Source organism: Candidatus Wallbacteria bacterium (genome assembly GCA_028687545.1).
Lineage (GTDB): Bacteria > Muiribacteriota > JAQTZZ01 > JAQTZZ01 > JAQTZZ01 > JAQTZZ01.
In genome coordinates, this window is the sequence record JAQTZZ010000024.1 from 1 (window position 1) to 57,671 (window position 57,671).

At 47.5% G+C, this 57,671-nt stretch carries 50 protein-coding genes and 1 other RNA gene (1 of these 51 running past the window's edge); 22 read left to right on the forward strand and 29 right to left on the reverse strand.

The window, feature by feature from the left end; all coding sequences use genetic code 11:
• From PHW04_10925 to PHW04_10940, 4 genes are all read right to left on the reverse strand, one after another.
• Positions 1 to 1,699, reverse strand: a 1,699-nt coding sequence (locus PHW04_10925; GenBank protein ID MDD2716390.1) for a tetratricopeptide repeat protein, incomplete at its 3' end; no start/stop codon positions are given.
• Entirely contained in the window at positions 1,700 to 3,820 is a 2,121-nt protein-coding gene (locus PHW04_10930) for a DNA translocase FtsK (protein MDD2716391.1), read from the reverse strand.
• On the reverse strand, positions 3,820 to 4,275 hold the full coding sequence (gene dut / locus PHW04_10935; protein ID MDD2716392.1) for a dUTP diphosphatase: 456 nt from the start codon (positions 4,273 to 4,275) through the stop codon (positions 3,820 to 3,822). Before dut ends, PHW04_10930 begins: the two co-directional genes overlap by 1 nt.
• A 347-nt stretch (positions 4,276 to 4,622) precedes the next feature.
• Positions 4,623 to 6,272, reverse strand: coding sequence for a tetratricopeptide repeat protein (locus PHW04_10940; GenBank protein MDD2716393.1), 1,650 nt, complete (start codon positions 6,270 to 6,272; stop codon positions 4,623 to 4,625).
• 189 nt (positions 6,273 to 6,461) lie between these two features.
• On the opposite strand from PHW04_10940, the gene PHW04_10945 reads away from it, so the two are divergent.
• The 4 genes from PHW04_10945 (at position 6,462) to PHW04_10960 (ending at position 10,930) form a co-directional block, all read left to right on the forward strand.
• Positions 6,462 to 7,370: a hypothetical protein gene (locus PHW04_10945; GenBank protein MDD2716394.1), complete on the forward strand. Its 909-nt coding sequence runs from the start codon at positions 6,462 to 6,464 to the stop codon at positions 7,368 to 7,370.
• A 24-nt stretch (positions 7,371 to 7,394) separates the two neighbouring features.
• Positions 7,395 to 9,035, forward strand: coding sequence for an ABC transporter substrate-binding protein (locus tag PHW04_10950; protein ID MDD2716395.1), 1,641 nt, complete (start codon positions 7,395 to 7,397; stop codon positions 9,033 to 9,035).
• A complete protein-coding gene (locus PHW04_10955; GenBank protein ID MDD2716396.1) occupies positions 9,035 to 9,949 on the forward strand; it encodes an SUMF1/EgtB/PvdO family nonheme iron enzyme in 915 nt (304 codons plus the stop codon). The genes PHW04_10950 and PHW04_10955 overlap by 1 nt, the downstream gene beginning before the upstream one ends.
• A gap of 102 nt (positions 9,950 to 10,051) precedes the next feature.
• Entirely contained in the window at positions 10,052 to 10,930 is an 879-nt protein-coding gene (locus tag PHW04_10960; protein ID MDD2716397.1) for a hypothetical protein, read from the forward strand.
• Positions 10,931 to 11,027: 97 nt separating this feature from the next.
• Here the strand turns inward: PHW04_10960 and PHW04_10965 are convergent, their stop codons facing one another.
• Together PHW04_10965 and PHW04_10970 are read right to left on the reverse strand one after the other, a co-directional pair.
• Complete coding sequence (locus PHW04_10965; GenBank protein ID MDD2716398.1) at positions 11,028 to 11,870, reverse strand: thioredoxin family protein; 843 nt, start codon at positions 11,868 to 11,870, stop codon at positions 11,028 to 11,030.
• A gap of 173 nt (positions 11,871 to 12,043) precedes the next feature.
• Complete coding sequence (locus PHW04_10970) at positions 12,044 to 12,874, reverse strand: thioredoxin family protein (GenBank protein MDD2716399.1); 831 nt, start codon at positions 12,872 to 12,874, stop codon at positions 12,044 to 12,046.
• A gap of 117 nt (positions 12,875 to 12,991) precedes the next feature.
• Here PHW04_10970 and PHW04_10975 point away from each other — a divergent pair, with 117 nt between their 5' ends.
• From PHW04_10975 to PHW04_10995, 5 genes are all read left to right on the forward strand, one after another.
• Positions 12,992 to 14,842 carry a M23 family metallopeptidase gene (locus PHW04_10975; protein ID MDD2716400.1) on the forward strand — a complete coding sequence of 617 codons (1,851 nt, stop codon included), beginning with the start codon at positions 12,992 to 12,994 and terminating at the stop codon, positions 14,840 to 14,842.
• A complete protein-coding gene (locus PHW04_10980) occupies positions 14,839 to 17,178 on the forward strand; it encodes a radical SAM protein (protein MDD2716401.1) in 2,340 nt (779 codons plus the stop codon). Before PHW04_10975 ends, PHW04_10980 begins: the two co-directional genes overlap by 4 nt.
• Positions 17,179 to 17,282: 104 nt before the next feature.
• The gene (locus PHW04_10985; GenBank protein MDD2716402.1) at positions 17,283 to 18,638 is read left to right on the forward strand and encodes a glycosyltransferase family 39 protein; all 1,356 of its coding nucleotides are present in this window, start codon (positions 17,283 to 17,285) and stop codon (positions 18,636 to 18,638) included.
• Positions 18,639 to 18,662: 24 nt separating this feature from the next.
• On the forward strand, positions 18,663 to 19,733 hold the full coding sequence (locus PHW04_10990; protein ID MDD2716403.1) for a Nif3-like dinuclear metal center hexameric protein: 1,071 nt from the start codon (positions 18,663 to 18,665) through the stop codon (positions 19,731 to 19,733).
• 1 nt (position 19,734) lies between these two features.
• Positions 19,735 to 20,448, forward strand: coding sequence for a C4-type zinc ribbon domain-containing protein (locus PHW04_10995; GenBank protein ID MDD2716404.1), 714 nt, complete (start codon positions 19,735 to 19,737; stop codon positions 20,446 to 20,448).
• A 133-nt stretch (positions 20,449 to 20,581) separates the two neighbouring features.
• Here PHW04_10995 and PHW04_11000 read toward each other — a convergent pair whose 3' ends face one another.
• A complete protein-coding gene (locus tag PHW04_11000; GenBank protein MDD2716405.1) occupies positions 20,582 to 21,142 on the reverse strand; it encodes a hypothetical protein in 561 nt (186 codons plus the stop codon).
• A 118-nt stretch (positions 21,143 to 21,260) separates the two neighbouring features.
• On the opposite strand from PHW04_11000, the gene rnpB reads away from it, so the two are divergent.
• An RNA gene (gene rnpB, locus PHW04_11005) (RNase P RNA component class A) lies at positions 21,261 to 21,641 on the forward strand.
• Between the two features lie 163 nt (positions 21,642 to 21,804).
• On the opposite strand, the gene PHW04_11010 is transcribed toward rnpB, so the two are convergent.
• The 3 genes from PHW04_11010 to PHW04_11020 all read right to left on the reverse strand — a co-directional run bounded on the left by PHW04_11010 (position 21,805) and on the right by PHW04_11020 (position 24,086).
• On the reverse strand, positions 21,805 to 21,930 hold the full coding sequence (locus tag PHW04_11010; protein MDD2716406.1) for a hypothetical protein: 126 nt from the start codon (positions 21,928 to 21,930) through the stop codon (positions 21,805 to 21,807).
• 99 nt (positions 21,931 to 22,029) lie between these two features.
• A complete protein-coding gene (locus PHW04_11015; GenBank protein MDD2716407.1) occupies positions 22,030 to 23,664 on the reverse strand; it encodes an asparagine synthase-related protein in 1,635 nt (544 codons plus the stop codon).
• On the reverse strand, positions 23,661 to 24,086 hold the full coding sequence (locus tag PHW04_11020) for a hypothetical protein (protein ID MDD2716408.1): 426 nt from the start codon (positions 24,084 to 24,086) through the stop codon (positions 23,661 to 23,663). The genes PHW04_11015 and PHW04_11020 overlap by 4 nt, the downstream gene beginning before the upstream one ends.
• Positions 24,087 to 24,382: 296 nt before the next feature.
• Here PHW04_11020 and PHW04_11025 point away from each other — a divergent pair, with 296 nt between their 5' ends.
• Both PHW04_11025 and PHW04_11030 read left to right on the forward strand, forming a co-directional pair.
• Positions 24,383 to 25,162, forward strand: coding sequence for a tRNA threonylcarbamoyladenosine dehydratase (locus PHW04_11025; protein ID MDD2716409.1), 780 nt, complete (start codon positions 24,383 to 24,385; stop codon positions 25,160 to 25,162).
• Positions 25,149 to 26,003 carry an alpha/beta hydrolase gene (locus PHW04_11030; protein ID MDD2716410.1) on the forward strand — a complete coding sequence of 285 codons (855 nt, stop codon included), beginning with the start codon at positions 25,149 to 25,151 and terminating at the stop codon, positions 26,001 to 26,003. Before PHW04_11025 ends, PHW04_11030 begins: the two co-directional genes overlap by 14 nt.
• A gap of 4 nt (positions 26,004 to 26,007) precedes the next feature.
• Here PHW04_11030 and PHW04_11035 read toward each other — a convergent pair whose 3' ends face one another.
• Together PHW04_11035 and PHW04_11040 are read right to left on the reverse strand one after the other, a co-directional pair.
• Entirely contained in the window at positions 26,008 to 26,778 is a 771-nt protein-coding gene (locus PHW04_11035) for a class II glutamine amidotransferase (GenBank protein MDD2716411.1), read from the reverse strand.
• A gap of 30 nt (positions 26,779 to 26,808) precedes the next feature.
• The gene (locus tag PHW04_11040) at positions 26,809 to 29,154 is read right to left on the reverse strand and encodes an ATP-dependent DNA helicase (protein MDD2716412.1); all 2,346 of its coding nucleotides are present in this window, start codon (positions 29,152 to 29,154) and stop codon (positions 26,809 to 26,811) included.
• An 85-nt stretch (positions 29,155 to 29,239) separates the two neighbouring features.
• Here PHW04_11040 and PHW04_11045 point away from each other — a divergent pair, with 85 nt between their 5' ends.
• From PHW04_11045 to PHW04_11060, 4 genes are read left to right on the forward strand one after another with little or no spacing between them, the layout of a single operon-like run.
• Positions 29,240 to 30,592: a sigma-54 dependent transcriptional regulator gene (locus PHW04_11045; protein ID MDD2716413.1), complete on the forward strand. Its 1,353-nt coding sequence runs from the start codon at positions 29,240 to 29,242 to the stop codon at positions 30,590 to 30,592.
• A complete protein-coding gene (locus PHW04_11050; protein ID MDD2716414.1) occupies positions 30,576 to 31,856 on the forward strand; it encodes a tetratricopeptide repeat protein in 1,281 nt (426 codons plus the stop codon). Before PHW04_11045 ends, PHW04_11050 begins: the two co-directional genes overlap by 17 nt.
• Positions 31,853 to 33,100 (forward strand): hypothetical protein, encoded by a 1,248-nt coding sequence (locus PHW04_11055; GenBank protein MDD2716415.1) that lies wholly within the window; start codon positions 31,853 to 31,855, stop codon positions 33,098 to 33,100. The genes PHW04_11050 and PHW04_11055 overlap by 4 nt, the downstream gene beginning before the upstream one ends.
• On the forward strand, positions 33,097 to 34,866 hold the full coding sequence (locus PHW04_11060; GenBank protein MDD2716416.1) for an SPASM domain-containing protein: 1,770 nt from the start codon (positions 33,097 to 33,099) through the stop codon (positions 34,864 to 34,866). Before PHW04_11055 ends, PHW04_11060 begins: the two co-directional genes overlap by 4 nt.
• Here the strand turns inward: PHW04_11060 and PHW04_11065 are convergent.
• Positions 34,853 to 35,443 carry a uracil-DNA glycosylase gene (locus PHW04_11065; protein MDD2716417.1) on the reverse strand — a complete coding sequence of 197 codons (591 nt, stop codon included), beginning with the start codon at positions 35,441 to 35,443 and terminating at the stop codon, positions 34,853 to 34,855. The two genes, PHW04_11060 and PHW04_11065, sit on opposite strands and share 14 nt — an antisense overlap.
• A 105-nt stretch (positions 35,444 to 35,548) precedes the next feature.
• Between PHW04_11065 and PHW04_11070 the strand changes: the two genes are divergently transcribed.
• Positions 35,549 to 36,460 (forward strand): hypothetical protein, encoded by a 912-nt coding sequence (locus PHW04_11070; GenBank protein MDD2716418.1) that lies wholly within the window; start codon positions 35,549 to 35,551, stop codon positions 36,458 to 36,460.
• A 72-nt stretch (positions 36,461 to 36,532) separates the two neighbouring features.
• On the opposite strand, the gene PHW04_11075 is transcribed toward PHW04_11070, so the two are convergent.
• From PHW04_11075 to PHW04_11085, 3 genes are read right to left on the reverse strand one after another with little or no spacing between them, the layout of a single operon-like run.
• A complete protein-coding gene (locus PHW04_11075) occupies positions 36,533 to 37,042 on the reverse strand; it encodes a hypothetical protein (GenBank protein MDD2716419.1) in 510 nt (169 codons plus the stop codon).
• Positions 37,043 to 38,563 (reverse strand): acetyl-CoA carboxylase biotin carboxylase subunit, encoded by a 1,521-nt coding sequence (locus tag PHW04_11080; GenBank protein ID MDD2716420.1) that lies wholly within the window; start codon positions 38,561 to 38,563, stop codon positions 37,043 to 37,045.
• A complete protein-coding gene (locus PHW04_11085; GenBank protein MDD2716421.1) occupies positions 38,560 to 40,080 on the reverse strand; it encodes an acyl-CoA carboxylase subunit beta in 1,521 nt (506 codons plus the stop codon). Before PHW04_11085 ends, PHW04_11080 begins: the two co-directional genes overlap by 4 nt.
• Positions 40,081 to 40,346: 266 nt before the next feature.
• Between PHW04_11085 and PHW04_11090 the strand changes: the two genes are divergently transcribed.
• Positions 40,347 to 40,970, forward strand: a complete 624-nt coding sequence (locus PHW04_11090) for a hypothetical protein (GenBank protein MDD2716422.1) — start codon at positions 40,347 to 40,349, stop codon at positions 40,968 to 40,970.
• A 2-nt stretch (positions 40,971 to 40,972) separates the two neighbouring features.
• Here the strand turns inward: PHW04_11090 and PHW04_11095 are convergent, their stop codons facing one another.
• The 5 genes from PHW04_11095 to PHW04_11115 form a co-directional block, all read right to left on the reverse strand.
• Entirely contained in the window at positions 40,973 to 42,139 is a 1,167-nt protein-coding gene (locus PHW04_11095) for a hypothetical protein (protein ID MDD2716423.1), read from the reverse strand.
• Between the two features lie 2 nt (positions 42,140 to 42,141).
• Entirely contained in the window at positions 42,142 to 43,140 is a 999-nt protein-coding gene (locus PHW04_11100; protein ID MDD2716424.1) for a hypothetical protein, read from the reverse strand.
• Complete coding sequence (locus tag PHW04_11105; protein MDD2716425.1) at positions 43,137 to 44,042, reverse strand: ankyrin repeat domain-containing protein; 906 nt, start codon at positions 44,040 to 44,042, stop codon at positions 43,137 to 43,139. Before PHW04_11105 ends, PHW04_11100 begins: the two co-directional genes overlap by 4 nt.
• Positions 44,043 to 44,163: 121 nt before the next feature.
• On the reverse strand, positions 44,164 to 44,847 hold the full coding sequence (locus tag PHW04_11110) for a response regulator transcription factor (GenBank protein MDD2716426.1): 684 nt from the start codon (positions 44,845 to 44,847) through the stop codon (positions 44,164 to 44,166).
• Between the two features lies 1 nt (position 44,848).
• Positions 44,849 to 46,513, reverse strand: coding sequence for a HAMP domain-containing sensor histidine kinase (locus PHW04_11115; GenBank protein ID MDD2716427.1), 1,665 nt, complete (start codon positions 46,511 to 46,513; stop codon positions 44,849 to 44,851).
• 109 nt (positions 46,514 to 46,622) lie between these two features.
• Between PHW04_11115 and PHW04_11120 the strand changes: the two genes are divergently transcribed.
• The 3 genes from PHW04_11120 (at position 46,623) to PHW04_11130 (ending at position 50,792) form a co-directional block, all read left to right on the forward strand.
• Positions 46,623 to 48,269, forward strand: coding sequence for a peptide-binding protein (locus tag PHW04_11120; protein MDD2716428.1), 1,647 nt, complete (start codon positions 46,623 to 46,625; stop codon positions 48,267 to 48,269).
• Positions 48,266 to 49,918 carry a peptide-binding protein gene (locus tag PHW04_11125; protein MDD2716429.1) on the forward strand — a complete coding sequence of 551 codons (1,653 nt, stop codon included), beginning with the start codon at positions 48,266 to 48,268 and terminating at the stop codon, positions 49,916 to 49,918. Before PHW04_11120 ends, PHW04_11125 begins: the two co-directional genes overlap by 4 nt.
• Positions 49,919 to 50,027: 109 nt before the next feature.
• The gene (locus tag PHW04_11130; protein ID MDD2716430.1) at positions 50,028 to 50,792 is read left to right on the forward strand and encodes a hypothetical protein; all 765 of its coding nucleotides are present in this window, start codon (positions 50,028 to 50,030) and stop codon (positions 50,790 to 50,792) included.
• A gap of 145 nt (positions 50,793 to 50,937) precedes the next feature.
• On the opposite strand, the gene PHW04_11135 is transcribed toward PHW04_11130, so the two are convergent.
• The 7 genes from PHW04_11135 to PHW04_11165 all read right to left on the reverse strand — a co-directional run bounded on the left by PHW04_11135 (position 50,938) and on the right by PHW04_11165 (position 56,463).
• Complete coding sequence (locus PHW04_11135; GenBank protein MDD2716431.1) at positions 50,938 to 52,185, reverse strand: hypothetical protein; 1,248 nt, start codon at positions 52,183 to 52,185, stop codon at positions 50,938 to 50,940.
• A gap of 68 nt (positions 52,186 to 52,253) precedes the next feature.
• On the reverse strand, positions 52,254 to 53,345 hold the full coding sequence (locus PHW04_11140) for an LptF/LptG family permease (protein MDD2716432.1): 1,092 nt from the start codon (positions 53,343 to 53,345) through the stop codon (positions 52,254 to 52,256).
• Positions 53,342 to 54,133: a Cof-type HAD-IIB family hydrolase gene (locus PHW04_11145; protein MDD2716433.1), complete on the reverse strand. Its 792-nt coding sequence runs from the start codon at positions 54,131 to 54,133 to the stop codon at positions 53,342 to 53,344. The genes PHW04_11140 and PHW04_11145 overlap by 4 nt, the downstream gene beginning before the upstream one ends.
• 6 nt (positions 54,134 to 54,139) lie before the next feature.
• Positions 54,140 to 54,724 carry an orotate phosphoribosyltransferase gene (pyrE, locus tag PHW04_11150; protein MDD2716434.1) on the reverse strand — a complete coding sequence of 195 codons (585 nt, stop codon included), beginning with the start codon at positions 54,722 to 54,724 and terminating at the stop codon, positions 54,140 to 54,142.
• Complete coding sequence (gene pyrF / locus PHW04_11155) at positions 54,714 to 55,421, reverse strand: orotidine-5'-phosphate decarboxylase (GenBank protein ID MDD2716435.1); 708 nt, start codon at positions 55,419 to 55,421, stop codon at positions 54,714 to 54,716. The genes pyrE and pyrF overlap by 11 nt, the downstream gene beginning before the upstream one ends.
• Positions 55,421 to 55,552: a hypothetical protein gene (locus tag PHW04_11160; protein MDD2716436.1), complete on the reverse strand. Its 132-nt coding sequence runs from the start codon at positions 55,550 to 55,552 to the stop codon at positions 55,421 to 55,423. Before PHW04_11160 ends, pyrF begins: the two co-directional genes overlap by 1 nt.
• Before the next feature lie 116 nt (positions 55,553 to 55,668).
• Positions 55,669 to 56,463: a hypothetical protein gene (locus PHW04_11165; protein MDD2716437.1), complete on the reverse strand. Its 795-nt coding sequence runs from the start codon at positions 56,461 to 56,463 to the stop codon at positions 55,669 to 55,671.
• A gap of 91 nt (positions 56,464 to 56,554) precedes the next feature.
• Between PHW04_11165 and PHW04_11170 the strand changes: the two genes are divergently transcribed.
• Complete coding sequence (locus tag PHW04_11170; GenBank protein ID MDD2716438.1) at positions 56,555 to 57,388, forward strand: DUF805 domain-containing protein; 834 nt, start codon at positions 56,555 to 56,557, stop codon at positions 57,386 to 57,388.
• A gap of 8 nt (positions 57,389 to 57,396) precedes the next feature.
• On the opposite strand, the gene PHW04_11175 is transcribed toward PHW04_11170, so the two are convergent.
• Positions 57,397 to 57,671, reverse strand: partial view of a GDSL-type esterase/lipase family protein gene (locus tag PHW04_11175; GenBank protein ID MDD2716439.1) — the 3' portion only. Its footprint extends 1,498 nt past the window's final position; 275 of the gene's 1,773 nt are visible here — the last part of the coding sequence; its start codon lies beyond the right edge, outside the window; it ends in the stop codon at positions 57,397 to 57,399.

The following is a 57,671-nucleotide window of genomic DNA, read 5'->3' on the forward strand; positions in this document are numbered from 1 at the left end:
GCAGATAGACATCATAAAGTTTTGGGAAAACTGGGTATCTGGGATTCTGCTCAAGCAGCTTCTCATAGTGTTTTCTTGCATTGTCCGCATCCTCATTTTTCAGATAAAGGTCGGCCAGATTCTCATACACCGCCGAATTCTGCGGATCAATCTGCAGGAACTTTTTCAAGTTGTCAATGGCATCCAGCAGATCCCCCTGGGTTTTTGCGGAACGGGCAAGCCCCAGATAGCCTGACGGGGATTCAGGATAAACCGTGATCGCCCTGTGGAAGCTGGCGGCCGCTGCAGACAGGCCTTTTTCCCTGTCAGCATCCAGATACATGCTCTGGTAGCCGTGGAAAAGCAGTGAAAACAGCGAGGCTGGATTGGTCTTGGCTCTCTTTGACAGATCGGCCAGGATCCTTACTCGCTTCTCGGACATCTGCTCTCTGGACAGCAGCTCGAAAAACCTGGGATAGGCAGCTTCATAATCAGGAAAATGCTCTAGTGAATTCAGAAGATTTTTAACAGCTTCATCGAAATCACCGAGTTTAAGGCAGAGAATTGATGTATCTTCAAGTACTTCAGGGCAGAATTTATAATCCAGCGCTGATTTTAGACTGTGGAGCGCTTTGCCGTACATGAAATTGAAATCATAGATTTTAGAAAGCTTTAAAAGCATCCTGTGATTCAGGTAATTCAGTTCCAGTGCTTTTTCGTAAGCTTCGAGGGCTTTGTGATACAGGCATTTATCCCAGTAAAGGTCACCCAGGAAAGCGGAATATTCGCCATGTCCTTCGGACAGTTTAATCGCAATGATCATCTGCTTGATGGCTTCCGAACCTGATTCTTCGGTCTTGATCAGGGAATAAACGCGGGCCAGTTCGTAATAACCGGGGTAATACGTAGGGACCAGCTTTACCGCTTTCTTGGCAATGTTCAAGGCTTCCTGAAGCGTATTTTTACCAATTTCATACTCTTTCATCAGGACCTTGATCAGGGAAAAATGAGGATACTGCTTGTCCGGGCTGATCTGGATCGCCTTTTTCAGATATTTCTCGGCTTCCTGCATGGAGGAAACCATGATCTCCTTGTCGGCTTCAGGAGTAAAATAGTAAAAACTGAGCCCCAGGGAATAGTTGGACATGAAATTGTCAGGTTCTTTGGACAGGGAATTCTTGAATTTTTCGATAATCTGCTTATATACTTCGTGCCTCTGGCTGTATTCCCTGTATAGTTGTCCGTATTCGCACAGCATCCTGTCCGCGATTTCCGGGTTGTCAGGCACTGTGGTCAGTATACGTTTGTAATATTCGATTGAGAGGTCGTGGCGTTTCATTCTGCTGTAACAATCGGCGATCCCAGTCAGAGCCTGGAGATTACGTTCATCCATGGTCTGCGCTTTCCGGTATTCGGAAAGAGCAGTCTCGAAAATATTTTTAGAGAAATATTTCTCGGCCTGGGACAGGAAGATCTGGGCTTTCTCTCGTTTTTCATTCAGAAGGTAATTTTCCGATTCCTGACGGAGATTGGACAACTCCCGCTCGAGGTTTGCTGATTCGATGTTCTTGAGGTATTCGGTGGAAGCCTTGCCGATCAGGGAAAACACGCAATCCGTGCGGCTCAGATCATAGAAGCTGCATTTTTCATGGAGGCAGCCCTTGGGGATGTTTCCCTCTTTGTCATTCATAGCCATGAACGGGCATTGAAAAAGTTCCATTTATGCTTCCTCCCTTTTTTTAACAAAGTTGTCCAGATCAGATTTGTCTATCAGAATATCGCGAGGTTTGCTTCCATTCTGGGCGCTGACTATGCCCATTTCCTCCATGATGTCCATCAAACGGCCAGCCCTGGCGTGCCCCACACTGAGCTTCCGCTGCAGCATCGAAACTGAGGCGAGCTTATTCTCCACTACCAGGCAGATGGCTTCATCCAGAAATTCGTCTTTTCCGTTGTATTCCGGGTTGAACGCTCCTTCACCTTTTTTCTCTTCCAGGCTGCGTTCCTGTGTGACATCAGAGACATAATCCGGATAGCCGGTTTTCCTCAGATAATCGGTGATTTTTTTCACTTCATTTTCGCTGATGAATGCTCCCTGAACACGGATCGGCTTGCTGCTGCCGATCGGCATGAACAGCATGTCGCCCTTGCCCAGCAGTTTTTCCGCACCCTTGGAATCGATGATGGTGCGCGAGTCAATCTGGCTGGTGACTGAAAATGCTATTCTGGACGGCAGGTTGGCCTTGATCAGGCCTGTGACTACATCTACTGACGGTCGCTGGGTGGCCACGACCAGATGCATCCCGACAGCCCTGGCTTTTTGTGCAATCCGGCAGACTGACTGCTCGACTGCGTCTTTGGCGATCATCATCAGGTCTGCGAGTTCATCAATCACGATCACTATATAGGGCAGTTTTTCCAGCTCGATTTCCTCGTCATGGGCTTTTTTCTCTTCAAGGTAATTATTGTAAGACTCGATGTTTCTGAACTGCAGCGAGGATAAAAGTCTGTATCTGCGTTCCATTTCGTCCACAGCCCATTTAAGGGCAAAAGCTGCGTCCCTGGCGTCTGTGATCACAGGTGTCATCAGATGGGGTATGTCATGGTAAATATTCAATTCCACCATTTTAGGGTCTATCAAGATTAATTTCACATCCCTGGGGCTTGCCTTGTAGATCACGCTGCAGATGATTGTATTGATGCATACGCTCTTCCCTGAGCCGGTGGCTCCGGCGATCAGGGCGTGAGGCAGCTGCTTGAGGTCCCAGACCACGATGTTGTCGCCCAGACCTTTGCCGAATCCTAAAGTCAGGGGGGAGTCCTGCTTCTGGAACTCATTGCTCTCAATAATTTCACGAAGACCGACACTCTCGCGGATCTCGTTCGGCACTTCGATTCCGATCGCTGATTTTCCAGGAATCGGGGCTTCGATGCGGATGTATGAAGAAGCCAGGGTCAGGCTGATGTCGTTGGCCAGACTCACGATCCTGGCCACTTTTACTCCGGGGGCAGGTTGAAGTTCGTAGCGTGTAACCGCGGGACCCTGAGTGGTATTCAGAATGCTTGCCACAATGTTGAACTGTTTGAGACTGTCAATCAGCAGGCAGCCCTTCTTGCGGATATTCTCTGAATTTTCGAGATTGATCTTTTTTTTCTGAGTAAGCAGTTCAAGCGGCGGGGGCATGTAAACAGGCTGTGATTCATTGCCGGCAGCAGGCAGAATTTCATCCAATGGAGTGATTTCTGAATTTTCTGTTTCAGGTTCTTCAAATATTTCCTCGCCTGTCTCCTCTTCCAGGTGCGCATCGGCAACTATAGGCAGCAAGGCTTCAAAGGTTTTTTCCGCATCGTATTTTCTGTCTGTAAACTTAAAAAATTGTTTCCAGAAATTCAGTACTTTCAGCTGTATTTCTGAAAAAAGGACTTCGAAAACCAGGAGCAGAGAACTGATCATCAGAGTGGCGATCACGATCAGTTTGCCGTAATGGCCAAAAAGCCTGGTAAATCCCTGATCCAGGTAATATCCGATCAGCCCGCCGGATTTCCAGTGTTCCGTGAGTGAAAGCAGAGATATCAGGAGCAGTGCGAATCCAAGTACTTTAAGATAAGGTTCATGGATTTTTTCCTTGCGGTAAATGCAGAATCCCATGTTCCATAAAAGGAAAGAGCAGAAGACAATGCCTGAACTTCCTGTCAGAGTATAAATCCGGTTGATCAGCTGATAGAAAAAACCGTCACCTTCAAGGAAAAAAGTGGTCAGGATCAGGACCGCGGAACCGATCAGCAGAAGTCCCAGGATTTCAAACTTGAGAAAATCAAAAAGCTCTTCGTTTTTCTTCATCAGGATTTGTGCGGCTGTTCGCCGGTATGTCCGAATCCACCGCTGCCTCTTTCAGTCATGTCAAGGGTATCGACCTGTTCCCATTCAATTCTTTCCACCCTGTTTATCACCATCTGAGCGATGCGGGCTCCGCGCTTGATTTCAAAAGTCCGGCTGCCGAAATTGATCAGAATCACTCCAATTACACCTCTGTAATCAGAATCAATTGTCCCGGGGGTGTTCAGAATGGTCACCTGGTTTTTTAAAGCCAGCCCGGAACGTGGTCTGATCTGAGCTTCGTACCCTATAGGGAGTGAGATTCTTAACCCTGTTGATATCAGCATGGTTTGACCAGGTTCAAGGTACTCGATATCCGGTACACAGGCGTAAAGATCCATCCCGGCAGAACCAGTTGTCATATATTGAGGAAGAGGAAGGTCCCGGGCTTCCTCAGTCTTTTCCACTAATACTTTCAGCATTGTGGAATTATATCATAGAGCAGTATAAATTTCATATTTTTTCCTGACATTATCTTGATGTCCTCCTGTTTTTCTTAGAACCCATTTCATAAGTCTGCGTCAGCCGCGTTCGGAGCTCCGAAGTTCAAAAGCTAGGCGCGGTGAGGAAGGGAATGTGGTGCATTTCCGACGAACCGCAACGACGCTTTTGAATTTTGCAGCCCGAACCCGGTGGGTTGCCAGCACAGGCTACGCATTTCTTCGTTATCCGGTCTTGATGATGCGCCGCATCACCTTCGACCGGATGGCCTCGAAATGCTTGCATGTGCAAGGCAACGCGGTGACGCAGACTTATGAAATGGGTTCTAGTGCCCGGGGGGAGGGCCATGACCAGAGCCATGTGGCGGGGTCTGGTCGTCAGAACTGTTGTCTGTGCTGTTCTTGGTTTTAGTCGGCTTTCCTGAATACTTTTCCCAATCCGCCTGGGCTTCCTCTGTCCTGCCCTGCTTTTCGTAGCAAAGTGCGCGCACACAGTATAGATAAGGAAATCCCGGGTCAAGTTCTGCGACTCTGCTGAAATCCTCAATCGCCAATTCGTTCTTCCCTATGTTGAAATAAGCATTACCCCGCTGGTAATATGCCGAAGCCTCTTCAGGATCCAGCTCAATCACTCTGGAAAAATCATCCGCCGCCTGGGAATATTTCCCCATTTTGTGATAGGAAATACCCCTTTTGAGAAGGATTTCAAGGGAATCCGGAGCAAGCGCCAGTGCACTGTCAAGACAACTGACTGCCTCTGTATATTGAAGCTGCTTGAAGTGATCGGCTGCTTTCCTGATCCAGGCTTCCGGCTGATCCGGATCCAGCCTGACTTCCTGGGAATAATCCAGGATTGCTGACTGGAACTTTTTCAACGCATCAAATGCCAAGCCTCTTCTGAAATATGCTTCTGCATAATCCGGATCGATCTGGACAGCTTTGGTAAAATCTTCGATCGCGCCGTGATAGTTGCTCTGCTGAAATCTTGACATTCCCCGTACAAAATAAGCAAATTCATAGTTGTGATTGAAGCGGATAAATCTGTTAAAATCCGACTCTGCTGATTGAAAATCCCCGTCTTCAGATTCGGCCAGGCCCCGCAGCAGGTAACACTTGAAATCTCCCTGATTGAAATTGAGAACTGTGGAATAATCGGCAATGGCAGCTTGATAATTTTTATCGTCATAAAAAGAGAGAGCGCGGTTGAAATAGGCTCTGGTCTCACTGCTGTCCAGTGTGATGGCAGCAGAATAATCGTTGATGGCAGCCTGATATGATCGAATTTCGGCCAGCGCATTCCCCCGATTCAGATAGGCAGGCAGAAAATCCAGCTGCAGGTCAATGCTTCTCGAAAAATCGTCGATTGCTTTCTTTGGCTCGTGAAGCTTCTCATACGCAATCCCTCGGTTGAAGTAAACCACAGGGAAGTCCGGGAAAATTTCCGAAGCCCTGGAATATTTTTCCAGAGCAGCCTGATAATCACCTTCCAGTGAATATGCAAGGCCGAGATAGAACTGAATCCTGGCTGAACCGGCATCGATTGACTGCGCTTTTTCCAGAACTTCCCTTGCTTTCGGGTACTTCCGCAGGAAAATGAGAGTCTTGCCCTGCTGGATATACACCTCTGAAGTATATGGATAATATCGCTCAGCCCAGTAAAATTCCTTGAGGGCTTCAGAATATTTCCCCCTGTCAAATAGTGAGTGTCCGCTCTTCAAGTAATGCTCTGCAGCTGTCGTGTCGAGGGTCACGCTTATGCACCCGCTGTCTTCATTCTGAATGCTGACTGAGTTGATAATTTCCGAAGTGGCATCAGGCATTCTGGTCATCCTCGTAACCAGGTCGATGACTTCAATGGAAGGCGCATTCACCATCTCCATTTCCCATCTGCGGATTTCAATCAGTTCTTCCTTGTTTTGCGCGAAAGATAGATGGCAGAGGTTCAATGTGACCAGGACGAGAAATAATTTACGCACAGGTCCGCCTCTTTGAAGATACAAACAGTCTATCAATTCCCGGCGCTGACTCCAAGTATAATTTTAGCACTGGTCGTATTCAAAATCAGTTGAACCTGTCTTCGAATCCGAATATAATTAAGATAGATCTAGATTTCAAAATTTGCCTTGCTGCCTGCATAAATGATTAAAAAAGGCTTAGGAGGTTCCGTGAGATTCTTTGCAATTCTTGCTGTACTGACTGTCTTTTCAGCACAACTGCATGCGGTGACACGAGCAGATTCCTTCATTTTTCTGCTTTCCACCAGGGGATCCAATCTGAGTGTTGTATCCATGATCAACCCACTGGGCGGGGATCCTGCGATCATGGCTTCCAGAGAAGCAGTTGTCGAATCTTTCGCTGTTTCCAAAAGCCAGGCAATCGTGTTCAGCGAATGGCTGAACCCGGGAACTCCGGACGCCAAACTGCTGCTCAAGGTCAGGCCTGATGCTCCACCGCTCAATGCCGACAAATTCAACCTCTCATTCTATCCCGACATATCTTCTGACGGCAGAATTATTTTCCTTGGATCAGGCTCATCTGGAGAGGGTTATTATACCTGCTCCACAGACGGTTCTTCCCTCACGCGCATCGCAGACCACGGCCAGATCATGAAAGCCGGCGGAGCAAGATTCTCTCCGGACGGGACACGACTTGTCTATCCCATCAGCCACGTAGTATTACCCAACTGCTCAGATATCGGCATTATGGATTCTGACGGAACCAACCAGTCCAGACTCACTAAAAACACTACGGCCAACTGTACCTATAAATTTCCTACATTCAGCCCTGACGGCAAGGTAATCTTCGCGTTGGAAAACCTTGTCAGCAACGAGGTCGGACTTTTCTCCATCGATCCTAGCGGGGCCGAGGGACAGACTGAAATTGTTTTCTGGAAAGACCCGGAAAAAAAGATCGCTGATATCGCAGTCTCCCCGGATGGCAAATGCATAGCCGTAATCCACGGTGGCGCTACACAGGGAGAGAATGTCACTCTGCTTGATGTCAATGGTGCGATCATCAGGCTGATCACGACAAAAGGGCTTACTCACCGCGGCATCTGCTGGAAGAGTAAATAGACTTGAATAGTTTATAATTCCAGAATGATTCAGATTAAAGCTGCTGCCCTTTTTATCTGCCTGACTCTGCTCTGTTCAGGCTGCAGCAAACCAATCCAGACAACCGGTTTTCCTGTTTCAGTTGTGAAAACCGAAAATCAGGATCTTTCTCCTGACTATGGAGATACGATTGTGATTGCCCTCGACACTGTCTCGGTAGTTCTGGATCCTTTTTCAAACCATGATCCTGCATCAGGAGTGGTGACTGACCAGATTTTCTGCGGATTGCTGAGCAAGGGGCCTGACCGCAGATTCAATTGCGACCTGGCTGAGACCTTCGAGATTGCAGATAGATCACTGACTTTCCGGCTGAAACACGATGTAAAATGGCATGACCTTGAGAATTTCACTTCTGCCGACGTCTTATTCACCTATGGACAGGTCATGGAAATGCAGGGCACTGAACTGTATGACCATTTCAGCCGTATCAGCACCCTTGAGACCCCTGATATGTATACAGTGATCGCCAGATACCGGGAGCCATGGCCATGGGCATTGAACGACTGGACTGTCAAAATCCTGGCCAGGCATGTTTTCGAATCCAAAAAAGATACTGTAGGCTACAGTCAGCTGCTGATGGGAACAGGTCCTTACAAATTACAGGAATTCAGTTCCGGCGAAAAAATCACACTCACCGCTTTTGATCAGTTCCACGGAAGCATTCCATATCTTGGATCCCAGATTTTCAGATTCATTCCTGATCACTCCGGCAGTGCCGCCTTCCTCGCCCTGATGAGGCATGAAATCGACATGACTGAATTGACCCTGGATCAATATCTCAACAGGACGCCATCCGACGAATTCATGTCCAGATACAATGTTTACCACTACACCGATTTTAAAGGGTATTATTGTATATTATACAATCTGGACAGACCCTTTTTCCAGGATCTCCGTCTTCGGAATGCCCTTAACACCGCCCTCGACCGCAAGAGAATCGCTTTCAGGATTTTCTATGAATCTGGCAGACTGGTCAATGGTCCATTCATACCTGGAGACTGGGCTGAGAACATAACTGGGGAAGTTCAGCGCTATTCAACCAGCGAAGCCAGTCTGCTGCTTAATGAGTCCGGCTGGATTACAGAAGCAGGGGGCCGGAAAAAGGATGGACAGACTCTTTCGATTGAGCTCTGCCTGGATCCGCAAGACGAATTCATGCCAAAAATAGCCGCTCAGGTTAAATCAGACTGGGAATCAGTGGAAGTGGCAGTGAGGATCAATTCCGCTGAGAAAAACATCCAAAAACTTGTCAGCAGGGATTTCGACGCTGCTCTGGTATACTTTAAATACAGTGATGAGCCTGACCTGCAATCCCGTTACTGGACGACAGACTCCATCCCTGCCTCTGGAAATACCGGCGAGAATTACTCTGGTTTCAGGAACACAGAGGTTGACAGGCTCTGGGTTTTGGCCCGTAACACTTCATCCATGCAGGAGCGGGAAATGATTTTTCACAGAATCCAGGAATTGATCGTCAATCAGACGCCTGCCACTTTTCTCTTCTCCCCTGATAAAATCCTGGCTGTAGACAGAAGATTTTTCGGAATCAGGATTACACCGGGCGGCATACTTTATAATCTCGACAAATGGTATGTGCCGAAAAAATTCCAGAAATATATTCAATGATGAAAAAAAGAATTCTTTTAATCCTGTTCGTCGCGATGCTCCTTTTTTTTTCAATTCAAGTCTTTAAGATTGTGAAGCAGCCAGCTGCAATCAGAGTCAGAATTTCTGACAGCGGAACTATGGATTTCATTCTGGTCAGGGCTGGAGAATTCCAGATGGGTTCCCCCAAAGGCGAGGGCAGGGACGATGAGCATCCGCAGCATAAAGTCATCATTACCAGGCCTTATTACCTTGGAAAATATGAAGTCACTCAGCAGCAGTGGCTCTCAGTGATGGATGAAAATCCCAGCGGCTTTGCTTCACCTGAACGCCCGGTTGAACGGATCACCTGGGCAGAAACTTACGAATTTGCATCCAGGCTAGACAAACTCGGTCGGGGAAATTTCGAAATTCCGACTGAGGCGGAATGGGAATATGCCTGCAGGGCCGGTTCTCATACTCAATTCTTTTGGGGGGATTCCAGCGCTGAAATCGCCTCATTCTGCAATTTCGCTGATCTCAATGCAGGCCAGAGTTCTATTTTCCACAGGTTCGACTTCCACTGGGCTGACCTGACAAAGGACGACGGCTTTGAAACAACAGCTCCAGTCGGAAAATACAGGCCCAATCCCTGGGGCTTTTATGACATACTCGGCAATGTCTTTGAATGGTGCTCGGACTGGTATGCCCCTGGCCTGCCTTATTCAAGCGAAACCCGCCTTGATCCCACCGGTCCGGACACAGGTGAAAAGCACGTAGTCAGGGGTGGATCATGGGGAGATGACTGGACCAACTGCAGACCGGCTTCCAGAGCCACCAACTGGTCGGACCGCTGGTGGGTGCTCGGTGTCAGGATGAAATACTACCCTCCTCAAGGCTGGAACTGGCTGAAACTGATTCTGACCGGGAATGTTTCAATTACTTTTACTGACTGATAAATTAGATTCTAACGATATTTGTCAACCGAAAATCAAGATTTCTGCTTGACTTTTCAGGCATCATCCAGTACAATTATTTAAAATAATCTGGAGATCTGAATGAGCAAAATTATCATCATTTTTATGATTTTCATGATCGCTGCAGCAAATCTTTCGGCTCAGGAAGGATACATCTATTTCAACCGCTATGACCAGAACCGGAACATGGAGATCTGGAGGATCAGACCTGACGGCAGTTCGCTCGAACAGATCACCAATCAGCCGGGTATTGAATGCTCTCCCTGCACCTCACCGGATGGAACAATCCTTTATTACATCGCAGATTACAACAAAGAAACTGCCGTATATTCCCACGTGCTGGCAACCGGTGCTGTGACCAGGATTTCACCTGTTTATCAGGAAATTTACGATCTCAGCATTTCCAGGGACGGGGGGAAAATCCTGTTGAGCGGTCTTGACCCGAAACTGCCTGATAATGATTTTGATATCTATCTGATGAATTCCGATGGAAGCGGAGTCACCAGGCTGATCGCAAACCCTGGTCCTGATACATTTCCACGCCTCACTCCTGATGGGAATTCAGTAGTCTTCCAGTCCGAGCGGGGAGCCGGATATCAGATCTATCTCTATTCCATCCAGACAGGCAAGACCACCCGACTGACCAGCAAATCCCAATGCATGGCCTTTTCTCCCTGTCTGACCCCTGACGGGAAGAAAATCCTCTACGGACTTTATGACCGATCAGCAACCAGCGGCCTGTACCAGATGGACCTTAGCGGAGCCAATTCCAAACTGATCTATAAATATCCTGCCGGCGAACTCTGCCCGACTGTCTCACCTGACGGACGGCAGGCTGTAGTCTCGATTTTAAACGAAACCCACAGGAACCAACTGTTCGCAGTGAATCTGGACGGCAGCAGTTCCAGATGCTTCACAGCCCAGGATGCATCCTACATCTTCCCTTACTGGTCAAACTGATGTTCAATCAGGCAAATGATTAGATATAGTATACTTCCAATATTGTAAAAAAAAAGCTGGTGTACACCAGCTTTTTTTCTTCCCGGTCAATTCAATTTCACTTCTTTTTATTCAGAAGCTGCTTGATGTGAGCGATGTAATTTTCCGCTCCTCCTGATTTGTAGCCTGTTCTGGCTGTTTCTGTGCCATTCTTGTCTAGAAGAAGCACTGTGGGGAAACCCTGGACATTGTATTTCTTCAGGAGCGCTTCATTGGCAGCGGCCTGATCTTCAGGCAGCGGATTTTGTTTCGGGAAATCTACCAGTAGAAGGATCAGGTTGTCCTTGGCATAGTCAAGAAATACCTGCTGCGAGAAAACTTCCTTGTCCAGCTTCTGGCACCAGCCGCACCAGTCTGAACCGGAAAAGTCGGCCAGAATCGGCAGTTCGCGTTCGGCTGAAGCCTTCATTGCCTGATCCATATCAGTAAGCCAGGCGCCTTTTGGTTCGCCCCTGCTGGACAGAGTGAGGTTTTTCTTCAGGTAATCCACATAAGCTTGAGCTCCGCCTTCCCTGTAACCAGAAGTTAAGAGCACTACTTCCTGTGAATTAATCACTTTTACTGTGGGCAACCCTGATACACCATACTGGTTGGCAAGTTTCTGGTTCTGGGCTTTGAGTTCAGCAGACTGAGCAGTGTGTTTCGGAAAATCCACTGACATGCAGATGAATTTCTGATTGGCGAACTGGATAAATTCGGGTTGGGAAGTCACTTCCTTGTCCAGTTTCTGGCACCAGGAACACCAGTCGGAACCCTGGAAGACCATGAACACAGGCATTCTTTTCTCTGCAGACAGCTGCAGGACTTTCTGATAATCAGTCAGCCAGTCTATTTTGGCCGTATCTGCGGCGATTACAGTGGAAATGAAAAATGCCAACATGAACAGCAAGGATCTTTTCATCTTCCCTCCTTAAATGTTTTTAATTAATTGCTATTATATATCCACTATAAGTAAATTATACCTCTGATACATATCCAGAGCAAGGTGAAATTCTAATGGGCTGGGTAAAAATTCTTCAAACAAAAAGCTGGTGTTTGGCACCAGCTTTTATTAAAAACAATTACTTATTATTATTACTGGCCGAGTAACTGCTTGATATGTTCTATATACTTCTCAGGACCGCCTTCCTTGTAGCCTGTTCTGGCTTTCTCTGTGCCGGCTTTGTCCATCAGAATCACTGTAGGAAATCCGTCAACTTTGTATTTTTCCAGCAATGCCTGGTTGGCTGCAGTCTGATCTGCCGGCAGAGGATTGCTCTCCGGAAAATCAACCAGCAGGAGCACCAGATTGTTTTTGGCATAGTCGAGAAATACCTGCTGGGAGAAGACTTCCTTGTCCAGCTTCTTGCACCAGCAGCACCAGTCTGAACCTGCGAAGTCGGCCAGGATCGGAAGATTCTTCTCAGCAGAAAGCTTCTTGGCCTGCTCCATGTCCGTCAGCCAGGCTCCTCTGTTCGAACTGCTCAGATTGAGGCTTGCCTTCAGATAATCCACATATGCTTGAGCTCCACCTTCCCTGTAACCGGATGTCAGAAGCACTTTTTCCTTGGAATCGATCACTTTAACAGTGGGCAGCCCTGATACACCGTATTGTTTGGAGAGTTTTTGATTCTGGGCTTTGAGTTCTGGGGATTGAGCAGTGTGTTTCGGGAAATCCACTGACATGCAGATGAATTTTACACTGGCAAACTGGATAAATTCGGGCTGGGAAGTTACTTCCTTGTCCAGCTTCTGGCACCAGGAACACCAGTCTGATCCCTGGAAAACCAGGAAAGCAGGCAGGTTTTTCTCTGCCGACAATTGCAGGACTTTCTGATAGTCAGTGAGCCAGTCGATTTTGGCGGTATCGGCGAACACCGCTGAGATTAGAAACATCATCATCAGGATCAAGACTGTTTTTTTCATTGTTCCTCCTTGAGGTTTTAAACTGATAAAATAATTATACCCGATATTGTATTCCCTGACAAGGCGAAAATGACGAAGTATATGGCATGCGATCCCAGATCATGCTATAATCATGCCGTGCGGCTGCATCTGATGATTTATTTTATCTTTTGTGCTGTGTTGCGCATCTTTGCGGCTAATTCCGATTTTCAGATCCTGCCGGATTCGAAGGGCTTTGCCGCCACCTTCGGAGAATTCAGGGGTTCGCGGCTGCACGCAGGCATGGATTTCCGCTGTGAAGGTGAAGGAATCCCGGTGCGGGCAATGGATGACGGTTTACTGGTTCGCATGAAAGCTGAAAGATATGGATACGGCAAATCCCTGTATCTGAAGAATGATTCAGGCGAAATTTCACTGTTCGCACATCTTTCCATGTTCGAAAACAGGGTTTTGAAGCTGGAAGACAAGCTGCTGAATCTGAGAAAGAAAGAAGGCAGGCGTTACCCGGTCGATTGCCTGTTTGAATCAGGGACTGAACCTCAGGTCAGAAAAGGCCAGATCCTTGGATACACCGGACAGACAGGCTCCGGAACAGTTCACCTGCACTACGAAATCCGGAGGGATTGGGAAACTCCGATCAACTACATAGAACGGGTTCACGTAAAAGATACCCGTAAGCCTGTGATCGAAAGCCTTGAGATCGTGCCGGCAGCCCCTGGTTCGCTTGTTAATTCACTGCCTCTCCCCCTGGAAATCACTCTCCAGAACCTCAACGGAATATTCAGGAATCGGGAGAAAGTCAGCTTGAGCCCTGGTACATATTGCTTCCGGGTTAAGACTTATGATCAGATGAATCAGGCGGCAAACCATCTCGGAGTGTATCTCATAGATGCTGAACTGGACAGCGTTGAAATTTATTGCGCGAACTTCGATTATTTCAAATATTCGGAGAAAGAATATGGTCTGTTGTATGATCTTGCCAAAGCAGATTATGACAATTATTTTTACAATCTCCAGATCCCTGAAAATGTGATTCTGCCCGGCATTGTGCTCAAATCGGAAAAATCGCACACTATCGGAGACAGAGTTAAAGTCCTGAAAGTCACTGTGGCGGATTTCTGCGGCAACAGTTCCAGAGCTGAAATCAGTTTCTCCAGAAAACCAGTCCAGTCCGCCGAGGCAGATTTGAAACTGACTGTACTCGATGATTTTGTACTGCTGCCGCTCGGATACAGCCACAGTGAATTTCAGAAGACAGCGGGTACTGCAGCCGGATTTCAGATTTTCACTCCTCTGTGCGATCTGGAACTTTATTATCAGCCGGGAAATGATATCCCGGTCCAGCTCTGTCGGATCATCCGTTTCAATGGACTGGAAAAGCATCTTGTTTACCAGGACTTGAGCCTTGATCTGCCGGAAGATGCAATCTATCAGGATCATTATGAAGGAATTTCCGTTGTAGAAGCTCCGGAATTTCAGCTGAAACAGCAATCAGACTGCTATTTCTTCGAAAATGGTTCCAAATTGTTTAAAAGAACGGCCCGGGTTTCAATTATCCCCTGGAAAACAGAAAACCTTATTCCAGCTAAAATCTGTGCATTCGGATTCGATCGCGGGCATTGGAGCTATCTGGACAGTTCCTGGAACGGATCAGCCGTGGAATTCGATTCTGACTGTCTTAAAACCTGCGCCCTCTTCTATGACGACATCCCACCCCGTATCAGCCAGGATGGCGCGCAGTTCAGCATCACCGACACAGGCTGTGGAATTGATCCTGATTCCGTCAAAGTCTGGTTTGGAAGTGAAGAAGTCCCGGTTGATTTTGATCCTGAAACGAGGATTGTTTTCTTTCCTGCTGAAATCAGGTCATATTTTCCGAAATCCGGAGCAGTAAACCTGACCCTGGAAGCTTCGGACCGGGTAGGCAACAAAATGCGCAAGATCTCGGAGGTTTCGTCTTCAGGGCTGAAGATCGAGGGTGGCTCATGAACATAGTATCTTTTCAGACACACCTTCCTGCTGCCGCTCTGCTCTCAGGCGGAAAGCTCAGTGCCATAGTCGAGCAGCGGCTTGAGCACTTCGGGAATCTTGGCATCCCGGCCGCTTCGATTTTCCACCTGCTGGACCGTTCAGGAATTTCCCAGGATCAGGTGGATGGATTCGTACACGCCGGATTCGAACACGAACTGGCCGGAAAATACCTGCAACAGGTGATTTTCCGTTCCGGAGTTCCTCAGAACTACAAACCGCTTTCACAGGTGAACCCGGACTATGCCAGCTTCCTGTATCTCTCATCGATTTATGGCAATGGAATCTGCTTCTATTTTTCCACCCGTGCTCTCAGCGTTTTCGAATCAACCGGAGGCAGCCTGAGGCCTCTGGACCTGCAGCTTCAAACAGTCAGTGAAATTTCAGATGCCCTTTCGCTGCTTTACAATGAAGCCGGGGCATCCCCTGAAGAAATGCTCGAGATGTTTCCATATGGCGGAACGAGGTTTTATCATGAGTTGCGAGATCACTTCTATTTCAACCCGAACGGCAGGGTCAATCTTCAGAACTCTCCTGCAGATTTTTTCAAAACACGCATTTCTCCGGAAAACAGGCCTGACCTGCTTGTGGCTTTGAAAAAGGTCACTGAGGACATTTTTTTACATTACGTCAACTATGTTGCTTTTGTTACCGGATGCCGTGAAATGATGATCAGTGGAGATTTCAATTCCCTGCTGTCCTCTCACAAACTCCGTCGTTCCCTGCCTGTGAAACTGATTCTGGACGAACTCCCCGACACCTCCCCCTGCCTGGGAGGTACTCTGCACTTTCTGAAGATTTCCAGCAGACCGGCAGTGCACTCTGAGCTGGAAGACATCACGTCACTTGCAGAATCAGTTTTCACCCGGATCAGGGAGCAGAAAATTGATTATCTTTCGACTCTGTTTGCACACCCTCAGGATCCGATTCTGATCGCTTTTCAAGAAGCCTTCCAAAAATGCTCCCACCCTGAAATCACCTTCAAGATAGAAGATCTCACGATCAGCCCAAGTGGAGAAATTTCCTGGCTCACTTTTCTCTTCTTCATTTTCGGAAAAGACAGCACTGGCTATCCTTACATAGTCAACCACAAAGGAGTCATCTATCTGAAAAAGGAGCATGACTGGAAGATCAATTCCATCGAATTCACAGTTTTCAGGTCTGATCCGATCCTGACGATAGAATTCACCAATCACTGCAATTTCCGTTGTCTGATGTGCGACCAGTCTACCCGTACCAAAATGGCTGAAAGACCGATGGGATACCTCGAATCCGGTCTCTTCACCCGCATAGTCCGGGACCTGGAGGAATTTCCCGTCTCCACTGTCACTCCTTTCTGGCTGGGAGAATCCACCCTTCACGATAAATTTTCAGCCTTCCTGGACGAGGCTTTCGCGGGGAACAGAAGCAACCGGCTTTTCTCAAACCTGACGCTGAACACCAACGGGAGCCTGCTGGACCGGGAAAAGAGCGAAACGATACTTAGAGCAGCACAGCGTATAGATCAGAACCCTTCGACGATGCTCAGGCTGCACTTTTCCATTGACGCCGCCGGACCTCAGGTTTATGAACTGATTCATAAAAATCAATGCTATGAACGCACTGTGGAAAACATCCGCTATTTTCTGGATAGAAGACGGGAGCTGGGGCTTCAGTATCCTAAAGTGACCCTGGCTTTCATCGTGATGAGCGAGAACCGCAGAGAAGCAGCGGGATTTCTCGATTTCTGGAGGAGAATACTGACAGAGCTTGGATCTGATTTCATGATTGCCTATGACTGGCCCTCGTATAACAAGGACGCCATTTATTTCCGCAGGCTGGATTGTGACAATCAGCTTGCGGCTGAAAATCTCCATAAGGAAGTATTGATCGGGCTCGGTCTGATTCCGAAAACCGAGCAGAACAATTCCAGGCGGATCATAGTCACTGATTCCATTCTCAAAGAAAAACCTGTCACAGAGAGAAATTTCGTCAGAAGACCTTGCCCCGGGCTGTGGTTCACCCCGATTGTCAACTGGACCGGAGAAGTGACAGTCTGCTGCTTTGATGTCGGCATGGAGCTGAAAACCGGCGATCTTAGTCTGAATACTCTTTCCGAGATCTGGGACTCGCCCAAGCTGAATTTCTGGAGGCTCTGTCACATCAGAGGTGAATTTAACAAGATCCCGCGATGCGCCCAATGTGCTAACCTCAATGCTCCCACAATGAAAAACGCTGATTTCGTGCGCTACCTGTTAAAAAAAGGGCTCTACAGGGAAATTCAGCCTTTCCTGGAGCGGATGGGGGCAGGAGTCTGAAACTACTGATTTTCATTGCTTTTCTCGCGATCAGCCTGGCCGGAATCGCCACCAGGGACCCTACTTCGGATGAGACAGCCACTTATTTTACGAATTATAAGTATATGCAGGAGAATTTTGTGCATGGCATGCATCCCCCTGTGTATTATTTTCTGATCTCTGTCTACAGGCAACTCGGCGGCGGGAGCATGATAGCGCTGCGCCTTTCTTCGATCTTCTTCGGATTCCTGACGCTTGTAATCTTCGATCAAATCCTGCGGCGCACATCACTGGACCGGAAATGGCTGGCCCTGCTGGCTCTGAATCCGGGATTTCTCTTTTTCAGCCGCGAAGCCACCTACTATTCATTCCACATTTTGATAGCAGTCTTGCTTTTATATACATATCTGCATGCGCTTTCGAGCAGAAAAACTGCAGCCTTTACTGTAGTCTGCTTACTGGCTATTTATTCTTATTATTATCATTTATTTTTAATCGCAGCATTATTCATCGATGCCATGATCGTACGCCGGGTGAATTTCAAACGTCCGCTGATTCTGATCCTGCTCTTCTCTATTCCCCTCTTTTCAGTAATCCTTTCGAACCCATTTCTGCACGGGATTGCATCGGGCAAAAGCATCGGTCTTACTGCCACCAAGCCGGCCATCAATATCTTTGATCCAGAGTTGTCCTTTCAATATCTGCTTTACACTCCAGCCTATCTTTTCCTGATGGGAGAGCGCTATCTGTGGTTGAACTGGACACTGGCGCTTCCGTTCACAGTGCTGATTTACTTTCTGATGTTCAGAAAAGGTTCCGGCAGAAATCTGCTTCCCCTCTATCTGATTCCGTTCATCCTGCTGGCCGTTTTTTCTGAAATCACCAAAGCAAGAATTCAGCGCATCTCATTCTTTCCATATCATCTGCTGCCATACTTGCCTGTAATGCTGCTGACTCTGGCCCTGAATCTTAAGAACTCAAGGCTCGCTGCTCCGTTCCTGCTGTCAGCGCTTTTCATGTGCGGACTGCAGGATCTGGACCAGTTCTTCAACCCCTGGAAAATCTATCAGAATAAAGATGAGCTCAGACAGCTTGCAGGCATCGCTGCTTCCCGCTTTAATCAGTCTAAAGATCTCATTTTTGCGAACTACTCCTATGAATGGAATTTGATTACCTTTGCAGACCAGATCCGGATTGTCGCGCCTGATCTGCCTGTTGCATCCCTCGAAAGATATTCCGAGTCCGGGGATTCTTTGTTTGAGAGTAAAAATAGAATCCTTGAATTCGGTCTGACCTGGCTGGACAAATCTTCAATCCGTGTAAATACGGATGATTCAGGCGAGACCCTGAAGGACCTTCGTCTTACCGGACAGGCAGAGGAATTTTTAGCCAGGAATTACAATCTGAGTGAAAAAATTGTCCTGTACGGCGAAGAGGGCAGTAATTACTGCCTCAAAATCTGGGAAAGATTTGCTTTTTGACCGTTCTACCGATACAATTTTCTGATGATGAAACTTGGTTCAATCCTCTCCGAAATCGACAGGAAATATCCCTTTCTTCTCCAGGAAGAATGGGACAACAGCGGGCTGCAGATCGGTAATCCGATGGATCAGATCCGTGGAATCATGGTTGGACTCGATCTGACTGAAAAAATGATCGCCAAAGCGATTGAATCGAAATGCAATCTGATCATCACACATCATCCCTTGTTCTTCTCACCGGTTAAGTCCCTCAATTTCAGCAGACTGCAGGCAAAAAAAGTACGCGAACTGATCCTCCGCAGAATCAGCCTGATTTCCCTGCACACAAATCTGGATTCAGCAGCAGGTGGAATCAACGATTATCTTGCCGATCTGTTCGAGGGACACAGCACTCAGCTGCTCGCATCCAGAGAAAAAATCTTCAAGATTACTGTTTTCGTGCCTGAATCACATCTGGACGAAGTCAAGACGGCCCTCATAGCCGGAGGCGCTTCCGTGATCGGCAATTACGACTGCTGCTTTTTTGCAGCCCCAGGCACCGGCTCGTTTCGCGGCAATCCCTCAACCCGCCCTTTCATCGGTAAACCCGGAGCTATTGAGCAGGTTGATGAAGTACGTCTGGAAACCATCTGCAGAGAGCGGCATCTCAGAAAAAGTCTGAATAACATGCTGGCTGTGCATCCATATCAGGAGGTCGCATACGACTTCTTTGAAGTCCAGCCACCTTCTGCAACAGACGGGATCGGGAGAATCAGGCACCTGGATTCCCCTGTGAAGGCTTCCGCTATTTTAGGAATATTGAGAAAGAATGGATTTCAACCTCAGGCAGCCGGAGATCTGAAAAAAATCGTGCGGAAAATTGCGATCTGTTCCGGTTCATCAGGACGCGAGATAGTCTCAGCAACTGTCAACCGCAGACTGGATCTGCTCCTGACCGGCGAACTGCGCTATCATGACAGTCTGGAGTTGCAGGAATCAGGGATTCTGCCTGTCTCACTCGGTCATTTCGGGAGCGAAACATGCTTCTCCTCAATCTTGAAAGATTTTCTGCAAACATTTTTTAAAGGCCTGATTTCCGTTCCGGAGAATGAATAGCATGCTAAAAATTGGTCATCTTCTGATGTTGCAGGATTGTTTATACCGTGAAAAAAGTTTAACCGACCTTCGTACTGCCCTGGAAGACGCAGTAACTGAGTGCAAAAACCGCATCCAGACATCCAAAACCGAGCTGGGGACATTGCAGCATGAAGATGAGCTGTGCCGGAAAAAACTTGTTGCATCCAACCAGGAACTCAAGGAAATGGAATTCAGGATCAAGCACACTGAAGAGAAACTCAGGGAAGTGACTTCTGAACGACAGTTGAAAGCTTTGGAACAGGAAAAGGTCAATCTTGATCTGAAAAGGGATGAGGCTGAACTTGCCTCGATCGAACTGATGGATCAGTGCGACCAGCTTATGCCCCGTATCAAACGGCTGTCAGACCAGGTCCTTGTATTGGAACTGGAATTAAAGGGAAAACAGGAAAGCCTTGAACTTAGGCTTCCCGAAGTAGTGGAACAGCTGGCAGCACTTTCCTCTGAAAAACAGAAAGTTTCCACTGAAACCGATCCCAGCCTGCTTTCATTATTTACCCGGTTGCATGGGAAATACCTCAATGTGCTGGTGCCTGTCAAGAACTGCATCTGCACAGGCTGCAATATCAGCCTGGATCATCAAACTGTCAATCAGCTTTCTGAAAACATCCGCCTGATATCCTGTCCCAACTGCAAAAGAATTCTTTATCTGGAGGACATTCTTGCAAAGCGATAGGAAATTTGTCGCAATCATCATCGTCCCCATCCTGATCCTGGCAATCGCCTACTTTTTCTCGTCTCAACGCAAAGCCATTCAGATGGCTGAAAAACTGAAGGTTTACCAGGGCACGGAAAACTTTATGGATTATTTAGGTGTGATCGGAGACGATTACAGGCAGAAGATCAACGATAAAATTGTAGAAGCCCGCAGCTCCATCCATACCACCTTCACAGTGCTGATCCTTCCTGACCTTTATGGTTACGATGACAAAGAGCTTGTCAGTTTTTTCTTCAACCAGTATCAGAAACATAGCCAGGGTATGTTCCAGATTCTCTTTCTGCTGTTCCCCAAACAGGGCATTTACAGCATAGAACTGGACCGCCGCTTTGTTTACGCCATTGACGAGAAAGAAGTAGACCATGCCAATGATATGCTGGTCAATACATTCAGAAAATCCGAACTGGAATACGCTGAAAAGCTTAAAAACAAAGACAATATCAGTAACCTGGAAAGCACTTCCATCGGTACCGGGCTTCTGGAAGCCATCACTCAACTGCAGCGGGAAATTTCCAAATCTTATCCGGAGTTGGAAAGCCGGCTCGGTCAGATCGAAGGTGCCAGAAATTGGAAAAAATTCCGATTCTGGGTGCTTTACACGGTTTTTTTCCTCCTGATTTTCGGGCTCATCAATTACTGGTTCAAGAGTCATTGCCCCCGCTGCGGCAGCAAGATGATGATTACGCAGATGAAAAACAACGACTGGCTTGACTTCAAACTGGTGAAATGTTACAACTGCGGATATTTGAGAAGACGTAAGGAAAAAAAGATAGGCCGGGTGGGCAACCGCAACCTGTAACGGCCAAGCGCCGTAACAGATTGAGGAAAGTCCGGGCTTCACAAGAGCACAGCGCCGGTTAACTGCCGGGAGGGGAAACCCTACGGAAAGTGTCACAGAAAACTATACCGCCCAATACCCGCTTGCGGGTGTCGGGTAAGGGTGAAAAGGTGAGGTAAGAGCTCACCGGCGGTCCGGTGACGGACCGGACGGATAAACCCCGCTGGAAGCAAGACCTAATAGGGGGACGGGTTGCTCTGCCCGATGTCCCCGGGTTGGTCGCTTGAGGCCTTGGGAAACCATGGTCCCAGATAGATGGTTGCCATCCCCCGCAAGGAGGATACAGAACCCGGCTTACAGCCCGACCTGTCTAGTAACTGTTGAAAACCCGTTCCGTCCGGAATGGGTTTTCTTACAGTTACTTGATCCCTGTTCCAACAAGTTGGAACAGGGATCTTTATAAACGCCGTCAAAATCGCATAAAACAAAAAAAGCCCGCATCCGCGGGCTTTTTTGATTCCATCATCATTCGCAATCTATTTCTTCGACATCTTATAATATTTCTCCCAGGTGTCTCTGACAATCTGGTCCACATTTTCCGGAGTGATCTTCATCCCGAATTTCTCCCCTACTTTTTTCAGCCTGCTCTTAAGGTCATCCATATTGTCCTCCAGATTAGAATTCAATAAATATATCGGTTCTATTTACAATATCTGTATAGGAAAATCTTCGTAAGGGAGAACTGCCGTTCCCCCCTATATTTATTTCAACGAATTCACCATCAATAGCGCAGCAAACAGCATCCAAATCTTTTCCGCCGATTCCTCGGGTTTTACAGTATCCGTGTAAAACCGTTCAATCATGTCATGTGGAATTTTCAGGGTCACAGCATGATCGTGCAGATATTCCCGGATAAAAGAAAGTTCCCTGCTTCTGATCCAGGCATTGAGCGGGATCTGGAAGCCCTGCTTTCTCCTGCTGCGGATGATGGCAGGGATCTCCGGAAAAGCTCTGGACAGGATGAATTTCCTCTGGCGTTCGCTCACTGCCAGTTCGAACGGCAGGGACAGGGCAAACTCCAGGATCGATAGATCGGAAAAAGGCAGCTGGATTTTATTCCCTGAAAGAGTTCCAATCGAATGAAGTTTCAAGTAATTATTTCCAGGCAGCGAATTTTTATACTGAAAGAGGATCAGTGATCTGAAAAATTCTTCAGGGTTGTCAGGCAGAGTTTCAGGATCAGGCGAGAGATACTCCACCCCCATCAGCTCAATGATCTCCTGATCAGAGAGGCGTCTGACAAGATAATCGGTATGATGACGGAGTACAGGCAGGAATTCCATCTTCAGATGCCGGACTATCCCAGGTCTGTCTGGGTTATCAGGAATCCCGGCAGAAAAGAGCGCGGAAACTTGATTAACCCGGCGTTTGGCGATCACAGCAGAGGACATGAAAGGATAACCGAAAAACCACTCGTCAGCGGGAAGTCCGAAAAAAAGACTGCTGTTCAGGCAGAACGCTGAGATGGCGGAAAGAAATGCGGCATGGTCCTGGCCGAATGCACATCCCTGGACACCGCTGACAATCAATTTCTGAAGTTCTTCCGCATAGTTCTTAAGTGTAACAAGAAATTCCTGATGTTCAATCCTGCCGCTGAGCATCTCATATCTGTAAGTGCCTTCGTCAAATCCAGGCTCGGAAAAGCGCAGGGAAAATGTCCTGGTGCTGATCCCTGCGAGGTCTGCAGCGGCAAGCAAGGCGCTGGAATCCAGGCCTCCTGAATACATGAGATCCAGTGATCCGGTATGGAGCCTTTTTTTCAGTGCGTGAACAGCAAGATCTCGTAATGATTCCGCGGCTTCGTTGATACTGCGGACAGGTGCTGCAGGGGCTGGTTTATAATAACAAAACAGCCTGCAGCCGGACTGGGAAACTTCCAGGTAATGGCCTGGCGGAATCAACCGCACTCCCTTCAGCATCGTCTGCCCTTCCTTGAAATATTCGAATCTCAAATAGGAAGAGAGTCCTTCGTAGTCGATCTGAATCGGCAGATGACTTCTGAAATATGAGTAATCATGACCGAAGATCAGTTTATATCCGTCGAAATGATAGAGAAGCGGAGTCAGGGCTGTGAGGTCCTGGAAAAGAAAGATCCTGTCGCAGCCCCTGTCAAACAGGACAAGATTGAAATCCCCGTCAAAGCCGGCAATGAATTTTTCCTTGTGTTTCTGATACAGCCTGAAAACCAGCTCTTCGACTGAAACATCCCTGTCAAACTGCTTTGAAATCTCGATTTTATTATATAATTCCCCTGAAAAAATAATCGATACTTCACCATAATCCTTTCGTCCGGTCAGCTTGTAGGATCTGTCGGCAAAATTCAAAAATCCGTTCATGGCATTTCCCCGCAGAAATCTGCAAGTTCCCGCATACCTTCGGTAAAATCGTTTTCCTGAATCTGCAAGAGTTCTTCCAGGGCCAGTTGAAAATCACCCAGTTCCTTGTATGTGTTGGCCAGCTCAAAATGGATCTGGGAGCTGAATTCCGTTTGCTCTGACTTTCTGCAGCGCAACAGATAACGCAATGATTTGCCAATTCTGCCGGTTTCACGATAAAGTACTCCCAGCCGAAGCATGGTGCGGACATCATTGGGGTCGTCAATCAGCAGGTCGCGCAGGAATTTCTCGAAGATACGGTAAACAGATTCCTGCCCGCCGCTTCCCTGTTTCAAGAGCTTCTGCAGCACCCTGTCATTGACCGGATAATAATAATCCTGCATGAACCGCCCTGATGATTCTTTCAGATCATTATGAGGCATTAGTGCCCCACATGAGCCTCTAATAAATGTCAAGATACAGCTGAATAAAACATTTTGCAAGAAGCTCATTGTTTCAAAACATGACCTGCATTTCAAGTGAAGAAACAATGAAATCAACAATATTTGCCTGTCCGGATATTTCTTCAGGTTGACTGAATTCAATCAGTCTTTTATATTGTTCCCATGGAGACACTTGCAAAACTCGATTTTCAGCATGACAATGATCACTGTAAATTGCCCTGTGCGAGAGTTTTGCTAGTGCTCCAAGAGCCTCTAATCTTAAGACAAGAGGCTCTATGGATACTTCATTAATTTTTCACCGCTTGGAACTGCTGATCGGTAAAAACCAGCTTGAGCGGATCAAGACTAAAAAAGTGATCATTTTCGGCACAGGCGGGGTCGGCTCCTGGTGCGCTGAAAGCCTGGTCCGCTCAGGGATCCGGCAGCTGGCACTGGTAGACTCGGACTTCATCTGCATTACCAATCTCAACCGCCAGCTTCAGACAAATGTACACAACATCGGCAAATCCAAAGTGCAGGAACTGCGGAACAGACTGCTCACGATCAACCCTGTGGCGCAGATCGCAGCTTTGAAAGAAATTTACGAGGAACGCACCTCTTCCCTTTTTCACCTTGAACAGTATGACTATGTGATCGATGCCATCGACAGCCTGAAAAACAAGATCCATCTGCTGGCAACCTGCCGTGAGAAGGGCATCCCTGTCTTCTCCTCAATGGGTTCTGCCTGCAAGATCAATCCCTCCAAGATCAGAGTCGGGAAATTGTCGGAAACCACCATCTGTCCGCTGGCCAAGCGCGTCAGGCGTGGTTTGAGGGAATCAGGCCTGCCTGAAGACATCATCTGCGTCTACAGTGTGGAGCCTGCCAGCAGACCTCTGGAGAACAGTACCTGTGGCAGTGAAAACTGCGTCTGCCCGGACATAGACGAACATAACTGGTGCGAGCAGAAAGCCCGGATCAATGGAACGGTCGCGCACATCCCGGCGATTTTCGGATTTACTCTGTCCGGCCTTGTGATCATGGACATCGTAGGTAACGTGAATGCAGACAAATAATACGGTTACCTGCCGCGCCCTCACCTTCTGCTGGAAAATACTGAGAATCCTGATTCTTTCTTATCTCGGAATCTGTGCCTATGTCTATTTCAACCAGACAAATCTCCTCTTTCACCCGTCCCCTGTAATTGAACGCACACCTGATAAACTGGGCCTGACTTATGAAAAAGTGGAAATCGGCACCAGCGACGGAGCGAAAATCACGGGCTGGTTTGTGCATTCCAGCATTCCTTCGGAAAATGTTTTCCTGCTTTTCCACGGCAACAGCCTGAACATGTCCTTTTTTCTGGACAGGCTGCACTTCCTGACTCGCCTGGGATACAATGTTCTGACCATCGACTATCGCGGATACGGAGAAAGTCCCGGCCGCCCAAGCGAAAAAGGCACCTACCTGGATTCTCTGGCAGCCTGGGATTATCTCACTAAAATCAAGGGATATTCGAACAGCAGGATAGTGGTTTACGGGCATTCACTGGGCGGTGGAGTCGCACTGGCGCTCTGCGCAGAAAAAACACCTTCCGCTTTGATCCTCGAAAATACCTTCACCTCGATTCCTGATATGGCCGGAAAAGTATACTGGTATCTGCCGGCAGAACTCCTCTGCACCTGTAAATATCCCAATTTCTCGAATATCCTCAAAATCAAGTGTCCTGTGCTGATCATCCACAGCCCTGAAGACGAGTTCATACCTGTGGAAATGGGGGAAAAACTATATCAGCTGGCGCCACAGCCAAAATTTTTTCTGGAAATACACGGCAGCCACAATCAGGCTTTCCTGTTTTCCTGGAAGGTCTATCTGGAAGGTATCAGGAAATTCCTTGAAAATCCGGATGGGAAATAGACTTTCAGCAATAGATGCTGCTGACTGAGCACTCCAGAGTCCGCAGATTGATCAGTACCAGTTCCCCTTCTGCCAGAGTTCTCCACTCCACTCCAGGGATGGGAATTTTTTCAGAGCTGACATAGATCGCTTCTGCAGATTTCCCCAGTTTCATGGTGTAATACTCAGGAGTCGGGATACCCCTTGCGGTAGGGATACTCTCAGGGTCCAGGTTGTAATGCACTGCTGCCAGGGCAAATTCACTGTTGCCGAAGAAGAAATTAGCGCCTGAATAAACTTTCAGTTCCCGCACTCTCTTTTTTACCGCATCCACTCCTCCTGCGGCAAAATCGGAAAGCATGCAGCAGAACCAGCGTTCGGAATCAGTGTCCCCGTCCGGCTGCATGGAACCATTGCAAATGATCTCGTCCCTGATTGTGCCGTTGTGGGTAAAATAAAAATTACCCAGACCTGGAAATGTTTTCAGGAACGGATGGGGGTCTTGTACTCCTCTCCGTCCGCTCGAAGCCAGTCTGGCATGTAAAAGTGCCAGTCCGGTGGAGATTGTTTTCAAGGCGTTGATTTCAGGATCATTGAGGCAGTACAACTGGGATTTCCTGTCGCGGAGTTCCCCGTTTTCAAGAAAAACCACACCCCAGCCGTCCTCGTGGGTAAACCCACCGTGCCTGTCGCGGTTGTTCTCGTGCAGTTCATTCCTGTCGGAAGCCATCAGCAGAAGGCCATCCACAAGCTGCGTCATTTCAATTTTTCCGGCAGCTAAAATCATCCTGCACATTTCAAGTCTCCTGAATCTAATATCAGATTATCATTCTACACGATTTCCTGCTCCATTGCACCAGAATTCGCTTAGAAGGAAGCAAGTTTCGGCTGTATTCCTTACAGGAGTAAGCGTCCAGTGGCAGGGAAGTAATTTCCTGACCCTCACTTCTTTGTATCTGCTGTCGATCAGCAGCACAAATCCACGGTCTGATTCGGTGCGGATCACCCTGCCCGCAGCCTGCAGCACCCGATTCAGGCCAGGATAGAGGTAGGCGATTTCAAACCCAATCCCGGTTGTCCTCTGAAAATATTCCCTGATCAATTCACGCTCTGCTGAAATGCCGGGGAGTCCGAGACCCGCGATCATTGCTCCAGACAGTTTGTCACCGACCAGGTCAATCCCTTCTCCGAATATCCCTCCCATCACGGCTAAACCGAGCAGCGTCTTTTTACCTGCAGCGGAAAACCGGTCGAGGAATGCCAGTCTGTCGGTATCATTCATTCCCGGCCGTTGTATCACTATTTCAATCCCCGGATTCCGGATCACTATCTCCTTGATTTTATCCAGATATTCATAAGAAGGAAAAAAAGCGAAGTAATTACCGATTTTGCCTGAAACAGCAGCCTCGATCATTGCAGCGATTTGCTCCTTGGTCTCATCTCTGAATTTATACATGGTCGAAATCCTGTCGGCTGAAAGCAATTTCAGGTTTTCAGGAGGAAATGGGGAAGGCAGGCTGATCACCATAGCTCCCTTGCAACCAGATGTCTCAAGAAAATAATCCGGCGGGGAAAGAGTGGCTGAGAAAAGCACTGAAGCTCTGGCTCTGGTAAAGCTCTCTTTCATCAGCAGAGAAGGATTCAGACAGAAAAGCTTCACCACCAGATCCTTTCCGCCGGTTTCCATGATTGTGGCATAATTCTGATCGTAGTTTTCCAGAATCCTCAGAAAAGCGGAAACTTCGAAATAAAATTCCAGCAGTTCCCTGCCTGCAGGTCTTTTTCTGTCCGACAATCGATTCTCCGCTGCCTTCAGGAACTTCCGTAAGGGCTGGATGAGAATCTCCGGGGGATCCTTAAAGCTTTCGACTGAGTCATGCATTTTTTTCTTGAGTTTCAGAAATATGCTGTTGATCGAAGAAAGTCTGCGTGCGAGATTCAGCTCATTTTTCAAGTTTTTTTTGACTGCCAGGAAGTCACTCTTGAAAAGACTTGCGGAAAACATCTCCCGCCCCCGGTCAGGCAGGTTGTGTGCCTCGTCCACCAGGAAAACATAGTTACCGTTTTCCTCGGCGAAGAAACGACGCAGATAAACCCTGGGATGAAATGCATAATTATAGTCGCAGATCACAAGATCGGCGTGGAGGGACAGATCAAGCGAAAATTCGAAAGGGCAGAGACTATGGGTTTCAGCAGCCTTAAGCACTGCCGCCTGATCAAAGCGGTCCTGGCCGAATATTTCCAGCAGACCCTCGCTCAATCTGTCAAAATATCCGGCTGCGAATTTACAATCAACCGGATTGCAGGAAGTGCCTGGCAGGGGGCAGATTTTTTCCTTGGCTGTCAGCGTCACAGACTTCAGCCTTACTCCGAGCAAAGACAGTTCCAGGACCGCTTTTTCAGCGGCACAGGCCTGTGTATTCCTGGCAGTCAGATAAAATATTTTGTCGCAGTCCCCATTTCCAAGTGCTTTTGCGGATGGATAGATGGCTGCCATGGTTTTTCCGATGCCTGTGGGTGCCTCCACCAGCAGCACCCCACCATCCCTGACCGTCCTGAAGACTCCCACCGCCATCCGTCGCTGTCCTCTCCGGTACGATTTATATGGAAAAGGGCATTCCAGAAGCGCTTTGTCCCTGATCTTCTGCCAGCCTGAGATTCGCAGTGCCCATTCCAGATAACTGGAAAAAAGGCTGTCAAAAAAATCCGTCAGTTCAGGTAAATAGAGCGGCAGGATCATTTCCCTGATTTCTCCGCTGTCCTGCTGCAGATAGACGACCCGTCCTTCCAAAGCCTGCAGGTCATGCTCAAGACAGTAAATATAGGCATAGACTTTCAACTGCGCCCAGTGCAGGTCTGCATATCTTTCAAGTTCGTTCAGCTCACGTCCTGTGGTCTTGATCTCTTCAATCACTGTTTTGTCGGATCCCGGAAGCACACCGTCAATTTTTCCAGATATTTCCAGGGTGAATTCAGGCGTCTCGAATCTTCGTTTCACCTGAACTTCCGCACAGTACCCCTCAGGTCTGGATTTCTGGATTTTCTGATGAGCACGCACCCCTTCCGCCATCCGTGAGGCACCAAAAAAGGAAAAATCGAGATCGCCCCGGTTCAATACATGTTCCACCAGTCCACGTACAGATATTTTGACAGTTCTCTTGAGCGTCTGCATCCGACTATTATTGCAAAAAGACTGAGTTAATTCAAAACCGGGCAAGATTGACAGATTCAATGTCAATCAGTATATTTATTACCGTATGAGTACTGGAAAATCCCGCATTCTGATCGTGGACGACGAGAGCATCATGCTGAACGCCCTCGCAGACACCCTGAAATCCGAAGGTTATGAAATCTTCACTGCCGGCAACGGTTCGACTGCTTTAAAGCTTCTGTCGGATGCAGACTTCGATCTTCTGATCACTGATTTGCGCATGAGCGGGCTGAGCGGACTTGATCTTTTACAAAAAGCCCGGGAGCTCCATCCTTCCCTGATCGTGATAGTGATGACTGCTTACGGTACTGTAGAAGCCGCGGTGTCCGCAATGAAGCAGGGAGCCTTTGATTTCATCGAAAAGCCTTTTTCCTACGACAAGATCCGTTTTTCCATCCAGCGTGCTCTTAACACTACCACTTTAATCCGGGAAAACACGGAACTCAAACGGGAATTGAAAAAAGAATCCAGCGGCCGCAAAATGCTCGGTAATTCACCGCGAATGCGCCGGATTTACGATCTGATCGACAGGGTTGCTGAAATCAATGTCACTGTATTGATCACTGGCGAGTCTGGAACAGGCAAGGAAGTCGTGGCTGATGTGATTCACGCGCAGAGCCCGCGTGCCAAATTTCCGCTGATCAAAGTAAACTGTGCTGCCTTGCCGGAAACGCTTCTGGAGTCAGAACTTTTCGGTCATCTCAGAGGTTCATTCACCGGAGCGATCAGCAACAAAAAAGGCAGATTCGAACTTGCCGACGGCGGAACTTTGTTTCTGGATGAAATCGGTGATATTTCCCCAAAAATCCAGATCAAACTGCTGAGAGTGATGCAGGACAAAGTGATCGAACCTGTCGGCAGCGAAGAATCGATTCAGACTGACGTACGCCTGATCGCAGCCACCAATAAAAACCTTGAAGATGAGATCAAAAAAGGCAATTTCCGGGAAGATCTTTTCTATCGTCTGAACGTTTTGAACATCTCCCTGCCTCCTCTCAGAGAACGTAAGGAAGACATCCCTCTGCTCGTGGAGCACTTTCTGGTGAAATTCAGCCAGGAACTGAACAAGAAGGTCATCAGGATCACCCCGGATGCCCTCAATATTCTGCTTGAGCACAACTGGCCGGGGAACATCCGGGAACTGGAAAATACGATCCAGCGGGCGATAGTGCTCAGCAATTCCGATACCATCAACGCCGCAGACTTGCTGCCTCAGCAGCTGAAAATTGTCGAAAAAACCGGTGATACTCTTGAAGATATGGAAAAAAGGCAGATCAGTCTGATCCTTTCACGCGAAAACTGGAATATATCCCGCGCCTCTGAAACCCTGGGCATAGACAGGAAAACTCTCTACAATAAAATCAGTAAATACGGATTGAAAAATGGCCAAAGTTTATAAATTCGATAAATTCCGGGCTGCCGAAGAACATTCCAGGACAGAAGATAACCGCACTGACACCATCCAGCAGCGAGTCGATCAGGCAAAATCCCTGCTGCAGGGCGGTATCCAGAGCCAAGCCCTCAGCATGTTCCAGGAAATCCTCAAGCAGGACCCTGACAACTTCGACGCGCTGCTCTATCTCGGCAACATCTATTTCAACCAGGCCGAGATGTCCCATGCCATTCCGATGTACGAGCGGTTGATCAAGGCCCACCCCGGGATAAGCTTTTATCCTTACATCAACATCCTGAGGGCTCTGCTTAAAGTCAGACAATATGACAAACTTAATGATTACGGCGCTAAATGTCTGGAGACTTTTCCCCATCAGGCCGAACCCTTCAAACTGATCGGTATTTCTCAATACTTTCAGGGGAATTTTTCTGGAGCAGTGGATCAGCTGAAGCGATACCTTGAGCGGGACTCCTTTGACCCGGAATGTATTTACTACCTCGGGCTGACTTACAAAAGCACGGAAAACTATGATGCAGCAATTTATTATTTTCAGCGCCTGGCCAAGATCATTCCTGAAGACATTGAAACCGTGAAAGTACTTGGATTCCTTCATCTGAAAAAGCGCGATTACAAGAGCGCAGTTTCTCATTTCGAGGAACTTTATTCCAAATTCAATGATTTCAGTGTCGGCAAGGAACTGGCTTTTATCTATCTATATCTGAAAGAATTCGCCAAAGCCGAAATTTTACTCTCTTCCCTTCTGCTGAGTGCTCCCTATCAGACCGACCTGCTCCTCGCTCTGGGAGAACTGTTCCTGGATTCAGATCAAAGTCAGAAAGCACAGCAGCACTTGAAAAACGCCTATCTGGCGAATTCACAGGATCCGCAGGTGACTTATCGCCTTGCCACAGGATTCCAGAAGCTCGCAAACATTCCACAAGCCATTTTTTATTTGCAAAAAACGATTTCGCTTAAACCGGATTTTATCGATCCCTACCTGGACCTTTATCATCTGTTTGAGCAGACCGGAGAATCCGACGACAAGTTCGCCAGGATCAAACTTCAACTTCTCAATCAAAAATGGGAAATTCCAGAATATTACTATCTGATGGCGAGGCTGCTGGAGCGGGAAGGAGAAATCTCGAAATCCACCGATTTCATAAAAAACTGCCACTATAACCATGATTTCAGATACATGGCGGAAGCAGAACTCCTCAAATCAAGACTTTCTTTTTCCGCTTCAGACAATAGACAGGAGGAAAAAAAGTGACTTCAAAGCTAATCATTTTACTGCTGGTCCTTTTATTAGGATTTAACCTGTTTTTTTTGAACCTGCTCATCAGAAAGGGTGAAATCAACATTATTCCGCTCCATCCTAAAAAGACTGTAACATCCCTGAACATTCCGATCCCCGCTACCTCCGAAACCCTTTCTCTGCCTGTAAATCCTTATGCAGCAGAAACTGAAGCGCACTTAAAAAGACTTACTGCTTTGACTCATCTGGACAACCTGCCCCCCGGCTTTCCTCCAGAGAAATTTCCATACACTATCGACTTGCCGGCAGGAAGCAAAATCCCACAGATACCGGATTCCGGAAAAATCGTGCGCTGCACCCATACTACAGCCCAACCTCAACTTGACGGATTCATGGATCAGGTATACGGGTCCCCTGTGATCCTTGAATCAAAATTTTTCGACAATCTCAGGATGGCGGCTTTGTATGACCAGGACAATGTCTTCATGTTTTTTTCATTTTCCAACAACATCCCCTGCGAACCCTATGTCAGCTGTTTAAAATGGGACGAGCGTCAGAAGACTTATTTTCTGCTCTCGTTCACAGGATACAAGTATTACAATCCTTACAAATACCTGTTTCTCGACATCTACTGGGAGATTGGCGATCACGATCTTGAAACATGCCTGTCCAAGAGATTACCCATGGGATTCGACCTCTGGAACTGGACCCCTGGAACCTGTATCTCCAGGAACCTTGATGACAATTTCTGCAAAGCAACTCCGACCATCGAAAAAAAAGATCTCCTCATGGAGAAGGGGCGTGTGCAGAACTCGTTTCCCATCTACCTCAACGAAACATATCAGCTTTTCGGCTTGAATTACCACGACAGCGGCGACAAGTCGTACAAAGCTCTTGACGTGATACCGCTGTATTACGAAGGCGCCACGATCAATGCCTTAATGCCGGCTAAAGCGACGGAATCTTCGTCAGATATCGAATGCCGCTGGACCTTCAACGGCAAAGTCAGCAATTTTCCCGAAGTCGAAAAAATGAAATGCATAGGTGAATGGACACTGGAAATCAAGCGCAGACTCGACACAGGACATCCCGACGATATCGCTTTCAATCCTGGGCAACGGACCAGATATCGTTTTTTCCTTCCCTATCTGATTCCTTTTTACTCTGAGGAATTGAAGAAAGAAAAGATTTATCACGAACTGCTGGAACAGAATCTTGGTCAATTCATTCCCTTCTATACTCTGGAATTCGTCAAATGATCCTGAATTTTCGCCTGGTAATCCCTTCAGGGATTACTCCTTCTGGAGTTCTTCCGTTTTTAGAAGCCTTCGTCATTGGTGACTGTGCACCTTTTTCATGGCACGGCAACCATCTTTGCCTGGAGAAAACAGGTCCCTTTTTCAGTGCATCCATAGAAATGGATCAAATGGAATTCAGCTTCAAGTTTCTGCTTAAGTACATAACAGTGGAAGGACGGGAAATACATCAGATCGAAAACAAACCCAGATACCATGTCTTTAGCGGAGAACAGAAAATTACCGCCGAATTCAGCCGCGATTTTTTCACGACCGATTATACCGCTCTTTTTGAAAAATGTGCCTGCCTTAACCTTTACAAATCCCCGCTGATCAGCTCTTCAGGAGAATTATCTTTCTGCTGCCGGGATTTCAATCTGGAAACCGCACTCGGAAGTATGAAGGACAAAAGTTTTTTCGAGCTCTGGGAAGGGCCTGGCATGAATTCACTGCGTCTCTCGCAGATCAGAGGTGATTTCAGATCTCCACCCTGCGCTGCATGTAAAAATGAAATCCCGGCGGAGATTGATGTTTTGCAGAAATTTCTGGCAGAAACAGGTTTACCGGAAATCCTTCCTGAATACTGCCATCGAACTCTTCGCAAATTTTACATCCCACTTTATCTTCAGCTTGAAGTCACAGACCTCTGCCAGCTCTCCTGCGGCTTTTGCAGTCAGAAGTACAGGGATTGGGAAACAGTTCATGGTAGACCTGAGAAAGGCCTGATGGAGCTGCCTCTGCTTGAAAAGATCATTTCCGATCTTTCAACCCTTCCCTTTCCAGTCAGAATGCTTTCTCTTTTCTGGCTCGGAGAACCTCTGCTGCATCCTGAATTCATAAAGATACTGGACATCGTACGCAGCCGGCAGGAAAAGAAAGCCTTCTATCAGGAAGTAGAGTTTCATACCAATGTCCTGGAATTTACTCCACAATTTCAGGAAAAACTTGCCGAAGTAGTTCCAGAGCACCTGCGGATTGTTTTTTCTCTTGACGCCTGCACTGAAGATACTCATGCTGCTGTCCGCGGCGGAGACTTTAATCTAATTCAGGATAATATTTCCCATTATCTTAAAAATTATCGCCATCTTCCGGTCAGAAACATCTTCCAGTTCATAGTCACCCGGGATAACCTGCACGAGGCCAAATTATTTTTTGAATATTTCAGGGAAAGGCTCCCTGAGATCCAGGTTACGGCCTGGCACGACTGGGTAAAGAAAGATATCCTGTATTTTCGCTCCTGCGATCCTCTGGATTCACGGATGTCAGCCCTAAATGCAGGCCTGCATGAGGAAATCTGCGGATGGATCAGGACTCTCCAGGAGCACAGAGTTTTCTTCGTCCCTGAGTATCACCAGCCGGAGTCGCTCAGACCGTCGCCTGAATTCCGCCCTCCGTGCTCACTACCGTTCCTTAACCCCTCAATCCGCTGGGACGGCGAACTGACAGTCTGCTGCCATGATTCCCCGCTGCACAACTCACTGGGAAACCTGAAACAGGATTCATTTCAGAAATTGTGGTTTGAAAAAGCAGGTCCGCTCAGGGAGAAAATGCTGCTGGGTGATTGGAACGGGCTCAGCACCTGCAAGGATTGTCCTTTCCCCGGATCAGCTAATTACCAGCCTTTCAACGAATACTATCTGTTCAGATTTTTGATCAATTCCGGTCAGGTTGATCTGATTGAAAAATATCTCAAGAGAAAACTGGATTCCAGAACAGTCATGAATTCCTGAATCTTCTGATCAGATTCCCGGCTGCGAAATATTTTTTCATGATTGATTTTTCCAGTTGGGGCTGGTGAAAAACAACTGCCGGGTGTGCAAGGGGCAGGATGGAGAATCCTGAGAACTCGATTATTTTTCCGGTATAGCCTGGAAAATCCGCACGAATCAGGTTCATCTTCCCCAGATAGTCAAAAATATAGCGGGTGGCGTAGAATCCCAGTGGTATGATCAGCCTTGGTTTGACCAGACAGATTTCCTGATCTACGAAGCAGCTGCAGGCAGCAATTTCATCCTTTCTGACTCTGCGATTATGTGGTGGATGACATTTAACCAGATTGGTAAGATAAACTTCATTTCTGGTGAATTCCGCTTCACGGAACAGCAGGTCCAGAATCGAACCTGAAGGTCCGCAGAACGGGTGTCCGCTCTGGTTTTCAGTCTCCCCCGGTGCCTGCCCCAGAAAAAATACTCCACTGTCCCAATCACCCTGCGGCAGAACTGCCTGCCTGCGATGACCGGAAAGCTCACAATTGCGGCATTCCAGGATCAGGTCCAGCAAAAATTGCCGATTCATGTTGAATCCCATTTTAACAGTATATCAGAGGTCTACCGGTATGGACTCTTGACAAATCTTTTCCAAAGGAATATATAAATGCGGACTTTAATCTGAAATTTGTACAGGAGGTACGCAATGAGATTTCTCGCCCTTGCTCTGATGCTTTCCCTACTGATGTTCTCCCTGCCCCTGCTGGCTGAGGACACTGCTTCAGCCGATCAGTACCAGATGACTGACACCCAGAAGGACCAGGTCCACCAGCTGAGATCAGACTTTACTGCAATCAAGAAAAACAGCCAGCCCAGCGAAGCTCAGATCGCCACTATTAAAGACGACATGATCGCGCTTTATGGTGAGAAGAACGATGCGATCGACGGTCTCTGCGAGAAGCTTGCTACCGCTCTGGCACAGTCCAGGGCTAACGGTAGGCTGACCAACCATCAGAAGAATCGGACTGCCGACCATATTTTCGTTGTTTTAAACAGCAAAAAATATTCAGCCGAGCAGGTGCAGAACTCGCTCCAGGGCGTCGAAGGCGATGTTACCGCTTCCGGCAACAGCCCGGAACAGGCTTCCGCAGTCGTTTCCTCGCTCCGCGACATCGTTGATTTCAACTCCAGACCGGTTGTTGATAATTCAAAGATCCAGGAACTGAAAGATCAGCTCCTCAAGGAGAACACAGAAGGACAGGCTTCAGAATTAACTAATCCCCCGGCAGAAAACCAGGCCGAGCTGGTTCCGGCTGAAACTGAGAAAGCTGTAGTGAAGAAGCCGGTCAAGAAAACCAAGAAACCGGTCAAGAAAGCCACCAAGAAGCCGGTCAAGAAAGTGACAAAGAAACCTGTACCAGTCACTGAAACACCTGCTGTCACAGAAACCGCTCCAGCCACGACCCCGGCCGCCGAAACTCCGGTTACTCCAGCTGCCGAAACCCCGGCTGCTCCGGCCACCGAGACTCCAGCAACTCCGGCTGCTGAGACTCCAGCAACTCCGGCTGCTGAGACTCCAGCTACTCCGGCTACTGAAACTCCAGCTACCGGACACTGATCTAAATTTGCACAAAATAAAAAAGAGCTCCACCTGGAGCTCTTTTTTTATCCGATCATAACTGCTGGTTTTTCAGGTTTCTGCAGAATCAGGCTCAATCTCAATCAACAGATCATGCTCCCGCACTGTATCTCCAGCTTTAACCATGATGTTTTTCACGGTTCCGTTGACGTCTGCATGGATCTCATTCTGCATTTTCATGGCTTCTATAGTCAGAAGCACATCTTTTTCGGCTACCCTGTGCCCGAGTTTCGCGCTGAGCGAAGACACCACGCCCTGCAGAGGAGCAGTGATGATTCCGGTGCTTTTTCCTGATCTTCCGCTCTTCTTGGCATGTTCATCCTTGAAATCCACTCCAAACAGATGATCGTCCACCTCAATCCGAGTAGGCCGTCCGTCGATCACCAGAAATGATTTGATTTGATGCGATTTTCCACCGATCAGCACTGAAGAAAGGTCAGAGCTGATGCTCACTTCGTGTTCAGTTCCATTGATCAGTACCTTGTGCAAATCCGACATTTTACTTGTTTCTTCGAATTCGACAGTAAATTCCACTTGATCTATGTTCAGTGTATATTTCACTCAGAACCCCTTTCTGGAACGGAAGTTTTCAGTTCTGGCAGCCAGATTCCAGCGGTTGATAATCTTCTTGATGGTCTGGATCACAGGTTTGTGCTTGCGTTCCTCCCTGTCCCGCAGCAGGCTTGCGACCAGCGCGGCGCATTCCATGTGCTCTCCCCGGTGAGACTGGTCCCGTTTATTAAGAAATTCGTTCAGGAAATTAGTGAAATAGCATCCGGATTTGAATTCTGTATCGCGCAAGACAGATTTTAAAAAAGAAATGTTGGTGGAAATCCCTTCGACTCTTGTCTCTGAGAGTGCAATTTCCATTTTTTTCAAGGCTTCTGCACGGTCTCTGCCGTGCGTGATGATCTTGGCGATCATGGAGTCGAATTTTGGAGTGACTTCCGCACCGGTAAAACAGGATGATTCCACTCTGACTCCAAATCCGGACGGAGCGATGTAATTGACAATCCTACCGAACGAAGGCTTGAAAAGTCCGCTCTCTGGAACGTATTCTTCAGCCTGTATCCTGCATTCCAGTGCCGCTCCATTGATCATCAGGTCCTTCTGCCGGACAGACAGTTCTTCACCGAAGCAGACCCTGATCTGCTCTTTCACGATATCGATACCTGAAATCAGTTCGGTCACAGGGTGCTCAACCTGGATTCTGGGATTGACTTCCAGGAAGAAAAAATCATTTTTGCCGTCAAAAAGAAATTCCACTGTGCCTGCACCGCAATAGCCTGTCGCTTTAACCAGGCGTATCGCATATTCATAAAGCTTGTTTCTGAGTTTCTGATTCATCATACAGCAGGGAGCTTCCTCGATCATCTTCTGATGCTTCCTCTGCACAGAGCAATCACGTTCGAATAAAGGGATCACATTGCCGTATTTATCACTCAGTACCTGTATTTCGACATGTTTTGAATTTGAAATGAAGCGTTCCATGAATACGAGAGAGCTGCCGAAAGCAGTTTTGGATTCAGCGATTGCCATCTTGACAGAGGTCACCAGGTTTTCCTGACTGGTGACGATGCGCATTCCGCGTCCTCCGCCGCCATGGGCTGCCTTTAAAATCAGAGGATAGCCGATTTTCGCAGCCACTGTCTTGGCAGTGCGGCCGTTGCTGATTTCGCCGTTGTAGCCAAGAATTACAGGCACACCAGCTTTTTCCGCAGCTTTCCGGGCTTCGATTTTGTCTCCCAAACCTACTAACACTTCAGGAGTCGGCCCAATGAAAGTCATACCAGCTTTAATCACAGCCTTGGCGAATTCAGCGTTTTCAGATAAAAAGCCGTAACCGGGATGAACAGCCTGACAACCGGATTTTCTGGCAGTTTCCACAATTTTATCGATGTTCAGATAGGAATCGGCAAGCTCATCCTTGCCGATGGCAAAGGCCTCGTCAGCGAATTTTACGGGCAGTGATTCCCGGTCTGACTCCGAATAAACAACAGCGGCCCTGTATCCCAATTCTTTGACAGCCCTGATGATCCTCAGAGCAATTTCTCCTCGATTCGCGATTAGTATCTTTTTCATAACGGCATGTTCCCATGTTTTTTGTCTGGGTTTGAAATCCGCTTGCCCATGGAAGCCTGCAGAGCGTCAAAGAGCCGCTCACGAGTTTCCTCAGGCAGGATCACTTCGTCTATGTAAGCCCATTCTGCGGCAATATAGGGATTGCTGAACTTTTCCTTGTAGAATTCGATCAGTTCACGTCTTCTGGCTGCCTGATCCTTGGCTTCTGAAATTTCCTTCTTGAAGATGATGTTGCAGGCCCCTTCCGCACCCATCACAGCAATCTCGGCATTGGGCCAGGCGAAGTTCATGTCTGCGCCCACATGTTTGCTTGACATTACGCAGTACGCACCGCCGTAATCCTTGCGCACTATCACACCGATCTTGGGAACAGTGGCTTCACAGTAAGCATATAGAAGTTTCGCCCCGTTCCTGATCACTCCATTGTGTTCCTGGGAACTGCCGGGCAGAAAGCCGGGAACATCAATCAGTGAGATGATCGGAATGTTGAAGGAGTCGCAGAAGCGGATAAACCGGGCACCCTTGATGGAGGAATTGATGTCAAGCACGCCGGCCAGTGATTTGGGATTGTTGGCAACGACCCCTACACAGAAGCCATGCAGCCTCGCGAAACCAACCAGCAGGTTCCTGGCAAAATCAGGCTGGACTTCGAAGAAGCTGTCTGAATCGAAGACCTGTGCAATAAGTTCGTGCATGTCATATGGGATTTCAGGGGAATCCGGTACCGGATTTTTAAATTCACGCTTGTCATCTTCATACTCTATGTAAGGAGGATCTTCCAGATTGTTTTGAGGAAGATAGGAAAGCAGCTTCCTCACTATCTCCATTGCATCTTCATCATCGTCAGCCACCAGATGTGCCACTCCGCTTTTTTCGGAGTGGACCACGCTGCCACCGAGATTTTCGAAGCTGATTTCCTCACCCGTGACTGCTTTTACGACTTCAGGCCCGGTTAGAAACATGAAGGAATTTTCTCTGGTGATGACCACGAAATCCGTCAATGCCGGAGAATAAACCGCACCTCCTGCGCAGGGACCCATGATCACGGAGATCTGAGGAACTACACCGGACGCCATGGTGTTCGCATAAAAAATCTCTGCATATCCGGCAAGGGAATGAACCCCTTCCTGGATCCTGGCTCCGCCTGAATCGTTGAGGCAGACTGCGGGTGCCCCGTTTTTCCTGGCTGCATCAAGCATCCTGATGATCTTGGTGGCATGCATCCGGCCAAGCGACCCGCCCATCACCGCAAAATCCTGGGCACAGACATAAACAAGTCTGCCGTTGACATAACCGTAGGCGGTAATAACTCCATCTCCGGGTATTTTTTTGTCTGCCATTCCAAAATCATGACAGTTATGGGCGGCTATTGCGTTGATTTCACGAAATTCTCCCCCGTCAAAAAGGCGTGCCAGACGTTCGTTTGCGCTGAGTTTCCCTTTTTTACTTTGCACTTCACGGCTTTTTTTCTGCAAAGCGGCTATCTGGTTTCTGAATTCGTTCAATTTTTCATTCATATTCCATCCTTAATAATGATTACCTTAATTTAAGCAATTATCATTCCAGATCTGGAGTCTCGTCAAATCCCGGCAATCAGGCATCACAGAAACTGCCGGACTCTGTTAAATGTTAATTTTCAGGCAACTCAGCTTATTTTTTCAGCAAATATGGCTGGTTGACCTGGCAATCGAACACGACTGTCTTACTTTGCCAGAATGCTTTTGGTATCTTCTTCAGTATATCCTTATTTTTGGTATACTTAAAACAAAAAACCGGAGTAGTCATGAAAAAAATCGGCACTCTATTCTTTCTGGCTGGGATGGCTTTGGCCGGCTGGTGTGGTCCCCGTGAAATACAACTCCTGGATGCAGTCACAGCAAATGACATCCTGAGAGTAAGACAGCTGATAGCAAACGGAGCAGACGTCAATTTCACGAATGACCTGGAAACAGCTTTTACAATTGCCGAAAAAAACGGTTTCCTGAAAATCTGCAGGCTGCTGGCTGAGCGGGGAGCAAAATTTCCCGCGGTAAGTGTGCAGCCTGAATCAATTAAGCTTCCAGCCGGCAAAGCTTTCAAAATTACCATGCAGGCCTATTCTGGTCGTGAAAACCCCTGCTGGTGGATGCATGGGGATAAAGTTTTCAGAGAGCTTCTTGATCTGCTGAACCGGCTGTGCTTCACAGATGAGCCCCTTTTCGATTATGGAAGATTCAGCGACCTGGGAATAGTGACTTTCAGGATTGAGCCTCTGAACATCGATCACCTTAAATATTCGATGGAGATCTATGGAGATTGCGCTTTTTCCGAGCGCCAGGGGCGCAGGTTATATGCCCGCGGCGCTCAGAAAATTTTCAATCTGCTGGCCGAGATTTCCAAACAGAAAGGCGAAAAAGTATTCGAGTAAGATCAATTGCTGCTGACCAGCTCCATTTCCATCAGTAACTTTCTGCCGTCTTCCAGATCCATGATTACGCTCTCAAAATTTTTCTCTGTTCTGAAATCTTCTGTTTTTTTGAGTTTTTTGCTGATGGTTTTTTGTTCGGAATAACTTGAAGTGATAAACAGCTTGACCAGAAAGTTTCCTTCCTCTCTGATCACATTGATGCCCAGATTCAAATTCTGATTTATCTTCTTCCCGCCGGACTGAGCGATCAATCCGTCCAGCTTGATCTCCGCATCCCTGCCCTCGCTCATGATTATTTTCGGGCTGGAAAGCAGCTTTCTGGTGTCTCCAGCCAGAAGATAAATCTTGAAATTAGCAGTGATTGAACTCTTCTCAGCCTGACCGGAGTAAAGAAGATCCCGGAATTTACTTTCTGCAGCAGGTGTTGCGAGCAGCACCGCTTTCGAGTATCCCTTCTGTGCAGATTCTGAGATGTCTAGTCCGGTACATTCGGAGGACAGTTTATTCATCAGTTCCTGAAAAGCTCCTTTCTGGTCATTTCTGATCAAAAAAGAACATTCTTTCTTGATTTCATCATGTCTGCGTTCTTCAAGCATGTATCCCTTCTCAGTTTTCACGAGAACAGAACTGGTCATATTTGCCACCATTTCCAGGGCTTCTCTGGCAGGCAGATTCTTGACCCGCATGTCGATCTTCATTTTCTTGATGTTGTCGGGGCAGAAGATAAGATTGAGATGCGCGGTCCTGGCAATTACATTCAAAACAGTGGCTGCAGAAACGTTTTGCATGTCCATGGTAATGAATGTTTCCTTTGAATCTGACTTCCCAGGACTGAAAACCTCTCCAGTGCCTTTGACCAGATACTTGTCATAAAATGTCTCTGGGATGCCAAATTTTTTCAGACTGGCTGCAAATTCGTCGGTTTTCCCGGTTTCTGCGAGCAGATCGCGGAAATTCTCCAGTGCTTTGCAAAGGTGCGCCTGGTCGGTTTTCTCGATGGAACCTGAAACCTCCTTGAAAAATTGCTCGTAGTTGGAGAAAGCTGCCTGGTAATCCTTGAGAAAATGCTGGTTGTAAAAAGCCTGCTTGAGAGAATCCGGCTCCTGTGCAGGCAGCATTCCAGCCGCCACTGAGAAAATTATCAAAACAACGATCAGCATTTTACTCATCTTCATCCTCCTGATTTAGATTGTCCGGTAAAGTCGATTTCCAGCAGAAATCTTGTCCCACGGCCATTGTCCAGCAGGAAAAGCTCTATGTCGTGACCAGTCCTTTGCTCAGTCACCTTTTCAGACTTCATGGAAATTCCTTCGAAATAATAACAGACATTCAATTTTGTGATGACACGGAAAAAACCTTCCCCGTCGCCGGATACATTCAAACCGCATTCGAGTGCAAAAGCATCACTTGGTTCTTTGAGCCAATCCTCCTTGATTTCCAGATAACCATCCTTGCCTTCCAGAAGATGAACTGTCTGGGCTGTGATCATTTTCTTCTTATCTCCGTCAATCCTGAAAACTCTGAAATCCGCTGTAATTCCCAGATTGTTGATTTTCTGCAGAAACTCTTTCAGCTTGGCGTCCATGCCATCAGTGACAAGCAGCCTGACCCGGCATCCGTCGCTCTGAGGCGTCGCATCCAGCAGCGTAAATTCGTCGATGCTGAGCTGTTCAGCGAGTTGCCTGTTCACCTCGACAGGAGTCTTAACATTCCTGAAGAAGTAATTTCTCTCTTTCCTGATTTTTTCCGCCTTATTTTCTATACCCTGTGTGCCTTGTGAGAGGATTTCACTGCTGCCGTCCGTTTTTTTTACGATTGCAGCTTCACCTGACTGCCCGGTCTGTGGCGTCTCTGGACATCCCGGCAGAATCGATGAATAATATTTTTCTTCTATCCCTACTTTGGCGAGATTAAGCGCAAAATCTCCGCTGCGATTCTGACTTTTCAGCAGGGTCAGATAGGATCCCATTCCCTTGTTTAAAATCTTCTGGGAATCTTTTCCTTCATCTTTCCAGGAAGCAAAGAAAGCCAGAAACTGGACTTCAGCCTTGGCATAATTTTCTGCCACAAGCTGGTTAAACATGGCATCCTTGAGGTCCTGCTCGGACGCGCTGAGAATTCCGCAGGTAAAAAAGCAGACAATTGTGATCAAAATAAACTTGAAAATCATCCCTGCCTCCCAATTTGATTCTCGCCCAGGAGGAGAAAAGTCTCCAGCGAGTCCACTGCCCAGTTTTCAGTCAATCTGCATAATTGCGGAGCTTTTTCGAACGCTTTACTGATCTCACAGTATTTCCTGGTGTTCTTGATAGTTTCGACGTTTGTCCTGCGAAACAAAAATCCTTTAATAAAGCCTTCGATCTCTCCCTGATGATTGAATATTTTCCCATCTATCAGAAAGCCCAGATGCCTGCCGTTAGCTCCGTAAATATGCAGCAGTCCTGCATCCATCAGAAATCCGACCAGCCTGCCGTCCCAGAGAAAAATTGGTTTCGACTTGTTTTTGGATTGCACTCCACTGTTGTCGATATAAGCTGAGGCATTCCCTGACATGTCGTGGAGGGCGATTTCCTGATTTTTCATCCAGGAAGTACCGCAATTTATCAGCTGATTCAGGTAGTCGGCAACAGCCTGATGTTTCTGTTCGCGGGCGCAATACAACGCACTTTTAAATTCATCATCGATCGCGACCACATCAGCACCGTTTTCCACCAGATACTTTGCTGTCTCCAGGTGGCCCATGTAGCTCGCGCACATCAGCGGAGTGAAAAGGCAGCCGGATTTGTGGTTGACGTCTGCTCCCTGTTCGACCAGCAGCTTGACGATTTCCTGATGCCCATACCAGGAAGCATACATCAGCGCAGTCCTGCCGGCATTGATCTCTGTGTTCACATCGCAGCCTTTCTCCAGTTCGCTCTTCACTCCCGCCAGGTCCCCTGAAACTGAAGAACGGAAAAACAGTGGATCATTCGGCCCGATAAATCCTTGTGGATCTTCGGAAAATGAGGGGAGACAGATGACGGAAAGGATCAAAACCAGGATCAGGATTTTACCTGTGATCACCATGTCCATGTCCTCCTTCCATAGATTTGAGGCATTGGCGTCTCTTATCTTTATTATTGGAAGAAGCTGTAAACATTCAATCATGATCCTGTAACAATTTTGTAATGATTTTTTTACAGATTTCAGATGTTCAACCGTTGAACTTGTAGCCGATTCCGAACACGGTTTCGATGACCCTGGGCTTTCTCGGGTCATCCTCTATTTTCTTCCTCAGTTTGGAAATCTGCATGTCTACAGCTCTGCTCTCCACATCTGCATTGAAATCCCAGAGCCGCTCCAGCAGCATTTCCCTGGTCAACACACGCCCCTGGTTGCGGTATAAATAAAGAAGCAGTTCAAATTCCACTTTGGTAAGCTTCAGATCTTCTCCTGCCTTGTATACCTTGTATTCAAGCAAATTGATCTTCACATTCCCGAAAAGGAGTATTTCCTCAGGGCTGCCGGCAGCTTCAACTTTCTTCAGACGAGCCCTGATCCGAAGGATCAGTTCCCTGACATCGAACGGCTTGGTGATGTAATCGTCCGCGCCCAGAGTGAATCCGCTGATCTTGTCGTAAATGTCGGTCCTTGCTGTGAGGAAGAGCACGATCAGGCCCTGACATTTTGTCTTGAGATTCTTGCAGATCTCAAAACCTGAAATGTCAGGCAGCATGATGTCCAATAGAACCAGCTGAATTTCAGGGTGCTGTTCAAAAAGCTGCAGCCCGGTTTTGCCTGTGCCTGCGGTCAGTACCTTGAATCCTTCGCTCTCCAGGTTGATTTTCAGGCCTTCCAGGATCACGCGGTCATCTTCAAAAATCAGAATTGTATCCATTTCATTTCCCCAGTTTGATCATGATTTTCAGAGCCCCTGCTGTTTCGGCAGTCACGCTCCCCCCAAGCAGTTCAACTAATTGTCTCACAATGTACAATCCGAGACCCAGCCCTTTCCTGGTTCCCCGGGAGTGCCCGAATTTGCTGAACAGTTTGCTCACTGTTCCGTCGAACTTTCCGTTGTCTGAATATGTTATCTGGTGCTTACAGTCTGCATCCATTTTCACGAAGATCATCACAGGCTCAGATTCCACATGTTTGAAAGAATTGTCAATCAGATTGGCGAAAATGATCTCTAAAATTCCTCTGTCGCCCGGAAAAATACCAGACCCGCTGATCTCAAGACTGTATTTTTTCAAATAACAGTTGGCATATTCCTCGCACAGTCCTTCAATCAACACTTTGACATCGACATTTGTAAGGCTTGAGCGGAGATTTTCAGACAATTCAGCCATGTTCTTCAGGTCAGACAATCTGTTCAGATAGACTAAGTTGGAAATAAGATTGCTGATCTGATTGCTTTTGGAAGAGATTATTTCTGCATATCCCCGAATTTTATCGTTATTTTCAAGAGTCCGGATCGTATCTGCGTAAAGTCTGATCCCTGAAAGCGGGGTTTTCAGTTCGTGGGAAATGATCTGCAGAAAATCATCTTTCATCTTTTCCAGTTTTTCCAGCAAAAACAGGTGCCTGATTACTGTGAATATCGCCAGAAAATATGCAGACAGCAGGATCAGGTCAAGCAGGACGAATTTCCGGCTGATCCAGCGTTCCTCGCGGTTTTTGTATCCTGGATCAAGTTGAAGAGCATATGAGATCCCTGCTTTTGAGACAATCATATCCCCGGTTGCGGAAGGTATCCGGAGGCGGAATTTCCCGCCGCTGAACTGCTCAGTCAGTGACTTGAAAAAAAACTCAAGATCCGTTGTCAGCACCGCATCCACTTTGAATCCATGCTCCTGAGCGGAAACAAGGTAGAATCGTTTCAGGTCTTCTTTGGGAACGAACAGGGATCTGGCTTCAGTCTGCTGAGTTGATTCTATCTGCTTCTCCCACGATTTCTGATGGAATTCCCAGGCGTCCCTGAGATATGAAATTTCGTCTGTGCTGAACAGGTCTCTATTTCCCAGGAGCATTGCTTCCCGCAGTGTACCATCAAGTTCGCAGTCCTTTGCAAACTCAGAAACGATCTTCTGATGAAGTGATTTATCCTCTTTGAGATAGATACTCCTGTAAATACGATAAACAAACATCTGCGAAAATAGAACCTGATTTTCCATTCCCTTGAAATTACCCAGAAACTGGGTTGCGCCGGATATTTTCTCGAAATAAAACAAGGCTCTCTCATAATCGCCTGATTGATAATAAAGCTGGGCAGCCCTGTAATCGTCCCTCATTTTCACCAGGGCGGCTGAAAACTGCTCTGCTGGGGCGGCAGGATTTATCGGTGGTTTTTCCGAATCATACACCAGTCCGATGGGAACTATCTTCCGATTCACCATGAAAGCGATCTGCCCGTTGATCTCGCTTTTCAGGTCTTCTCCTGAAAAAACCTGCCGGATCTCCTGCTCCTTCAGGACTTTAGTCACCTTCAAGGTCAGAAACGAAAGAGTCAGCAGGAACAGGGCAAGCAGGGATAAAATCAGGTAGCGCCTGTGACTTTTCATATAATTTAAATCTCGAATTATTTATTATACTGCAAATAGACGAACTGATAAACTTATCTTCCTGATTCTGTACAATCTTCAGTGTCAATGTTAAAATTAGTTTTCATAAATGAAGACATTTATCATTAATATCTGTTTATTTATTTTCCTGGTCCTGAGCGGGTGCGGCGGAAAGACCGTGATTCAAAAACCGGCTGAAGTGCCTGAAAAAACGTCTTCGCCTGCTATTTCATTCGGAGATACACTTGTCGACACCTACATTGCGGACATCATCACCCTTAACCCGCTGATTTCCAACGAAGGTGTCTCTGCCAATTACTATGGCTTGCTTTACAGCGGCCTGGTCCGCTATGACGAAAATTATCAGCTGATCCCGGATCTCGCTGAAACCTGGGAAATTTCCACAGACGGACTGACAATCACTTTCCCCCTCAGGAGAAAAGTGCTCTGGCATGACGGAGTTCTTTTCACATCCATGGATGTGAAATTCACCTTTGACAAGATCATGGACCCTGCCACCGGCTGTCCGGACAGGGACTATTACACATCTTTTTCCACCCTGGAAACACCGGACGACTATACAGTGAGATTCAGATTGAAAGAACCATTTGCACCGGCTCTGGAATATTGCGGATTCTATGTGATACCCTGGCACATCTATTCGAAGGAAAACATCAAAACTTCCAAGTACAACACCAATCCGATCGGCACCGGGCCTTTCAAATTCAATCAATGGCTTCCGGACGAGCAGATCATTCTCGAAGCCAACCTGAATTTCTACGAGGGCCGCCCGTATATCAACCGTTATATCTGCAAGGTGATCCCGGACAAATCCATGGCTTTTCTGGCAGTCAAGCGGGGTGAAATAGACTGTTACTCGCTTACACTCGATCAATATGTCAAACAGGCTGATCAGGATTTCCGCTCCAAAAACAATATTTACAGGACTTCGAGTTTCTACTTTTACATGCCATATAATCTGAAAAAGCCCTTCCTGTCCGAAAAGCCTGTCCGGCGGGCTCTGACCCTGGCTATTGACAGGGACGCCCTGATCAGGGATGTGCTTCAAGGTTACGGCCGGCCGATCACTGGTCCGTATGCACCAGGCTCCTGGCCGTCTTCCGATAACGCCAGACCGCTGCCCTATGACACTGTTGAAGCCTGTGCACTGTTGAAGGCAGCCGGTTTCTCGGATACAGACAGGGATGGATATCTGGAAAGGGATGGCAAGAAGCTTGAGATTGAGATCACTAAATTCGGGAAAGACGCTGAAGCAATGCTTCTGCCGACCCTGATCCAGGACTACTGGAAAAAAATCGGAGTCAAAGCCGTGCTGAACGGAACGGACTGGAACGTGCTGATGGACAAAGTCAATTCAGGCAACTACGATGCTGTCATTTTCGGACGCGAGCTCGGCGGCTGGGATCCGGACGGCGAATATGGCTTCTGGCACTCCAGTCAATTTCCAGATACTGCGGAACAAAAAAACGGGTATAATTATGCCAGGTTTTCCAATTCCGAGCTGGACAGACTGCTGGAACAGGGCCGCAGAACTTATGATCACGGGGAACGAAAGAAAATCTACAACCGGATCCACGAAATCATCAATGAGGATCAGCCCTGCACTTTTCTCTACATCGCGGACAGCCTGTTTGCAGTGAACAAGCGTTTCTGCGGAATCTCGGTCTCCCCTGCCGGTGAGCTTACACCGATCAGGCGCTGGTTTGTGCAGGAAGGAATGCAGGAGTATCAGTGAACAGATTATTATTGTTATTGCTGGTTATTTTCATCTTCGCTGTCGGCTGTGGAAAACCCCCGGGGAAAAAAGCCTTGCCAGAAAAAATAACCCTGCCTGAAAAAAATTCCGCCCCTTCTCCCTGTTATGGAGATACACTAGTGAACTCATATGTCGCAGACATTATTGCACTCAATCCTTTGATCACTAATGACGGGGTTTCATTTCAATTTTACGATCTGCTCTTCAACGGGCTTTTGAAATATGACGAAAATTACAATCTGGTCCCTGATCTTGCAGAGACCTGGGAAATCTCTGCCGATGGTCTGGCCATTACCTTCAAACTGAGAAAAGACGTGCTCTGGCATGACGGAGTGTCATTTACCTCGACTGATGTACTGTTCACTTTTGAAAAGATGATAGATCCTGCCACAGGGTGTCCCTCACGGGATAATTACACTTCTTTCTCAACGCTGGAAATTCCCGATGACTACACTGTCAGGTTCAGGCTGAAGGAACTGTTCGCTCCTGCACTGGAATACTGCGGTTTTTATGTGATACCCCGCCATATTTATCAAAATGAAAATATCAAGACCTCGAAATATAATCTCAACCCGGTCGGCACAGGCGCCTTCAAATTCACCCAATGGCTGCCTGCTGAGCAGATCGTGCTTGACGCAAATCAGAAATTTTACGACGGGCGTCCCTATTTCAACAAATACATCTGCCGGATCATCCCAGACAGTTCCATGACTTTTCTTAGTTTCAAGCGTGGAGACATCGACTGCATTTCGCTCACCAAAGATCAGTATTCTAAGCAGGTGGATGAGTCTTTCCGAGCCAAATACAATCTCTATAAGATTTCTAAAGCTTATGTCTATATGCCATATAACGTTCAGAAGCCATTCCTTTCTGAGCTGCCTGTGAGGAAGGCCCTTGGCATGGCCATCGACAGGGAGGAATTAATCAAGGATGTCCTTCACGGGTTCGGTAAATTGATCAGCGGACCTTTCACCCCGGGTTCATGGCCCGACAATCCGGAAGTCTTACCTCAGCCGTTTGACCCGACAGGTGCAGTCGAACTTTTGAAGTCCGCCGGCTTCACGGATTCAGATGGTGACGAATATCTGGAGCGCGACGGGAAAAAGCTGTCTGTCAGAATCACCAACTTTGGACAGGATGCGGCTTCGCTTGTGCTCCCTAACCTGATCCGTGATTTCTGGAAAAAAATCGGGGTTGCCAGTGAACTTGTCTGCATGAACTGGGACGCGCTGATGAATGATGTAAACTCAGGCAAGTTCGATGCAGTGCTCTTTGGTGGCAGTTACGGAGGATGGGATCCTGACGGTATATATGGTTCGTGGCATTCAAGCCAGTTTCCAGACCCCACCGGCACTGGATCAGGATTCAATTATAACCGGTTCAGCAATTCAGAGATGGACAGCCTGCTTGAACAGGGACGGCGCACATACGACCACGAGGCGAGGCGCAAAATATATTACCGCATCCACGCTCTTCTCAATGAGCAGCAGCCTTGCACATACATTTACAGTGTAGACCAGATTTACGCTGTTGATAAGCGGATATACGGGATATCCGTCACTCCGGTCAGTGAATTGAATTCCATCCTGCACTGGTATGTTCCTGAGGGGCTGCAGAAGTATCAGTAGGTAATCTTCTGCTAATCGATAAAATAACCTTTGAAGTTGAAATGTCTGTAGGTTAATAGGTTGGTATGTCAGGGAAGCCGGTGAAATGATTGTCAGCTCTTTTTTTTTGTTGAAACTTATTGTTTCAATCGCAGCGGTGATTGTTTTATCTCTGCTTGCCGAGAGAGCCAGCCCGCGCTGGGCCGGACTCGTCTCCGGATATCCTACCGGATCAGCCATTACACTTTTTTTCTTCGGCCTGGAGCAGAGCCCGGATTTTGCGGCACAAAGCGCTGTCTTCAACCTGACCGGCCTGATCGCAATGCAGATATTCGTTTACTGCTATTTCCGGATCTCTGAAACGAACTTCAGATTTCCAGCCGCGATGTCTTCTCTGGCTTCTGTCTGCACCTATTTTCCTGCGATCTGCATCCTGAGACTGGTTCCGGAAAACAGGTTGATTTCCTTACTTTTGACAGTATTTTCTATTTTCATTTTCATCCGCCTGTTCAGGAATGTAAAGGATTCAATCATCACAAGCAGAGTGAAGCTCTCTTTTTCAATCCTGTTGATCCGCGCTATAGCAGCTGCCTCAATTATTCTGCTGGTGACAGGCATGGCTCAGGCAGTAGGACCTGAATGGGCCGGCCTGTTTTCAGCCTTCCCCACTACTCTTTTTCCGCTGATCCTGATCGTGCACAAAACTTACGGCGTGGAACATGTCCAGACCATCCTGAAAAACGTGCCTGCAGGCCTTGGTTCTTTAGTTTTGTATTCCTTGACCGTTTCCTTCGCTTATCCTGCAATCGGAATTTACTGGGGAACAATTGCAGCGTTTGCGGCTGCAACAGTTTACCTGATTTTATTTGCTAAATTTCTACAATTCGTTAAATAACCTTGACAAATTTCAGTAGCGTGCCGCTGCATTCTATTGATGAGCTTTTACCTGGCCAAAGAAGCATTGAAAACTGCGAAAGCGGCCAGTAGAATGGAATTCGTTGGACAGTTAAAGATCATTATTGATTGCAAAGATCAATAAACTATTTTTTTCCTGAAATACCTGTAAAATATTCCAGCCAGTATTCATCGGTATAAAAATCAGCCCCGAAAACGGCTTCTTCCCTGTCCTCGTCGGATACCACAATTTTGGATGCTGAATCCCGGCCGGCATTTTTATCCTCATTTTCCAGGATCGTGTTATATTTAGCATAAACTTTCTGCTTGGTGGCGCTGTCCACTTCGTAGACATCCATGGGTTTCATGTCGGTTACTCCTGCATCCCGCATCAGATCGAGCCCCTCCATGAATCCGACCTGCATGTCTACTCTATTGTGCGAGCCGGTGAAAGCGTCGCCTGTGTCGTGGGAGAACCAGTATCCGTCCAGCGTTTCGCCTGTAGGAAGCTTGATCCCGACTGTCTTTGGAATGAAATAGACTCTCTTGTAAGGCATTTCATGGTTGTTGACTGCAAGGGTATGGAAGGCTACCACGTGCTTGCCGATAGCTGTGACTCCGAGTGATTTGCCGGATATGAGCCTGAAGCGGCTGCTGCCGGACCAGGTGACTCTGCGGCCGTCCTTGAGCTCACCGCTGCCTTCCAGGCAAAGACTTGCGAAGAAGCGTCCGCTGGTCTCGGAGATGAGTTCCCCGGAAGGAGTCTTGATTTTCTTGACTTCCTTGCCTGTATAGTGCACTCCCAGGAAGTATCCTGCTGCTGGAGTGTTGATTTCTTCTGCCATCACATAAAAGGTCGGTTTCTTCTTGTCGACTTTCTTGAATTTTTTCAGATCAGCTGGGATTTCTACAGCAGGCGGCAGAGGCAATTTGTCCAGGGTCCTCACATTAGCGTTCCGCTCTCGGGTCTGAGCGGCAGAAAGAGCGCCTGTGTCCTCTATGGTCCGGATGATGTTCTTTCCCTCTCTAAGGTCAGCTTCCAACTTCTCAATGGCTCTGCCGAGAGTGTCGAGACTGCCGCCATTCTGCCTGTGCTCAGGCAGGAATCTCTTGAAAAACAAAAGGTCAGGACCGGGATGGCGGTTCAGCAGGAAATTGATCGTGACTGCCCTCATGTCTTCCGAGTCGGAGAGAATATTGAAAATCTCATCTGCGCAGCTGTCAGCTGCAGCGGAATAATTCCGGTACATGTCTTGATCCGCAGTACTGTCATTCTGCTCCAGATAAGCGCATCTCTTGCTGGAATCGATGTAATTGTTCAGCACGTCCTTGATGCCGCCTGAATATGAAGCCACTGAAACCCACATGCTCAGAACCAGAATTAATCGTTTCAAATGTTCCCCCCTGACTCAGATATCATTAGATTAATTATGCCCGTAATCAGCAGGAAATCAATTAAAAATTACAGATCCGCCCTTTTCACAAAATAGACTGCGATTGCGGCGAAAATAAGGTTGGCGGACCAGGCTGCCATGAACGGATTCATCCGGCCGGACAACCCGTAACTGCGTGTGACTGACAGCACTACATAATAAAAAAAGATGATCACAATCGACAATCCCAGCCCGACCATCAGTCCGGATCTCTTGAAATACGCGCCCAGCGCCGCGCCGGCCAGGGCAAAGATCAGGGCCGCGAACGGAAGAGCCAGTTTCAGGTAGAGTTCGACCATGTGTTCATAAATATTTACCGCCCCGCGCCTGGTCAAATCCCTGATCTGCCTCCGTATTTCAGACAGCGTCATATTTGAGAACTTCTTTTCGTTCTCCACACCAAGTTTAGCAAGTTTTGCGAAATCCAGCTTCAGCTTGACAGTTTCCTGATAGAATTTTTCAACCCGCTCGATTTCCCTGTTTTTAAAAGTGACTTTATGTCCGTTGAAAAAGTGCCATTCAGTGCCGCTGAAATCCGCAAACTGCGCGTTCATGCTGCTGATCACTTTCCCGTTTTCGATTCTGAAAAGCACACAGTTATAGATCCTGCGATAATCGGTGTTGAGATTCTCGGCATACAGGAATTCATTCCCGCTTACCCGCTCCAAGATATTTTCGTGTTTGGCCCGTTCTTCAGGCATCATCAGGATATTCTCGTCCTCAAGTTTCTGAAAAGTTACATTAGTGTAAGGTGCGATGTAGTTGATGAACAGCATGGCCGAGCAGGTCACGATCAGTCCGAATCCAATCACCGGGACCAGCAGCCTGAGAAAGCTGATGCCTCCGGCTAATGCTGCGGAGATTTCGTTATCCTTACCCAGGCGTCCGAAGACAAGGAAAGTCGCCAGCAGGGAGGCCATTGAAAAGGAATAGATCATGTTCCCGGAAAACACCCTGAAGAAGTACCATTTCATCACGATCCAGGGGTCCACCTGGCGAATGAAAATATACTGGATCACATCGATCAGGGGATCGACTGACATGATCACCACATATCCGCAGATACCAAAAATAAAGGGACCTATCAACTCCCAGATGATATATTTATCAAGAATTTTCATCTGCAGGCAGCTGCCCTGAATGTTTTTTCCAGAAAATCATAGACACCTTCCTGCTGATTGGAAGTCGTAACTTCACAGGCAGCTTTTTTAAGGGCATCAGGAGCGTTTCCCATCGCTACTCCACAACCCGCCTGGCTCAACATTTCCAGATCGTTCATCCCGTCCCCGAATGCCAGGACTTCGTCCATGCTGATTCCTGCCCTCCGGGAATACCAGGACAGGGCTTCAGCTTTGGATACTTCCGGGTGCATGATCTCGATGAAATTACCCAGCGAATTAGTGACATAGGCGCTGGCACCCAGGCTTTTTCTGATCCTGGATTCTTCTATCTCCAAATCTTCCAAAGGGGCGTAAATGAATTTCAAGGGCAGGTTCCTGTGGCAGTTTAAACCTAGGAAATGATTGTAAGCTACTCCTGCGCGCTCGACATAAGAGCGAACCAGCTGATTGTAACTTTTCACATACATCCTGTCCGAAATAAAAATCAGCAGCAGTTCCGGATCACAGAGTCGCAGGATCCGCTCACAGGTTTCCCGTTCAATCAGCCGCTCAAAAACGGACTGCCCCTCGTCGACGATCAGGGCACCGTTATAACTGATCACATGAATCCCAGTGCCGAGCAGCTGGGAGTAACTTCTGGCTGAACAGAACATTCGCCCGGTCACCAGGACAAACCTGATTCCGGACCGGCTTAGCGATTGAATCTTTTCCAGGGTTTTCGTCCTGATCCGGTGAGAGTCGTCAAGCAGCGTACCATCCAGGTCGAGTGCGATCAATTTGAACGTCATATCCCCTTATTTCACTTTAGGGTTGGTGCCTGGCTTTATGAGCGGCAGCTTTTTCTTGCAGAGCGGGCAGTCGGCAGTTTCGTATAAGGCGGCGTTCACTTTCAGCAGGGATTTGACGGAGGTTCCCCTCACTTTTGGAGTCTTGACCGCACTGCGATTCACGATGGTGGAAATCCCGACTACTTCAGCATCAAAGGACTCTACAAGCTGGGCGACGAGATCAACTGATCCTCCTGTTGTAAAAACATCCTCAACGATCAAAACCCGTTCGCCGGGCAGAATCTCAAATCCCCGCCGCAATGTCATGGCACCGGACTGGTCCCGTTCAGAATAAATAGCCCGCGCCTCGAAGGTTCTCGCCACTTCATACGCAAGAATCACTGCTCCGACTGCAGGCCCGATCACTGTGTCGATCATTTCTCCGGTGTATAAAGAGGCAATCTGCTCGGCGATTTCCATCGCAATGTCATAATGCTGCAGGGCTAGTGCCATTTGAAAATAGGTATCGCTGTGCTTGCCTGAGCTGAGAAGAAAATGACCTGTCTTGACGGCATCGATGTTTTCCAGCACTTTCAAGAGATCAGAATCCACGATTTGCCTCCTTCAGCTGATCTTTGAATTTAGTAATGATACCTTTTTTATCGGATGACTCTAAAATCGGTCTTCCTACTATGATATAGTCGGCTCCGTTCCTGGCAGCCTGTGCAGGTGTCTCCACCCGTTTCTGATCATTGGTCTCCCCGCCCTCGGAAAGGCGGATCCCTGGCGTGGCGATGATAAAGTCAGCGCCCAGTAAGGCTCGCAGAGCAGTCAGTTCCCTGGCTGAAGCCACCACTCCGTGCAGACCGGAATTTTTCGCAAGTTGCGCCAGGCTGGACACCATTTTATCTACGGAAAGTGTGCATTTAACTTCATCATAGAGCTCGCGATCCGACAGGCTTGTCAGAACAGTCACGCCAAGCACTTTGGTTTTGGTGCCTGTTACAGCCTTGCAGGCAGCAGTCATCATTTCGGATCCACCGGAAGCATGCACATCCACAAAATCCACGCCGTATTTTACCGATTCGCTCACTGCATTGTAAACTGTATTGGGAATGTCATGGAATTTCAAGTCCAGGAAGACTTTTCCGTGATTCCTGATCAGCCCGATCACACTGTTTCCTTCCTTAAGATACAGTCTCAGCCCGATCTTGAAATGGCTGACGCTTCCGGAAACTTCAGTCAGCAGGTGTTTCACCTCTGAGAGGTCATTCAAGTCAAGCGCCAGCATCAGTTCAGTATTTTTCATTATTGAATCACCTTGTATCTGGGTTCAGTTACAGTAACTATATCAAATTTGATCATGTATTTACAATGCCAGCATTCCATCCGGGTTTCATTGATTTTCCAGTCCACTGATTTGCATCTCGGGCATTGCATGCTTTCCTCCACGCATTTTTGGCTTTATTATCGGGAAAATCAGCAATTTTATTACCTGGAAAATGTCCGGTTTCCGGCATTCAGTAAACGGCACAGTGATTCAGAGCTCTGCTGAATTAAGGAATCGGTGTCAGCTGGAGATCTTCCCCCAGCTGTCCTGCGCACCATTTGACCAGGTTGACGCTCATCTGATGGTGATCGTAATCGGGCATATTATAATTATCATACAATGTCCGGGATTTACTGCTATTTTTCGAGCCGTCATCAAACGGGGAGCTGTCTCCGATGGCCGCAATCCGGCCCTGACCGTATTTTGAGACAACAATCAACGGGTTACCTCCGTATTTAGCTGAAAAGCAGATCAGACCCGTTACAGAGGCAGGCTTCAGGATAGAAATGCTGGTGGCACCCCAGGAACCGACATGCTCGACACCGCTCATGACAGAACAGTGATTCAGCTTGTTCGTCAGGGGATGCTCAGACATGGTGCGCTTGTCAAAGCTGAAACCGAAGTCAGAGACGAAGACAGTATAAATCCTGATCGAATCCCAGCCGTCGCCATCCCGGTCTGATCCATTATGGTCGCAAATCAGGAACAGACCGTGACCTTCATGGGTGTATGTCTTGATGGCTGAGATTTCATCTGCAGAAAAAGGCCGGTTTGGTTCAGGAATCACCAGTATGTCGAATTCATTGAGTGTGTCCAGGTTGATCGGACCCTGATTCAGGGCATTCACTTCAAAGCCGGCCTTGGAAAGTTCCCCGGCAAAATCTGAATATCCGGTAGTAATGGTCCAGGAGGCAGAGCCTGCCACCTGAGCATGAGTATTGTCGAAAAGAATTCTGGTCTGGCCGCTAAGTGAAACTGCGATCAAGCAGAAAGCTGTCAGCAGCATCCGGATGTTTATCATTATTCCCTCCATACGTATAATTTTACATGGATTTTTAAATTCCACAAGCAGAGATTAACCGGAAACGCAAAATTTGTGCTAGAATTAGTATATGAGTGAAGTTTCATTCTCTTTCAGATTCAAAGGCCGGGTCTCAAGAGGATATTTCATCCGTTTATCCGCTTTCTACCTGTTCCTTGGGCAACTGATTTTTTTCACAGTTTCCCTGGGAGCTGGAATCCTGATTCCCAGGATCTGTTTTTCGATGCTGAACTGGCCGTGGGTTTCCGTCTATTATCTGATGACATTGAGCCAGTACATTCTCGCTATTCTGGTGCTTGGTTCATTCGGTGTGCTGATCTTTTCCTTACTGGTTAAAAGATGCCATGATTTTAATTACTCAGGGAGCTTGGCGCTGATCATGATTCTTCCCTTTGCTTTCTCAATCTGGGCGACTCTCTGTGGTCAGGATTCCTTGAAAACACTTGCCTTAATTCCACTGGTAAACTTGGTTTTCCTCTGCCCGTTCATGTTGAAATCAGGGACAACTTTGTCAAATCCTTACGGCAGGGATCCTGAATCCATTGATCCTCCTGCCAGCATTGTCCTCGCTTTCCTCGTGTTGCCATTCCTGATCTTCTCTTTTTTCTTCGGTTCATATTCGTTCATAGCGGCCAATTCCGGCTACAGCAGCCAGGACCCGCCGCAGACTGTGGAGAAAAACATCTGCAGCAGCCACATGCTGGAACTGGAACGGGAACTCAGGGAATTTTTGAATTCAACCGGCAGATCGGAAACTCAGGAAACCCGCCTGGATGAACTCAAGACATTCAAAAACAGGTCCCTTTTCGAGTGCCCGGCAGGCGGTATTTATTCGATCGATCAGACCGGAGAAACCTATTCCATCAAGTGCTCGATTCACAATACTCCATTTGATCTTAAGTAGCTGTTTTTTTAATTTTCAGGCAGCAGTTCCGGGATTTTTTCCGCAATCGTTTCCGCAATCTTCCGGTTGCCGAGCTCAGAGCAGTGAAAATCCGGCAGGAAATAGTCCCAGCGCTTTCCCCCGACCGCCCAGACCTTGTTGAAAGCATCCAGTATGTCTATAAAAGGAATATTCTGCTCCCTGCTCAATTCCTTCATTACAGGGTTTTCGTCATTCGGGTAATTCAGGAAAACCAGCTTCACCCCTTTCTCCCTGCAGGTCTCGATGATCCGGGAGAGGTCAA

Coding starts and splice junctions, on each gene's coding strand:
- PHW04_10965 (MDD2716398.1), bottom strand. CDS start 11,870: ATGAAAAGATCCTTGCTGTTCATGTTGGCATTTTTCATTTCCACTGTA.
- PHW04_10970 (MDD2716399.1), bottom strand. CDS start 12,874: ATGAAAAAAACAGTCTTGATCCTGATGATGATGTTTCTAATCTCAGCG.
- PHW04_11020 (MDD2716408.1), bottom strand. CDS start 24,086: ATGCCTCATAATGATCTGAAAGAATCATCAGGGCGGTTCATGCAGGAT.
- PHW04_11045 (MDD2716413.1), top strand. CDS start 29,240: ATGAGTACTGGAAAATCCCGCATTCTGATCGTGGACGACGAGAGCATC.
- PHW04_11060 (MDD2716416.1), top strand. CDS start 33,097: ATGATCCTGAATTTTCGCCTGGTAATCCCTTCAGGGATTACTCCTTCT.
- PHW04_11035 (MDD2716411.1), bottom strand. CDS start 26,778: ATGTGCAGGATGATTTTAGCTGCCGGAAAAATTGAAATGACGCAGCTT.
- PHW04_11080 (MDD2716420.1), bottom strand. CDS start 38,563: ATGAAAAAGATACTAATCGCGAATCGAGGAGAAATTGCTCTGAGGATC.
- PHW04_11170 (MDD2716438.1), top strand. CDS start 56,555: ATGAGTGAAGTTTCATTCTCTTTCAGATTCAAAGGCCGGGTCTCAAGA.
- PHW04_11160 (MDD2716436.1), bottom strand. CDS start 55,552: ATGCAATGCCCGAGATGCAAATCAGTGGACTGGAAAATCAATGAAACC.
- PHW04_11050 (MDD2716414.1), top strand. CDS start 30,576: ATGGCCAAAGTTTATAAATTCGATAAATTCCGGGCTGCCGAAGAACAT.
- PHW04_10980 (MDD2716401.1), top strand. CDS start 14,839: ATGAACATAGTATCTTTTCAGACACACCTTCCTGCTGCCGCTCTGCTC.
- PHW04_10955 (MDD2716396.1), top strand. CDS start 9,035: ATGAAAAAAAGAATTCTTTTAATCCTGTTCGTCGCGATGCTCCTTTTT.
- PHW04_10985 (MDD2716402.1), top strand. CDS start 17,283: ATGCAGGAGAATTTTGTGCATGGCATGCATCCCCCTGTGTATTATTTT.
- PHW04_11115 (MDD2716427.1), bottom strand. CDS start 46,513: ATGAAAAGTCACAGGCGCTACCTGATTTTATCCCTGCTTGCCCTGTTC.
- PHW04_11025 (MDD2716409.1), top strand. CDS start 24,383: ATGGATACTTCATTAATTTTTCACCGCTTGGAACTGCTGATCGGTAAA.
- PHW04_11085 (MDD2716421.1), bottom strand. CDS start 40,080: ATGAATGAAAAATTGAACGAATTCAGAAACCAGATAGCCGCTTTGCAG.
- pyrF (MDD2716435.1), bottom strand. CDS start 55,421: ATGAAAAATACTGAACTGATGCTGGCGCTTGACTTGAATGACCTCTCA.
- PHW04_11010 (MDD2716406.1), bottom strand. CDS start 21,930: ATGGATGACCTTAAGAGCAGGCTGAAAAAAGTAGGGGAGAAATTCGGG.
- PHW04_11090 (MDD2716422.1), top strand. CDS start 40,347: ATGAAAAAAATCGGCACTCTATTCTTTCTGGCTGGGATGGCTTTGGCC.
- PHW04_10995 (MDD2716404.1), top strand. CDS start 19,735: ATGCTAAAAATTGGTCATCTTCTGATGTTGCAGGATTGTTTATACCGT.
- PHW04_11100 (MDD2716424.1), bottom strand. CDS start 43,140: ATGATTTTCAAGTTTATTTTGATCACAATTGTCTGCTTTTTTACCTGC.
- PHW04_11040 (MDD2716412.1), bottom strand. CDS start 29,154: ATGCAGACGCTCAAGAGAACTGTCAAAATATCTGTACGTGGACTGGTG.
- PHW04_10930 (MDD2716391.1), bottom strand. CDS start 3,820: ATGAAGAAAAACGAAGAGCTTTTTGATTTTCTCAAGTTTGAAATCCTG.
- PHW04_11000 (MDD2716405.1), bottom strand. CDS start 21,142: ATGACTCTTGAACCAGTAATTGATGAGCCCGAAAATCAGGAGGAAAAA.
- PHW04_10950 (MDD2716395.1), top strand. CDS start 7,395: ATGATTCAGATTAAAGCTGCTGCCCTTTTTATCTGCCTGACTCTGCTC.
- PHW04_11015 (MDD2716407.1), bottom strand. CDS start 23,664: ATGAACGGATTTTTGAATTTTGCCGACAGATCCTACAAGCTGACCGGA.
- PHW04_11095 (MDD2716423.1), bottom strand. CDS start 42,139: ATGAGTAAAATGCTGATCGTTGTTTTGATAATTTTCTCAGTGGCGGCT.
- PHW04_11105 (MDD2716425.1), bottom strand. CDS start 44,042: ATGGACATGGTGATCACAGGTAAAATCCTGATCCTGGTTTTGATCCTT.
- PHW04_11065 (MDD2716417.1), bottom strand. CDS start 35,443: ATGGGATTCAACATGAATCGGCAATTTTTGCTGGACCTGATCCTGGAA.
- PHW04_11140 (MDD2716432.1), bottom strand. CDS start 53,345: ATGAAAATTCTTGATAAATATATCATCTGGGAGTTGATAGGTCCCTTT.
- PHW04_11030 (MDD2716410.1), top strand. CDS start 25,149: ATGCAGACAAATAATACGGTTACCTGCCGCGCCCTCACCTTCTGCTGG.
- PHW04_11110 (MDD2716426.1), bottom strand. CDS start 44,847: ATGGATACAATTCTGATTTTTGAAGATGACCGCGTGATCCTGGAAGGC.
- PHW04_11070 (MDD2716418.1), top strand. CDS start 35,549: ATGAGATTTCTCGCCCTTGCTCTGATGCTTTCCCTACTGATGTTCTCC.
- PHW04_11165 (MDD2716437.1), bottom strand. CDS start 56,463: ATGATAAACATCCGGATGCTGCTGACAGCTTTCTGCTTGATCGCAGTT.
- PHW04_10960 (MDD2716397.1), top strand. CDS start 10,052: ATGAGCAAAATTATCATCATTTTTATGATTTTCATGATCGCTGCAGCA.
- PHW04_11145 (MDD2716433.1), bottom strand. CDS start 54,133: ATGACGTTCAAATTGATCGCACTCGACCTGGATGGTACGCTGCTTGAC.
- PHW04_11120 (MDD2716428.1), top strand. CDS start 46,623: ATGAAGACATTTATCATTAATATCTGTTTATTTATTTTCCTGGTCCTG.
- PHW04_10990 (MDD2716403.1), top strand. CDS start 18,663: ATGATGAAACTTGGTTCAATCCTCTCCGAAATCGACAGGAAATATCCC.